Genomic DNA, 57,671 nt, shown 5'->3' with positions numbered 1-57,671 from the left:
AAATTCGCCTTCATCGATGGGGTTGTATTGGATGATGTTGACCTTGGAAGGGATATGTTTGCAAAATTTTGCCAATGCTCTGGCATGCTCTTCGTTGTCATTTACTCCATCCCAAATGACGTATTCGTAAGTGACTTTCCTTTTGGTTTTATGGTACCAGTATTTTAGCGACTCGGCCAGCTCCTCCAAAGGGCTTTTGTCATTGATGGGCATCAATCTGCTTCGCGTTTCATTGATGGCAGAATGAAGAGAAATGGCCAGGTTAAATTTGACTTCGTCGTCCGCCATTTTTTTGATCAGTTTGGGGATGCCCACGGTAGAAAGTGTGATCCTTCGGGGGGCCATTCCCAATCCTTCCGGGGAAGTGATCTTATCAATGGCTTCTATTACATTGGCGTAATTGAGCAAAGGTTCTCCCATGCCCATAAAGACGATATTGGTCAGCGGCCGTTGAAAATAGGTCTCCGCTTCTTCCTTGATGGCCACCACCTGGTCATAAATCTCGTCCGGGTTGAGGTTCCGCATTCTCTTCAGTCTGGCTGTCGCGCAAAAATTACAGTCAAGGCTACAGCCTACCTGTGAGGATACGCAGGCTGTGATCCGCTTTGTGGTAGGGATCAGGACCGACTCCACAATTTTATCGTCAAAAAGTTTAACGGCATTTTTAATCGTGCCGTCCGTGGAGTGTTGCATCAGATCCACTTTGATGTGGTTGATGGTAAAATGTTCTTTCAGCATTTCCCGGGTGGAAAGGGAAATATTGGTCATGTCGTCAAAATTTTTCAACGACTTGTTCCATAGCCATTCGTAAACCTGCTTTGCCCTGAACTTCTTTTCGCCCACAGAAAGAAAGAATTCCTGAAGCTCTTCCAGGCTTAATTTTCTTATATCCTTTTTCTCACCCGTTTTCATAATGCAAAGGTAGGGAATTTGTGGGATTGTTAAATCCTCGGTCTGATAGATTGAGTAGGACGGGCATAAGAGGAGGGTGGAGCGGAGGGGGATTTAAAAGATGGTCCATAAAATTCAGGTAGTTTGGAAGGTTCCTTTATTAAAGGAGGAGAGTCCGATCTTGGGTTGTTTTTAGGTTTTTTGCTGTCAAAAAGACGTTATTTGATGATTTTTATTGGTTTTTTCGGACATTTTTTCCGAAAAACAGACAATTCCGGGATTGGTGCTGGTTTTGATAAAGGTATTTCCGAGTGCAGATGCACTCAATAAGTAAAGAGAAAACAAGACAGATATAAAATGGATTTTAAGCAATTTACCATCAAATCACAGGAAGCTGTTCAAAAAGCAGCTGAGCTGTGCATGGCAGAGCAGCAACAAGCCATAGAGCCGGCTCATTTATTAAAAGGAATCTTGTCCGAGGACGAGAGTGTGGTGGACTTCGTTTTTAAAAAACTGGGTGTCAATCAAAAAATGGTGGTCCAAAAACTGGATGAAACTATCCAATCGTATCCCAAAGTAAGTGGCCAGCAGCCCTATCTATCCAATGCGGGGAACCAAGTATTGACCAAGGCAAAAGGTTACTTGAAGACATTTGGGGATGAGTTTGTGGCTATTGAGCACCTGTTGCTGGGGATACTTGCGGGAAGTGATAAGACGGCCCAGTTGCTCAAGGATCAAGGAGTGACGGAGAAGACCCTAATAGAGGCCATCAAAGAATTGAGAAAAGGGGATAAGGTCACCGATCAAAATGCAGAAGCTAAATACAGGTCCTTGGAAAAGTATTCCAAAAACCTAAACGAGCTGGCCAAGAAAGGGAAGATTGATCCGGTGATAGGCCGAGATGAAGAAATCAGGCGGGTGTTGCAGATTTTGGCAAGAAGGACAAAAAACAATCCGATTCTTTTGGGTGAGCCTGGGGTTGGTAAGACAGCGATTGTGGAGGGGTTAGCCCAACGGATTGTCAGCGGGGATGTGCCCGAAAACCTCAAATCGAAAACCTTGATTTCCCTCGATATGGGGCTGCTGGTAGCAGGAGCAAAGTACAAGGGGGAATTTGAGGAAAGATTGAAGGCTGTAATCAAAGAAGTGACCGATTCGGACGGGGAGATTATCCTGTTTATCGATGAAATCCACACCCTGATCGGTGCAGGAGGTGGGGGAGAAGGTGCCATGGATGCGGCCAACCTGTTGAAACCTGCTTTGGCACGGGGTGAGCTGCATGCCATCGGGGCGACGACTCTGAAGGAATACCAAAAATATGTGGAGAAGGACAAGGCGCTGGAAAGAAGGTTCCAGGCTGTGATGGTGGATGAACCGGATGTGCCGGATGCCATTTCCATTCTAAGGGGTATCAAGGACAAGTACGAGCTGCACCATGGGGTGCGGATCAAGGACGATGCGGTGATTTCCGCGGTGGAACTTTCCCAGCGTTATATTTCGGACCGCTTCCTGCCGGACAAGGCCATTGACCTGATGGATGAGGCGGCCGCCAAATTGAGAATGGAAATTGATTCCTTGCCACAGGAACTGGATGAGCTGAACCGAAGGATCATGCAGCTGGAGATCGAAAGGGAAGCCATACGCCGGGAGAAAAACAAGGATAAGGAAACCGTGTTGAGTAAAGAGATTGCAGAACTCTCAGAGAAGAGGCAAGCGGTCAAAGCCAAATGGGAGAGCGAAAAAGCGGTGATTACCGGTATCCAGCGTGAAAAAGAAAACATCGATAAATTCAAGCAGGAAGCTGATCAGGCAGAACGTGCAGGGGATTTCGGTAAGGTGGCAGAGATTCGTTACGGTAAAATTACGGACAGTGAGAAAAAGCTGGAATCCTTTAAACAGCAACTGGCGGAAATGCAGGCGGGGTCTCCCTTGCTAAAGGAAGAAGTGGATGCAGAGGATGTCGCGGCGGTAGTGGCCAAGTGGACAGGGATTCCGGTGTCCAGAATGATCCAAAGCGAACGGGAAAAGCTGTTGCATTTGGAGGATGAGCTAAGTAAGCGGGTCGCTGGGCAAAAAGAGGCCATTGCAGCGCTATCGGATGCGGTCAGAAGAAGCCGGGCAGGCTTGCAGGATCCCAAGCGCCCCATAGGTTCTTTTATCTTTATGGGGACTACCGGAGTCGGTAAGACTGAGCTGGCCAAGGCGCTGGCCGAATACCTCTTCAATGACGAAAATGCCATGGTGCGGATAGATATGTCCGAGTATCAGGAAAGGCATGCCGTGAGCAGGCTGGTGGGGGCGCCTCCGGGCTATGTGGGGTATGATGAAGGCGGTCAGCTGACAGAAGCAGTCAGAAGAAAGCCTTATTCAGTGATTTTGCTTGATGAGATCGAAAAGGCCCATCCCGATGTGTTCAATATCCTGCTCCAGGTGTTGGATGATGGGCGATTGACCGATAATAAGGGCAGGCTGGCCAATTTCAAGAACACCATCATAATCCTGACCACCAATATCGGTTCCCACTTGATCCAGGAGCGCTTTATGGAAATCGAGGACTGGAACAAGGAGCAGGTGATGGAGGATACCAAGCGGGAGGTTTTCGAATTGCTGAAGAAGTCTGTTCGGCCCGAGTTCCTCAACAGGATCGATGAAACCGTTATGTTCGAGCCCTTAAACAGGCAGATTATCCGGAAGATCGTGGATATCCAGTGGAAGGAAATCCAGCAGAGGTTGGAGGATTCCGGTATAGAGATCTCCGCGACCAAAGAGGTGTTGGATTATCTGGGCGAGGTCGGCTTTGATCCACAGTTTGGGGCCAGGCCTCTGAAGCGCATCATGCAACGGCTGATCCTGAATGAGCTGTCCAAAGAGATTTTGAGCGGCTATATCAAAAATGATTCCGCCGTCTTGGTGGACCTGGACGCTGATAAGCAGGTTTACTTTAAGAATGTGGAAAATGTGGAGATAGGCTAGAGAAAAAGGTGGTCCCATAAATGATTTGTTGTATCATTATTGGGGCCGCCTTTTTTGATTTGTTAGGAGGAGATTTTGTAGGTCAAGGAAAGTTTCCTTTGAGATAGATTCTATCTTCCATTAGCTTATTGAAACAAAGACGGGAGCAAATTTATCCCACTTGTTATTAATACTTCTGAAGATATATTTCAGAGGAGCCATTGTGGCCATCAAATGAGGACCACTGATTGTAGGTGAAAGGTGGTTAAAGGTTACCGCTTTTATCATCTTCAAAAATAGGAAAGAAATATTATCCAGATCAATATTTTTGGGGTCTCGGATTTTTCATTGGAGTACAGTAATTGCTTCCCAATGATTTTTTCTCATCCAGGGTTACATTTTCAATTCTGTTTCTATCTGAAGCATTGGGGTTCAGTGTTATAAAGGAGTATTTGGATAAATGTCCTTAATGCCTATTCAAATAGTATTTTTTGCATGTGTTGGTAATTGTTAAGGAAGTCCTTGGTCACTCTAAAGGGATCAGTTTCTTCAAAATTGATTTTTCGGATACCTTTATCTGAAAAATCATAAATATCGGCATTAGGGTAAGACAAAAGAATAGGAGAATGGGTTGATATGATAAATTGGGAACTGTTTTTTACCAAACGGTGGATGTGTGTCAAAGCTTCCATCTGCCTGGATGGGCTAATGCCGGATTCAATTTCATCAAAAAGATAAAACCCTTTTCCAAGCAGCCTTTTTTCCAATAGGGTCATGAAGGATTCTCCATGTGACTTAGTATGCAGTGACTGATTACCATATGCCAGATGAATGTTGTCACCGATTCTATCTATCTCTGAAGCTACATTATAAAAGGATTCTGCTCTCAGAAAGTAACTGTCCCTGGGTCTTTTGATGCCTCGAATCATTTTTAAGTCCTCATGTAGGTGACTATGTGTTTCTTCTGTGGCAAAGTGAAAGTGTTTGCTTCCGCCTTCCGGATTAAGTCCCATTCCAATGGCAATTGCTTCCAATAAGGTGGATTTTCCACTCCCGTTTTCTCCTGTAAAGAAAGTAACTGGACCGTCAAAAAATAGCTCTTTTAATGAAGACAGGGAAGGGATGTCATAGGGGTAACCCTTTCCCTTTATTTTTGTCTTTTGAATGGACAGTAGATAGTTTGGATTATCAAACATAATAATAGTGCCTTTGGCATTGTTCAATTACTGTTTTGTGATAGGTGTTAGAGAGGAGATTGAAATAGTTAGTTCAAATACTTTTGGGCCTGCTCCTTATAAAATGTGAGTGGCTCTTTATCTAACTATCGTTGAACTTTTTCAATGTATTCCTTGTGAACCGGGACAGGAGCAGAACCTTGTAGCATAGTCAGACTTTGGTCTGCCCTTTCGTTCTTTTTAAATAACTTTCTTATTATATCCGAGAGTTTTGTTCCAGTTATAATAGTATCACCTAACGTATTGCTTATTTTCTTTATTCAGGCTTTATGATTTTCTAAATGGCTTTCATCTAGGAGATCTGACAGAAAGTTCAAAAGCGATAAGGAGCAATTCAACCCAATATTCTTTTTCCTGTATACACGATCCAGTTCAGGCACTGTTTTAAGGGGGCTGATTCCAGAAGGAAGTTGTATTCCAATTTTTAGCCTACAGCAAATGGCACAAAATCAAATTTAGATGAACTGATTGTAATCGAAAACGAATTTACCCAATTTGAAGGACCTGCCCCGACAACTGGACCACAGCCGTTAACTTAATCAATGATAATTGCCCACAGATGGCGCAGATAAGCCCAGAAAATAGATTATCGGAATTTCATCATCGAAAATTTGCGAAATCCAGACCAGCAGCTGAAGGTTGCTTCCTCGAGTATTAGAGAACCACTCAAAAACACAGGTCCGGGTTTTGTCCCGGACCTGTTTGCTTTTAGGTTATTAGTTTTCCGCCAATAGCGTTTCCTGTTCTTTTTTCAGTCGGAGCATAAAGTCGCTCAGCACATTCATAAAGTTGATAAAGGCCTCATAAGGGCTTTCATAGGGGCTGAAATAGGCGTGAATGTCCCCGTCCGAGAAGAACTTGGTACACATATAGTAGAAGTGGTCACTGGTCTGCAGGTATTTCCAGTCTTTTTGTATCTGAGGATCTTTGGACTGTTTTACCAAGGGCTCCAGTTCGTAGAGCCGGTCAAAGGCTTCATCCTGCAGGTCATTGCCAAGCCATGCGGTCAGGTCCCGTTCTTCATCAGCCCATGAAATCGGTACAGGTACATGGATTTTACCCACTGGGGCCAGGTTTTCTGCCACTTCAGATGGGGTAGAGAAGGTGTAATTTGAGTGCTGGAACACAGCCTCTGGCAGGTGGCGCATAAACTCAAAAATACCGCTTTCGGCCCATTGGTGCTCGCCAAAGGTCTCGTAATCCATAAACAGGTTGATGACTTCCTCCTCTTGAGGGATCTGGTTGATCCAGTTGACGAATTTGTCCGTGGTCAACGGCCAGTCGGCCCAGGCTTTTTCTCCAAATCGGAAGGCAATATCATCACTCAAACGGAAGTTTTTCAGCAAGACCTTTAATTTGGGCTCGATGGCATTACAGTACACGTAGTTAGGGCTTTTCCACCCCAAGATGTGTTTGGCTCCTTCAGTAAGGATGGCTTTATATCCTAGTTCTGCTACCATTTCACCAATTTGGTCAGAGTAGATCAACTCGGTGTTCCTGAATACTTTGGGCGTGTAGCCGTTAAAAAGGCGTTTGATTTTTTCCTGTTGCTTGCGCACCATATCATGGAATTCCTCTTTGCTTTTCAGGGCAGCTAGGGCATGCGCATAGGTTTCGTTTAGGAGTTCGGCATGGCCAGTATCCACAAGTTTTTGGAAACTTTCCAAAACGTCCGGGGCGAATTCTTCCATTTGGTCCATAAAAGTACCTGAAAGGGAAAAGCTTACTTTGAATTTTCCTTCGTATTTATGGATAAGCTCCAGCAAAAGATGGTTCATGGGAAGGTAGCATTTTTCGGCTACTTTTCTCATGATGGTTTTATTGGCAAAATCATCCCAATAATAATGGTCTTCGCCAATGTCAAAGAAACGGTAGGGTTTCAGTCTGTACGGTTGGTGTACTTGGAAATAAAAACAGATGGTTCTCATGGACTAGTTACGGTTAAGGTTTGATCATATAGGGCGAAGATTTTTTCAGCTACGTGTTCCCATTTCATTTTTTTGAGTTCTTCGGTGCCACAACTTCTGAACATATTGGAGATGCCCTGATAGTGCAACAGTGCAAATATGGAGTCGGCCATGGCGTCGATATCCCAAAAATCTATTTTGATGGCATTGGTCAGTACTTCGGCTACCCCGGATTGCTTTGAGATGATCACAGGGGTGTCGTGTCTTACGGCCTCCAGTGGTGAAATGCCAAAAGGTTCCGATACGGAAGGCATGACGTAGACATCGCTGATGGCAAACATCTGGTCGACGTCTTTTCCTTTGAGGAATCCGGTAAAGTGAAACTTGGTGGCGATTCGGAGTTCGGCAACCCGATCGATCATACGATTAAGTAAATCTCCGGATCCGGCCATCACAAACCGCACATTATTGTCTTTCTTGAGTACTTTGTTGGCGGCTTCAATAAAGTATTCCGGGCCTTTTTGGAAGGTAATCCTGCCAAGGAAAGTGACAATTTTTTCCGGAACCTTTTTTTGCGCATTGCTTTTGATGATGCTAACGTCCAGCACGGCATTATGGATGACCGAAACCTTGCTTTCGGGGATTCCATATTTGGTGACAATGGTGCGTTTGGTCAGATGGCTTACGGCGATGATTTTATCGGCCGCCTCCATTCCGGATTTTTCTATTTCATAAACCCGCTGGTTGACATTTTCTCCTGAGCGGTCAAATTCGGTGGCATGCACGTGCACTACCAGTGGTTTTCCGCTGATTTGCTTTGCGGCAATTCCAGCAGGGAAGGACAGCCAGTCGTGTGCGTGTATGATGTCGTGTTCTTTGTTTTTGGCAATTTGACCAGCGACCAGTGCGTATCTGGAGACTTCCATGATCAGGTCCTTGCCGTATTTTCCGCTAAATGAAAACCGGTTGGAAAAGATGCTTTCATCCACGTCGGTACGGTCATGAAGCGCTTTGTCAGTGAAACGTTCGTATTCCTCGGGTCCCAGATAGGGGATGAGGAAACTACTTACTTCCAGGTAGGTGAGGTTTTTCCAGATCTCTTTGAAGCGTTTTTCCCTATAATCTATTTCTACGTCACTTGCACTGACAAAGTCAGCCAGTGGGTCCTCGTCCCCCCAGAGTTTTGGGACCACAAAAATGATTTCATGATCAAAATGTGACATTCCTTTCAAGAGCCCATAACAGGCCGTTCCCAATCCACCGGAGATATGCGGTGGAAATTCCCATCCAAACATTAATACTTTCATAAAAAATCTGGTTTTAATATTCACTAACTATACGCATCATTCTAAGTAGTTCTCCCACGCTCCAGGCTTGGGAGATGGCCCCTTTGGGGCGGTGAGGCGGGTCACCGTCGTATATCTCGGCAATGGTTCCGACCCCATATTGGGACATGGTGTCATCAAAACCTTCGATGAGTTTTTGGACCATGTTCTTTCCGGCCTTACCGTGTATTTTTAGGTAGCCTTCGACAAAATGGCCCAAGAGCCAAGGCCAGACGGTACCTTGGTGATAGGCAATGTCTCTTTGATATTGATTGCCCTGATAGTACCCTTTATAGGAAGGATCATCCGGGGCCAAAGTTCTTAATCCGCGTGTAGTTAGTAAGCTTACTTTGATTACCTCCAGTACTTTAGCCTTTTTGGTGTCGCTTAAAGGGCTAAAGGGTAACGAGGTGGCAAAAACCATGTTGGGCCTTACTGACCAGTCTTTGGAGCCATTGTTGACCACGTCGGCCAAATAGCCTTTTTTCTTGTCCCAAAATTCTTTGACAAAAGCCAGTTTGACTTTTTCTGCCAGTTCCTGGGCGAAATCTTCCCCGCTTAGCTCATGGTAGTAGCACAGGGCGTTGTACCAAAGGGCATTGATCTCTACAGGGCAGCCCATTCTTGGGGTGACCGGGCCGTCGGAGGTAACAGCATCCATCCAGGTAAGGGCGATTCCTTTTTCCCCGCCAAAAAGCAGTCCGTCTTCTTGGACTTGTATGTTAAAAGCGGTGCCTTCTGCCAGGCCCTCAATTATTCCTTTGAGTATAGGAAGGTAGTTGTCTATAATGGTTTGACGGTCTCCCGTATATTTTTCGTATTGTTGCCAGGCCCAGAAATACCATAAGGGGGCATCCAGGGAATTCATGTTGGCTTCCACGCCGCTGCCCACATTGGGGAACAATGGTCCTTTGATGTCTTTGGACATGGTTTTCATGACGTCCAAAAAGGCCTGCGTTTGTCCGAGGGTAAGGGTAAGCCCAGGCAAGGCAATAAATGTGTCCCTGCCCCACCATCCAAACCATGGGTATCCGGCGATGACTCTGGCCTCTTCTCCTCGGCGGTAGATAAACTGTCCCGCAGAGTTCTTCAGGCAGTTTTCAAAATTGTCTCTGGGAATCCTTCTTTTGAGTTCTCCGTCAAAGGCGTCTCTCAGGAGGTTGGGGTCAGCTTCCTTCAGGCCTGCTGAAAAAATAACGGATTCTCCTTTTTCAATATCAAATTCAAAAAATCCCGGAACATATAAATCTTCCTGATAGTCATAGCCCCGTTCTTTTTCCCTGATGTACTCAATGCCATAGTACCAGTCGGGAACGGCCACGAATTCATTCTCTTTGGAAAGTTGAAGGGAGAGGGGGGAATAAGCTTCGTAAAGTTTGAATTGAACACCGTTGGGGACCTTCAAGAATTTTTTGTTCACAAAGGTGTTGGCTTTTGACAATGAATGGTAGCCGCGGAAGGCTAAAAAAGGACTTATCCTCAGTTTTGTAGGGGAGTGGGCATCCAGCAGGGTGTATTTGATCATCATGCGGTCCACGGTGGTGTCCAGAATGATCTCTTTTTGCAAAACCACACCACCTACCCTATACATAAGGTTGGGGATGGGCTCTGAACTATAGTCCTCCAGGTACTTGTGGCCTCTGGGGGAATAGTTGCCGGGGTACTTGGCGATGCCAAGGTTAAAGCTGGCGCCTCTCTGAATGACAGTTTCGTGCACTGTTGATAGCAGCACATGAAGCTGGGAGTCGATTTGTGGTTGCGGAGCGACCAGTAAGCCATGATACTTTCTCGTGTTACATCCAATGATAGTTGTACTCGTGTAGCATCCTGAGCGGTTTGATCGGATAGTCTCTTTTTCGAGGGAATAATTAAGGTTAATCAATTCCGTCTTGTCGAAATGGATGTAGCTCATGAAGTTTTGTTTTGTGGTTTCAGTGTCACAATAAAAATACTCCAATACTCTTAAAAGAAAAATAATAGGGCAAAAAATAAAGGTCATGATTTCATGACCTTTTTTGAATTATCTTATCATTGTGTTAATATTCTCTTTTTGGACTTCATCAAAATTCTTGAGAGACTCCTCGAATTTTGCCATATACATCTGAATGTGCTTCAGATTGACGGTTTTAACCTTTGGAAAGGTAGGGGCTGGTTTAAATAATGTAAACATTACTGTGCAATTTTTGATTATTTAATGTGTCTGACAAAATACATGCCATAATAGTTCCTTTTGTCAGGTCTAAAAAGCAAAAACCCCTCAAGAATGAGGGGTTTCGGGTGGAAGATCGGGTTCGAACCGACGACCTCTGGTGCCACAAACCAGCGCTCTAACCAGCTGAGCTACAACCACCATTTTATATGTCTTTATCAGGTCTTCTTCCTGATTGGATTGCAAAGGTAATACACTGTTTTTTTCTAAACAATAGCCTGAAGGGATTATTTTCTAGAAAATTTTAAGCGTTGTCCTTTTTGTTCCTCATGGAATGTGTCGTTTTCGTACGCCAAGTGTCCGGAAACAATTGTGTGCGTGACTTTTGACTGGAAAGTCTGCCCTTCAAAGGGGGACCACCCGCACTTGGAAAGAACGTTTTCTCTCGTTACTTCCCATGGGGAGTCCAGGTCCACCAAGACCAGGTCTGCATGGTAGCCCGGCCTGATATAGCCTCTTTTTTCGATTTCAAAAAGGATGGCAACATTGTGGCTGGTCTTCTGTACGATTTGCTCCAGGCTGATTTTGTTCTGATGGTACATCTCCAAGAGCGCTACCAGGTTGTGTTGTACCAAAGGGCCTCCCGAAGGGGCCTTGGTGTATACATTGTCCTTTTCTTCTAAGGTATGAGGTGCGTGGTCCGTAGCGATTACGTCAATATGGTCGTCCAGTACCCCCGCCAGGATTTCATCCCGGTCGGTGGCTGTTTTGACGGCAGGATTCCATTTGATAAGGGTTCCCTTTTCATCATAATCCTCTTCTGAAAACCAAAGGTGGTGAACACAGGCCTCGGCAGTGATCCTTTTCTCTTCCAGGGGAAGGGAATTGTCAAACAGGGTCACTTCTTTGCCCGTGCTGATATGGAGGATGTGAAGCTTGGTGCCATGCTTTCTTGCCAGGTCTACCACCCTTTTGGAGGCGTCATAGCAGGCTTCGGCGGAGCGGATCTTGGGGTGGAACTTTACCGGTATGTCTTCTCCGTATTCTTCTTGGTATTTGGTAAGGTTGGCTTTGATGATGTCATCATTTTCACTGTGCGTGGCAATGAGCATTTTGCACTTTTTAAAAATATTTTCCAAGGTTTCTTGGTTGTCCACCAGCATGTTTCCAGTGGAGGAGCCCTGGAAAACCTTGATCCCACAGATGTTGTTGGGGTCGGCTTTCAGAAGTTCGTCGATGTTGTCGTTGGTGGCGCCCAAGTAAAAGGAATAGTTGGCGAGGGACTTTTCGGAAGCGATTTGGTATTTTTCTTCCAAAAGCTCCAAAGTAGTGGACTGGGGCACAGTATTGGGCATTTCCATAAAGGAAGTAATGCCTCCCGCCACGGCAGCTTTGGCCTCGGTATAGATCTCAGCTTTGTGGGTAAGTCCAGGTTCACGGAAGTGTACCTGATCGTCAATTAGCCCGGGAAGTAAATATTTGCCCTTTGCATCAATGGTAATATCCGCCTCAAAATCCTTCAAGTTTCCACCGACGGAAAAAATAAGTCCTTCTTTCAGGTAAACGTCTCCCCGGATAATCTTGCCCTCATTTACTATATTTGCATCTGTGATCAATATACGCTTCGTCATAGCTGTGTTTGATTGGTATTAGTTAGGAGTGTCCTAGATTGAATTTGAAGCTAAAATTAATAAATCATGTCTGATAGCCCGCAGTCTTTTGAAAATTTTAAATTAAACAAACAGCTTTTGGAAGCCATCAAAGAGGCGGGATATAGCAAGCCGACTCCGATTCAGGAGAAGGCCATTCCCTTGGCTTTGGCAGGAAGTGACATATTGGGCATTGCCCAAACCGGGACGGGGAAAACCGCGGCTTATGTTTTGCCGCTTTTGATGAAGACCAAATATGCCCAGGGAATGCATCCAAGGGCCTTGGTGCTCGCCCCTACACGGGAGTTGGTCATGCAGATCGAAAAAGCCATCATTGAACTGGGCAAGTACACGGATCTGAGGTACGTGTGTCTTTATGGGGGCATTGGTCCGACAGCGCAGATTGAAAAACTCCAGGAAGGAGTGGATATCGTGGTGGCCACGCCGGGCCGATTGATGGATATTTACAGCAAGGGAGAGCTTTTTGTGCGGAATATCAAAACCATGGTGATGGATGAGGCGGATAAAATGATGGATATGGGTTTTATGCCGCAGATCCGTTCCATACTGGAAGTCATTCCTGTCAAAAGGCAGAATATGCTGTTTTCTGCCACTTTCTCTGAAAGAGTAGAACGAATTTCCCACGAATTTCTGGAATTTCCCGAGAGGATAGAAATAGCGCTTCAGGCCACTACTGCTGATACGGTGGCCCAGTCCAAGTATTTTGTTCCCAATATCAAGACCAAAATCAACCTGCTGGATCATCTGCTCAAGGATGAGGCCATCAAGCGGGTGATCGTCTTTACCAAATCAAGAAAAAACGCCGAGGCGGTTTACCAATACCTGGAAAGAAGGAAGCACGGGGAAATCCGGGTGATTCATGCCAATAAAGGCCAAAACACGCGGATCAATTCCGTGGAGGATTTCAAATCAGGGGAGGTGCGGATCTTGGTGGCTACCGACGTGGCCTCCAGAGGACTGGATATCAGTATGGTCAGCCATGTGGTCAACTTTGATGTGCCGCTGATTTATGAGGATTATGTTCACCGTGTGGGAAGAACCGGCAGGGCAGAAAACGAGGGGGAAGCATTTACCTTTATCAATCCGGCGGAAGAATACCATTTCAATAGGATAGAGGAGATCATCCGGATGGAGGTTCAGGAAAACCCTATTCCTGAAGAAGTGAAAGTGACAGATACTCCTTTTGCAGAAAAACAGGCTTATGCCCGTGAAATAGATGGTCAGAAAAAGAAGGAGGATCCTGACTTCAAAGGGGCTTTTCATGAAAAGAAAGCCAGAAAAACCCCAAATCCCCACTATAATCCGGACAAGAAAAAGCCCAGGGGCAATAAGAACAGCAAAGCCAAGAAGAATAGAAACCAAATGAAGAAAAAAGGAGGTAAACGGTAAGGGAGCATCGAGTAGTAGGTGTCAAGTATCTAGATAGAGAAAAGAGCCAAGAAGAAAGAAAAATGTGGGTAGACCTTGTGCTGGCTAACGTTGAGTCTCTGACTCCCTTACAGGACATGAATACTTGGAAAAATCCGTGTAGGGTTTATATCTGAAGTAAATCATGTTTAATATAAAAAACCGCAGCATTTTCTTTGCTGCGGTTTTTTACTTTTGAAATTAGGCCTTTAAGCTTTCTACTTTCTTTCCATGCTATTATCGATCACCTCGATCGTTGCTGCCGTCCACAGGGGTTCTGTGTTCCCTGTTGGCCAGGTCCCAGGCCGTGTGGAAAATCAGTTTTGCCCTTTTTTCCATCAATTCGAATTTAATCTTATCAACGGTGTCTGATGGCTGATGATAATCATCGTGTACTCCATTGAAGAAGAAGGCTACCGGGATATTATGCTTGGCAAAATTGTAGTGGTCAGAACGGTAATAAAACCTGTTAGGATCATCTGGCGCATCGTATTTATAGTCCAGGATCAAATCAGTATGGGTGATGTTATTGTACTCAATGATGGTTTTGAGCTGGGAGGAAAGCATTTCCGATCCGATAACATAGACATAGTCCTGGTTTTCTTTGTCCTGGTATTCGTAACCTATTCTACCAACCATGTCAATGTTCAGGTTGTTTACGGTGTTTTTCAGCGGGAAAATAGGGTTGTCGGTATAATATTCAGAGCCCAAAAGTCCCTTTTCTTCACCGGTTACATTCAAGAACAGTACCGATCTTCTTGGGCGGTGACCCTCCTTGGCCGCGGCGGCAAAGGCCTGGGCAATCTCCATGACAGAAACGGTGCCGGAGCCATCATCATCAGCTCCATTGTTGATTTCCCCTTTGCTGTTGATGCCCACATGGTCATAGTGGGAGGAAATTACCAGGACTTCCTCTTTTTTGTCGGTTCCTTCCAGGTAGCCCATCACGTTTTCTGTGCCGACCATTTCTTTATTCTTTTCGATTTTGAATCGGGCTTTTTGGGACGGGATGCTTTCGGGATTATTTTTGGCAGCTTCTTTTAGCTCTTCCACAGATTTGCCGAACAATTCGGCCATTTTTTCTGAGCTTACCAAGAAAACAGGCTTTTGCTCGGTAGTTTTTTCAAAGCCCAAACGGCCTGTTCCGCTGAGGGTTTTATAGCGGTTGGCAAGACGGTCAAAGTTGGCCTGGCCTTCCATGGTCACCACGATGATTCCTTTGGCTCCGGCTTCCCAGATTTTGTCCATAAGTTCATTGGCGCGTTGACCGATGGCCCAGAGTCCTACAAACTTACCCTCAATATCTACTTTTGAAAGGTTCTCTTCATTGGCCAATCCCAAAAATACCAGCTCGGTTCTTGTCCTTTTGGTATTGCCATCCCCGATAAAGACAAAGTCCTCATTGTTTTGGAGGTTTTGCTTTCCGATCTTAAGTTCGATGTCTCCCCAAGTGATGCTTGCCAGTGAAAAAGGCTGCATATAGCTGCCGTCCACCGGGCCTTCGAGACCATTTTTCTTATAAAAATCCGCCAGGTATTGGGCGGCTAGTTTTTGTCCTTTTTTTCCGGTATCTCTGCCTTCTAATTCATCTGAGGCCAGATAGGTCAAATATTCTCTTAAGTCGTTTACCTTAATGGTGGAGGCGTATTTTTCTCCAAGGGAACTTTGCTGCGCAGTAGCTTGCCAAGAAAGCAGTAAGCCCAAAGCTGACGCTACTATATAATTTCTCTTCATGCTGTATATTTGAGTTATTTAGAAGTAATGGCCATAAATCTAGACAATATTTTGTAAAAGTTCGAAACCATACATCAATATGAGGGATTCTACGTTAGAAATCTTGGAAAAGAAAATCATTATCTGTCAAGAATTTATACCTTTGCACCTCTGTACTAAACTGTGAATATTACCCAAGTATAATACGCATTAATCTGATTATGAAAATTGATTTAACCCCCTCCGTAAAATTTGAAGATCGTCATAATGGTCCCTCCTCTAAGGACTTAAATGAGATGCTTGGTAAGATAGGTGTTTCATCTTTGGAAGAGTTGATAGACCAAACCATACCTAAAGCGATTCAGCTGGAAAAGCCCCTGAATCTGCCGGTGGCGAAGTCTGAAGCTGCCTTTCTGAAAGATTTCAGAAAAATGGCTTCCCAGAACAAAATCTATAAATCATTTATTGGATTAGGCTATTATGATACGATCACTCCTGGGGTGATTTTAAGAAATGTGATGGAGAATCCAGGCTGGTACACGGCGTACACTCCTTATCAGGCAGAGATTGCCCAAGGGAGATTAGAGGCACTGGTCAACTTCCAGACGATGGTCATGGACCTGACGGGTATGGACCTGGCCAATGCATCTTTGCTGGATGAGGGGACCGCTGCGGCCGAAGCCATGAACATGCTTTTTGCTACCCGGCCTAAGGAGAAGAAAAAAGCGATGAAGTTTTTTGTAGACGAAAAAGTATTTGTCCAGACCAAGGAACTTATCAAAACACGTGCACTACCGGTAGACGTGGAATTGGTAGAAGGTCCGCTCAGTGAGCTGAACCTGACCGATCCTGAGCTGTTCGGTGTGATGCTACAATACCCCAACGCGGATGGGGAAGCCATTAATTATAAGGCTTTGGTGGACACTGCCAAAGAAAACAAAGTATATACAGCCTTTGCAGCGGACTTATTGTCCCTGACCTTGTTGACCCCTCCCGGTGAAATGGGCGCCGATGTGGTGGTCGGTACCACCCAGCGTTTCGGGGTTCCCATGGGTTTTGGCGGGCCACATGCGGCCTATTTTGCCACCCGGGAATCCTTTAAACGACAGGTGCCTGGTAGGATCATCGGGATCTCTGTAGACCGTGACGGGAATAAGGCCTACAGAATGGCCTTGCAGACAAGGGAGCAACATATCAAAAGGGAGAGGGCCACTTCCAATATCTGTACCGCCCAGGTGCTTTTGGCCGTAATGGCCGGAATGTATGGCGTATACCACGGGCCGAAAGGCTTAAAGGACATTGCCGCCAAAATCCATGGTTTGGCCAAGTTGACGGCACAAGGTTTGGAAAAACTGGGTTTCACTCAGGAAAACAAGGATTATTTCGATACCATTAAGATAAAAGTGGGGGACGTGCAGCAGTCTCAGGTAAAGGCGTTTGCACTTTCCCATGAAATGAATTTCCGTTACGAGCCGGGTTATGTTTACCTGTCTTTTGATGAAGGAAAAACAATAGAGGACGTTAAAAACATCATAGAGGTGTTTGCCAGAACCACCCATTTCAGCGCGGACATCGTGGATTTGAAGCCATTGGCAGATGATCTTTCCTTCGAGGTTTCAGAAGGCTTGGAGAGGACTTCAGGCTATATGGATCATATGATTTTTAATGCCTTCCATTCTGAACACGAAATGCTCCGGTATATCAAGCGTTTGGAGAACAGGGACCTTTCCTTGGTACATTCCATGATATCTTTGGGTTCATGTACCATGAAGTTGAATGCTACCGCAGAAATGATCCCGGTTACCTGGCCGGAATTCGGACAGTTGCACCCTTATGTGCCACAGGATCAGGCAGCGGGATATTATGATCTTTTCCAAGACCTTAGAAACTGGCTTTCCGAAATTACCGGTTTTGCAGAAACCTCCTTACAACCAAACTCTGGGGCCCAGGGAGAATTTGCGGGATTGATGGTGATCAGGGCCTATCACGAAAGCAGAGGGGAAAGCCACAGAAATATTGCCTTGATTCCCTCATCGGCGCACGGTACCAATCCTGCTTCGGCGGTGATGGCAGGCATGAAGGTGGTCATTGTAAAGTGTGATGAAAAAGGGAATATAGACCTGGGAGATTTGAAAGAGAAAGCCGAAAAGCATAAGGAGAACCTTTCTTCCTTCTTGGTAACTTACCCTTCTACCCATGGCGTGTTTGAAGAGGCCATCCGTGAGATGTGCCAGATCGTGCATGAGAATGGAGGACAGGTTTATATGGACGGTGCCAATATGAATGCCCAGGTAGGTCTGACGAGCCCGGGGGATATTGGGGCGGATGTTTGCCACCTTAATCTTCATAAGACTTTCTGTATCCCACATGGTGGTGGTGGACCTGGTATGGGGCCGATCTGTGTAGCCAAGCATTTGGCTCCTTTCTTGCCAAGCAACCCTCTGGTGAAGACAGGTGGACAGCAGCCTATTACCGCTATTTCTGCCGCTCCGTTTGGCAGTGCCAGTATCTTGCCTATTTCCTATGCCTATATTGCTATGATGGGAAGAGATGGTTTGAAGCATGCTACGCAAACGGCAATTCTTAATGCAAACTATATCAAGGAGAGATTAAGCGAATACTTCCCAATTCTTTACACCGGTTCCCAAGGCCGAGCTGCCCACGAAATGATTGTTGATTTTAGGGAGTTCAAAAACGTGGGCATTGAAGTGGAGGATATCGCCAAGCGATTGATTGATTATGGATTTCATTCCCCTACCGTGTCTTTCCCAGTGGCAGGGACACTGATGATTGAGCCAACGGAGTCAGAAACCAAAGCGGAGCTGGACAGGTTCTGTGATGCATTGATCTCTATCCGGGAGGAAATCAGGGAAATCGAAGAAGGAAAGGCCGATGCTGAAAACAATGTGCTGAAAAATGCACCTCATACGGCTAAAATGGTAATGAGCGATGCTTGGAACCTCCCTTATTCAAGAGAAAAAGCAGTTTATCCGCTGGATTATGTACGAAACAGTAAGTTCTGGCCTACAGTAAGAAGAATTGATTCAGCTTACGGGGACAGGAACTTGGTGTGTAGCTGCATTCCTACTGAAGAATATGAGCAGGAAGAGGAAGTCGCTCACTGATCATCCCCTTCATATCCATGCCATGTCTATAAGTCATGGCATGAATTAAACATATGAAAAAGCCCCGTGAAAATGGGGCTTTTTGTTTTACCTGATTTTTTTAGCGACGACCTCTGCCATAATTTGGTTGCCGGCTTTGTTGGGATGGACTCCATCGGCAAATAGGTCGCCGGACTTTTTTAATGGCTTGTAAAGGTTGATCTTCTTGACCTTTGTCTTTTTGATGATTTCCTTCAGCATCGGCTTCATCTCATCTACCATCACACTTTCGGTAATGCCAAAATTATCTTTGAAGACGGGAACGGGAATACAGACATAAATTTCTCCATTATCGGGCATGCTGGCCTTGAATGTGTTGATCATGTCAATATAATCTGCCACAAATTCGTTTCCATATTTCCAGTTTTGAGGTTTGGAGTCGTTGGTGCCTAATTTGATCACAATGATGTCCGCGTCGAATTCCTGGACTTGCTGGAATTGTGGTTCATTCCAGTAGGGGTGGTCTCCCTTTTTTAGCAGGGTTCTTCCACTCACACCAAAGTTTTTGACCAGATATTCTTCTCCCAAAATGCTTTGCATCAGCAATGGCCAGCTATCCGGATGTTCCCGGCCAGGGCCTTGGGTGATGCTGTTGCCGACACAGGCAACCTTTGTTTTTGATTGTGCTGTAGAAAAGCCGTAAATGGACAGCACTAAGAGAAGGGATAACAGAATTTTTTTCATGTTGATGGTTTGTAATGGGTAAACTGAAATTTGGGTTCTAAATCTACTATAAAATTCCAAAAGTATTTTGGGGATTGTATATTTACTTTTGTGTTGGTCCAAAAGTTAGATAAATATTATAATTATTTTCAGTGGCTGTCTCTGGATGTGGTTCTGGGGGCATGTGCCGGGTTGTTTTTTTTCCAGCATTTGCTAATGCTCAGCTTTACCCCAGTGGTTTATGTGTTGATGAGCCTGGCGGTATGGGGGATATATACCTTTGATCATCTGATGGATGCCAGAAATATCGAGGGGAGGGCAAGTTCTGGCAGGCATCTTTTTCACCAGGTACATTTTAATAAATTATTGATTTGGTTGTTCTTGGTAGGGATTACCGGTTTCTATTTGGCTTTTAACTTCATTAAGTTTTCACGCCTGCTTTCTTTTGGGCTGTTGTTGAGCACCATGATTGTAGGAAATATCATGATGCTGAAGTTTTTCGGAAAGCGGCTGACCTTTCTAAAGGAATTGACCACCGCAATGTTTTATACTGCAGGGATTACCTTGGTGCCCCTGATCCGTTTTGTGGATGGCGGCTTGCCCCGAGTGTTTTGGTTCTTTGCTTTAGGTTATTTTATAATGGCCTGGTTTAACCTGCTGTTGCTGGCTTATATGGACAAAGACAGTGATCAACGGGACCGGATGAATTCTATCGTGAATACTTTTGGGGCGCAAACGACCCATAATTTGCTCTCAGCTATTCTTGTTATGGCGCTGTTTTATATTCTTAGCTTATTTTTTGTTTTGGGCTCCTTATACTATATCTATATAGTGATCCTGCTGATCATGTTTTTGGTCCATGCGCTGGCCTTTGTAAAGCCAAATAAGAGCAAGGAGGCAGTGAGAAGGCAGATAGATGCCTCCTATATTTTGCCTTTTGTTTTGCTGTTACTGTAAGCCTTTCAGATAAAGGCACTGTGGCCTGTGATGGCCCTCCCCACAATAAGGGAGTTTATTTCCTTGGTTCCCTCATAGGAATAGATGGCTTCTGCGTCCGCAACAAACCGCGCAATATCGTATTCCAGCAATATCCCGTTTCCGCCAAAAAGCTCCCGGGAATGATCCACAATGGTGCGCATGCGTAAGGTACAGAAAACCTTGGCGAGTGAGGCGTGCTCATCTTTCAGCTCTCCAGCATCCTGCATCATAGAAAGGCGATAGACCATTGTCTGCATGGCGGTGAGGTCGCCAAGCATGGTGACCAAAAGATCCTGGACCAACTGAAAGCTGGCAATGGGACGGCCAAACTGCAAACGTTCGTTGGTGTATCTAAGAGCGGCTTCATAAGCTCCCCTGCCACAACCAACCGCCTGCCAGGCTACTCCAGCCCTGGTGAGTCGAAGGATTTCTGAGGTGTCTTTGAAGGAATTGGCATGTTGTAACCTGTCGCTCTCGGAGACGCGACAATCTTTAAGGGTGATCAGGGCATTTTGTACGGTCCTAAGGGCCATTTTGTTTTTGATTTTTTCAGCCTGAAAACCGGCGGTTCCTTTGCGGACAATAAATCCTTTGACCTGCCCGTCGTCCAGATCCCTGGCCCAGATGACGGTGATGTCCGAGAAAGTGGCGTTTCCGATCCATTTTTTCTGTCCATTGATGATCCATTCATCCCCGTCCCGCTTACAGGTAGTGGTGAGCCCTCCGGCTACGCCACTGCCAACGGCCGGCTCAGTAAGCCCAAAGGCTCCGATAACCTGCATCTTTTGCATTTTTGGGAGCCATTCCTGTTTTTGTTCTTCAGAGCCACAAACATAAATTGAGCCCATGGCCAAGCCCGATTGAACCCCGAAGAAAGTAGAAATAGAAGTGTCCACACGGGCCATTTCCATAGCGATAAATCCTTCCAGCAGTGCTGACCTGCCCGGACACCCGTAGCCTTTGTAGGTCAGTCCTGCAATATTCAGTTCGGCCATCTTGGGGATGATGTGCATGGGGAAATGGCCTTTGTTCCAGTATTCATTGGCTATGGGGCGGATTTCTTTTTCCATAAAGCCCCGTACATCGGCCAAAATTTTCTGTTCTTCTGTAGAGAGTGTTTTTTCCAGCGAATAAAAGTCACCGTTGATCTGTGGGATTTTTTTGGGCTTTTTTCCTCCCTTCATCACCTTGAGCATTTTAGCCAGATCAGCCTCGCTCATTTCTGAAACCAGCCCTACCATCTCATTCAGGTCTACCTTTTGGGCAAGTTTGTTGAGCTTCGCAAAGTCTATGTTCTTTAAAAGTGTTTTGATGGCCGAGAAAGACTGCAATAAATTCTTCATAGTTTTTGGGTTTGTAAAAGTCAACAGATAAGTTACAAAAAAAGCTGAAGAAATGGCTTTGGGTTTTTTAAAGGAAGGCTGAGAGCGGAGTGAAACTTCTATCTTTACAAAATGGAGAAAAACCTTTATGACAGGGTAGCGGCTTTTTATGACCGTATGGCATTGGCCGTATTGGGGAAAAGCTACCAAAAAAGCAAAGGGGCTTTTTTGAATGAAATCCTTCCCGGTAGTACGGTTTTGTATATTGGAGGTGGTTCCGGGGTGAATCTTCCCGTGATATCGGAAAAGGCAGGAGTGACGGGAAAGGTGTTTTTTGTGGAGGCATCAGAAAAGATGTTGGAGAGGGCCAAAAAGCAAAAGAGGATAGAGAAGTGTGGAAATTTGGTGTTTTTGCACCAGACCGAATTCAGTAAGTTGCCCGAGGTGGTGTTTGACGTGGTGGTCACACAATATTTTTTGGACGTCCTGTCTGATCCGCAAATCAATGGTCTTTTCAAAGAGATGGAGCGACGAAGCCATGCCCATAGCAAATGGCTTTTGGTGGATTTTTTTGATCTGCCGGAAAGAAGGTGGCTGCAGTTTCTGATGATTTCTTTTTTTAGGATGGTGACGAGGCATCCCCGAAAAGATTTGCCCGATTATGGCAGGTTTTTTAGTAGGTTTAATTGGCTAAAAAAGAAGGAGCAACACTTCAAGCGAGGTTGGATCAAAGCCGAGGTCTTTCAGAAAAAATAATTGGGAGAAAGGCTTAACTCATTTTAACGTTTCATGCTTTGGAACCTTTGTTAAATAGGATTAATTTATTGATCTTAAGCCGATAAACCTTCTTTGACGATATGAAAACTCCTCTGGTTATAGTTTTTGCAGGGTTCTTATTCACTTCAGGTGAACTTTTTGCCCAATCCAATGATAGCAGCGAAGTGAAGCGCTCTTTTTCCGAAATTTTTGATTTTAAGCCACTCCAGCTTGACAGTTTGGAGAATTCCCTGGATACAGTTGGGGCCAAGGCTTTTTTGATGTCTAAAAATTGGCAGGAATGGAGGGGCATCCAAGGAGAAATGGCGTACACAGATCCAAACATGCCTGTTTTAAGCCTTCCCAAAGATCATAAGGGGACTTTGGGCATCGTGCAGCTTCCTGAAAACTATTCTTCCAGAATGCCGGTCAAAAGGCTTAAAGAAAGCCAAGAGTCCGCTTTTATTGTTCCGCCGAAGAAATGATCCTAGTGATGATGGTATCAAAATAAGAGCCGCTGTAGGGGCCGAACCAGTTCATGTCCCTGGCTTCAAAGTAGCTTTCGTGATAGTATTGGTCCGGAATAATGTAGCCCATATATCCGCCATTAAAAGAAGTGATGATGAGGTTCAGCCCTTTTTGGGAGGCCTGTTTTTCCCATTCTTCATAAAACATTCCTGATATTTCCCCGCTAGAGGAGACCATAAGGGTATTGCCTATTTGCGCCACATCAAAATGCCCGTTGGTGTCTCCGAACAGGGAATTAAATACCCACGGCCGTAAACGGATGTTGTCAGAAATTCTATAGGTTGCTTCCGGTAGTTGGGGTTTAATCGAAGAGAGCTGTATCGTGTGGTGGTTAAGGGAGTCCATATAGACGGGGCCTTGCTCCATCAAACTGTCGATTTTATAAGCGTAAGTCTTGATATCCTCAGGTTCCCTTCCGGGAGCCAGGGGCCTGTGGCTTCCTACTGTACCTGCCGCAAAAAGGGAAAATTCATAATCATCCTGCATGTCCTGAGAAAGATAAAAGGGGTAATCCCCAGAGAGGCCCATATAGCGGCTGTTCAGACAGGTGGCGTGCGCTGTATAAGTGAAGAGAGTGCCCTTTTGACCATTTTTTTTTGTGAAAACCAGCTGTCGGATAAATGGATCAGTTGGTCCGTCTTTGATAAAACGGTTGGCAACAAATTGAGGGGCATTGTGCTTTTGATAGGTGATCTTGGCAGTGTCTTGACTAGCTAGTGCCTGTTGGATCCCTGACACTGATTTCTTGGCGAGCATTTGGACGATAGATGGATCGTAGCCGCCGAAAGCGATTTTGCCCATTATACCGGGTATATAGCCGCCCATGCCGCTGTGGGTATGGGTAGCAGTGAAATAGATTTGATCAATGGGTAAATGGGCCGCATTGATTTCCTTTTCTATATTTTTTGCTAAAAAAGGATGGACGATTAGCAGTTCATAGTTCAAATAAGCAATGTTTTGCTTGCCGTTCCCCACGACCAGGGCTTTGACGTAACTGCTGTCGAGAACAAATTCATATGCTCCACGTGGCTTGTAACCGACCAAGTCAACCGGTTCCCCGGGGGTAACATTGGTCTTTGACCAGCCAACCAGCCAGGTGTCCCCTGTTGAGGATTGAGGCTCCATTTTATCCAGGACTTTTAAGGTTTCCTGAAAGTAGGCTTTTTCATTTGGGGCTGACCAGTCTACTGTAGTCAGCAGGCTAATGGCCAGTAAAAGTAAAAGGCCTGTTATCCAGGCCAGTATTTTAAATGTTTTGCGTGTCATCTAGGCAGAAAAGAATCAGTATTCAAAGGTTCCGTGCTCGCTATTGATGGTTACTTTTTTGCCTTCATGAGGTTCTACCCGACCTATAATCTGGGCATCCACTCCATATAGCTCAGCGATATCGATGATTTCTTCTGCATATTTTTCTTCCAAATAGACTTCCATGCGGTGGCCCATATTGAAGACTTTGTACATTTCCTTCCAATCTGTACCGCTTTCTTCTTGAATGATTTTGAACAATGGAGGAGTTTCGAATAGATTGTCTTTGATCACATGTACATTGTCTACAAAATGCAGGACTTTGGTCTGTGCCCCACCGCTGCAATGTACCAAGCCGTGAATCTGCGGTCTAAGGTATTTCAAGGCTTCGACCATAATCGGAGCATATGTTCTGGTCGGAGACAAAACAAGTTGGCCGACATTGACCGGAGCTCCTGGAGCAGGATCGGTCAGGTTGTATTTGCCTGCATAGATCAAGTCCTCAGGTACAGATGGGTCAAAGCTTTCGGGATATTTGGTTTTTAGGACCTTGTTGAAAACATCATGACGGGCGGAAGTCAGGCCGTTGCTGCCCATTCCTCCGTTGTAGCTGTCTTCATACTTCGCTTGGCCATAGGATGCCAGGCCGACCACCACATCGCCTGCCTTGATCTTGTCATTGGAGATGACTTCGTCCCTTCTCATACGGCAGGTAACAGTGCTGTCCACAATGACCGTCCTGACCAAGTCACCCACATCTGCAGTTTCACCGCCGGTCAGTACTGCGTTTACGCCATTGTCTCGGAGCATCTGCAGGACTTCTTCTGTACCGTTGATGATGGCGGAGATGACTTCTCCGGGGATCAGGTTTTTATTTCTTCCGATGGTCGAAGAAACCAGGATATTGTTGATGGCCCCTACGCAGAGCAGGTCGTCCGTATTCATGATGATGGCGTCCTGAGCAATGCCTTTCCAAACATTCAAATCACCGGTTTCCTTCCAGTAAAGGTAGGCCAAGGATGATTTGGTTCCGGCACCGTCCGCATGCATGACATTGCAATAGTTGGGGTCATTTCCCAGCGTGTCTTCAACAATCTTACAAAATGCTTTGGGATAAAGGCCTTTGTCCAGTTTGGAAATGGCCTGGTGCACATCCTCCTTTGAGGCCGAAACGCCCCTTTGCATATATCTTTCGTCCATCGGAAAGTTTACTTGGTTAATATTCGACGTAAAGTTAAGTATTTTAAGAGGGATTGGGAAAATATATGGTTGAAAGTACGCTGAAGGAAGGCTTAAAGTAAGCATGTTGTTCGCTCTTTTACGCAGGTAGTGGAGAAACCCGCCATTCGCAGGCAGGGATTTCTCCTATAGTTGCAATAGATTAACATCAAGATCACTTCTTCCCTCCAGTGATAAGATGTTTCCCCGCTATGAGACAGCTAAGTCACATATTGGCGGCTTCCCAAACCGCTATTCTTCTATTTCGATCACTTTAAATTCGGTACGACGGTTTACCTGATGTTCCTCTTCGGTTTGGGCATTTGGGATAATCAGTTGTGATTCTCCATAACCTTTGGCCACCAACCTGTCTCTTGAAATGCCTTGACTGATGATGTAATTCACCGCAGATTCAGCTCTTCGCTGGGAAAGATCCTGGTTGTATTCGTCACTCGCACGGGTGTCGGTATGGGAACTCAGCTCAATTTTAATATCAGGATTGTCCTCTAGGATCTTGACCAGTTTATCCAGTTCCAAAGCAGCATCTGGCCGGATATTGGCCTTGTCCAGGTCATAGTAAATGTTTTCCAGTACAATGGCCTTTTCCAGTTCGAGCTTGTCCAAAACAATGGTGGTGTCCAATACGACATTGGTGACGTCTTGGATAAGTTCTTCCTGTCGAGGGGTTTTTCCAATGGTGCTATAGGTAATACTTTTGGTGAAATAGCCGTTTTTAGAGGCAATCATGGTGAACTCAGCATTGGGCTGTAGCTGGAACCTGAGCCTTCCCTCTTGATTGGAAAAGTCCCCGCCTACCGCTTCCTTAGTGCTGTCATAAAGTGCCACCCTGGTCCTCGGTAAGACTGTTTCTTCACCTTCAGGAGTTTTTTGAAGGGTTTGTACATTGAGGAATACATTGACCACTTTGGGGATGGGGGTGTTGTCCTTAAAATAGTAAATATCATCGTCGCCGATGCCGCCTTCCCTGTTTGAGGTAATAAAACCCTCTTTGGGGAAATTGGTAAAGAAAATGCCAAAGTCATCACTGATGGAATTGATGTTTTTGCCCAGGTTGGTAATGGTGGTATTTCCGTCTTTGTTTTCAGCAACAAACAGGTCGAGCTTACCAAATCCCGGGTGTCCATCGGAAGCAAAGAAAAACTTTTCGCCTACCGGCCGTGGAAACATTTCATTGCCGGGGGTATTGATTTGAGGTCCGAGGTTTTGGGCATTTCCAAAGTCCCCATTGGCCAGTTTAGTGGCTTTGTAAAGGTCGGTGCCCCCGTATCCGCCTGGGCGATTGGAAGCGAAGTACAGCACTTCGCCATCCGGACTGAAGGCCGGGGTGGAGTTCCAGTAGGTTTCTTCTTCATTGACAGGCATCCAAATGGGATCGGTAAAGCCACCTCCCCTAAAGTAGGAAATGAAAAGGTTTACATCCGGAAGGTCTTTTTTGCTGAGGCTGTTGCCCCTGGCATAAATGATGGTATTCCCGTCAGGGCTGATCGTAATGGCTCCTTGGTTAAGGCCTTCTTCATTTCTGAATTCAGGAAGGGCCTGCACATTTTGCACATCTACATTGATGCCGTCTGCCCGGGCCCTGAACAGCTTGGTATAGCCTTGTCCTGTGGCGGGGTAGACCCCACTGGCTCTTCTGGAACTTGTAAAATAAAGAAAATTTTCACTGACGATAGGAGCATAATCAATTCCGGAGGTGTTGAGCAGCTCATAGTTGTACAGTTCATGATAGGGCCAGTAATCCGTGATGTTTTCAATCTTGGCAAGATTTGCTTCCCCTCTATCGGCCAAAGCTAAAAGGGAATCACTGCTGGTGTGCTCCTTGGCCTGTCTATAGGCTTCGGCCGCGGCTTCATATTCGCCTTGGCCATGAAGGCTTTTGGCCTTTTTCATGTAGTTCTCAAAAGAACCTTCCTTTTCCAGCAGTTTGTCATAGTAAGGCAAGGCCTTTTCTATTCTGTTGGAAAGTCGGTAGCTTTCCCCGACATAATAGTTGGCATCGCTATCTTCGGGATCATTGGCGAGAACCTTTGAAAAAGTGCCGATGGCCATTTGGTATTCTCCGGCAGCAAACTGGCTTTTTCCTTTTTGAGGCAGACTGGTACAGCCCATCAAAATCAGGAAGATAAAAAGGGAACTCAGAAAACAGTTTTTCATCATGGAGTCAAGCTATCATCAAATGGTGTATGCTCTAATATATAACTTTTATAATAATTAGTTATTAAAATATCGGTTTAACCAACTTTTGCTGGCGGGAATAAGCCAGTTGCTCTCCAGGTCTTCTTTTTTCTGGATCACCGGGTTAAAGACCTGCGTGTTGGCGGTAAGTTCACCGGATTGGATAAATTCCTTGATTTCACCCAGACTGCTGGTTGTGACTTCATCTTTGCTGAGGAAAGAGATTTTTCCTTGGTCCAGTAAGTTGACATTCAGTACTTCATCCAATTCCCTGAGTACCCTGACTGAGCTGTCGATAGAGCAGCCGCTGGCCCCTAAGTTGGACTCGTCTACAGAAAGAACGATGAACTGGTCGTATTTGATATCGAAGGAAGTTGGCATGAGGCTGCCATGGGTGTTCCACTCGTCACAGAATACGGTCAACCGGGACTCTATAAGGTCGATTTCCTCTGGGGTGAATTTTCTGTTGGACTGGTAAACCCATATCCTTGAGGAGTCGGACATTGTTTCGAAGGGCTGGTACATATGGTTTCTGGTATTTATTCTTTTGTGAAATGTAAAACTAAGCATTTGGGCATAAAAACCCTTTTAAACTAAAACGATAAAAAGGGGAAGAATGATTCTTACAAAGGCCAGTTTTTGGTATAACCCAATTCATGAGGGCAACACCTTATCGTGCTTTCTCCTGATCAGATAAAGGATGGGGCCAAAAACAGGGGCCAAAAAGACGAGTAATGCCCAGAGTAATTTGGCGTTTTTACTTTTAAACTTGGAGGAGAGGATATCAAAGATTGCCCAGACAAACAGGCCAAATACAAGGGTGAAGATGATGAAGACATGAGCCCCGGATAGGTTTTGTATAAAAAGATAAACCATGGTGTTAAAAGTTTGTTTTTCCCAAGGTAGTGAAGATCAGGGGTTTATGAAAGTCCCTGATCTTTGGCAATCAATTCTGCCAGGTCAAATACACTGACCTCATTTTCTTTTTCCTTGTTTTTGATCCCGTCAGACATCATGGTGAGGCAGAAAGGGCATCCCACTGCAATGGCTGAAGCACCGGTTTTGAGGGCTTCTTCCGTACGTTCTACATTGATGTCTTTGTTGCCGTTTTCCGGTTCTTTGAACATCTGGGCTCCTCCAGCACCACAGCAGAGTCCCTTGGTGCGGCATCGCTTCATCTCTACCAGCTCTACATCCAATGCCTTGATGATTTGCCTGGGGGCCTCGTATACATTGTTGGCCCTGCCCAGGTAGCAGGAGTCATGGAAAGTGATCTTTTTGCCTTTGAATGCTCCGCCGCCTTTCATCACGATCTTTCCCTCGTTGATCAGGGATTGTAGGAACTGGCTGTGGTGGATGACTTCATAGTTTCCGCCCAGTGCAGGATATTCGTTCTTGATGGTGTTGAAGCAGTGAGGGCAGGCGGTCACTACTTTTTTGACCTGATAGCCGTTCAGTACCTGGATATTGGCCACCGCCTGCATCTGAAACAGGAACTCGTTGCCTGCTCTTCTGGCAGGATCTCCGGTACAGGCCTCTTCGGGGCCAAGTACGGCAAAACTAACGCCTACCTTATTGAGGATTTTTACGAAGGCCTGGGTGACGGCCTTATAGCGGTCATCAAATGACCCCGCACAGCCTACCCAAAAAAGAATTTCGGGTGATTCTCCTGAAGCAGCCATTTCGGCCATGGTAGGTACTTTATAATTGGACATGTTTGTTGCTTGGTTTCAGTTGATCAAAAAGGATGCGGTGCATCCATTATTTCATTTCTTCGTCTTTTACGCTTTCGGCCCAGTTAAACCGGTCTGAAGGGGCAAATTTCCAGGGAGAGAAGCTGGTTTCCATGTTTTGGAACATGGCGTTCCATTGGGCGGGAGAGCCGCTTTCTTCCATGGCCACATAGCGGCGCATCTGCAAGATGATGGAAAGAGGGTCAATATTTACCGGGCAAGCCTCTACACAGGCGTTGCAGCTGGTACAAGCGTTGATTTCCTCATTGGTGATGTAGTCGCCGAGTAGGGATTTGCCGTCCTCAAGGCCTTTTCCTCCCTGATCCATGCTCGTGCCGACCTCCTCAGCGCGGTCCCGGACATCCATCATGATTTTCCTTGGGGAAAGTTTCTTGCCGGTGATATTGGCAGGGCATTCTGCAGTACATCGGCCACATTCGGTGCAGGAATAGGCGTTCATGATATTGACCCAGCTGAGGTCATTGATATCCTTGGCGCCGAAACGGCCTATTTCAGCAGGAGGTTCATTGCCGCCCTCTACAGGGATTCCCAGCATCATGTTGACCTCATTGGTTACTTCTGGCATATTGGCCATTTCCCCTTTGGGCTTAAGATTGGAGTACCAAGTGTTTGGGAAGGCCAGAAAGATGTGCAAATGTTTCGAATAAGTGACATAAATGGCAAAACCCAAAATGCCGATAATATGGAACCACCAGGCAAAACGCTCAATAAAGATCAGTGAGGTATCACTTAAGCCTGTAAATAAAGGCTGGATGATGCTGCTGAAGAACAAGGTTCCCAGCTGAAGGTAGTGCTCATTTCCTCTCTGGGCCAAAATCTGATCGGTGGCATTCATGCTGAGTATGGCTACCATCAAAGTAATCTCTATGATAAGGATCAGGTTGGCGTCCAGGGCGGGCCAACCTTTAAGTTCCGCCATGGTCAACCGGGGGACTTTGGTGATGTTCCTTCTGATCAGGAAAATCAGACAGGAAAGCATTACGCCTACCGCCAAAAATTCAAAGGCGTTCATGGCGAAGGTGTAGAGGCCTCCCAAGAAGGGGGCAAAAATCCGGTGCTGTCCAGTAAATCCATCAATGATGAATTCTGCGACTTCCAGGTTGATGATGATGAATCCTGCATACACCAGCAGGTGAAGAAAGGCAGGCAGCCATCTTTTAAACATCTTCTTTTGGCCAAATGCTACCAGTAACATCGTTTTCCATCTTTCCGATGCCTGGTCATTCCGGCTTTCCTTCTTGCCCAGCATGATGTTTCTTTTCAGAAACGATATCCTCTTAAAAAGGACATAGCCAGCCGCTATAAAAATCAGGAAAAATATTACCTGAGGTAAAATGTTCATAGTGAATTGATTAGTATAAAACCTTTAATTTTCTTTCAATATTTTTAGTCAATAGGTTTGCATGGAAAGAACATTTGCCTACCTTTGCATCACTTTACAACGGTGATGTAGCTCAGTTGGTAGAGCATCGGACTGAAAATCCGTGAGTCGGTGGTTCGAGTCCACTCATCACCACAAGCCTTGCAGAAATTCAAGGCTTTTTTTATGCCCTTTTTCCAAGTGATGATTGCTGGTATGTTCTGGTTGTTCTTTTTCATGTTTACTCGATGGTATGGTGTTAGGAAAAGCTAAATAGAATACTTGAAAGGCTCCTAAATTATGTTCTGGAACCAAAATTAATCTATTTTGTTTGAAAGGCGGTAATGAAGGCCTCAGGAATTTGGATTTGGGTCAAATGCCAGTATTTTACAGACGATTTTTGTTTAGGGCAAAATTTTTAATTTCTGACTATGTGTCAATAGTATAAACGCCAAGTGTAAAAGTTGAGAAACCGATTAAAAGGCGCAGTCTATTAAAGAGTTGTCTGAGGGCTAGGCTTTTCCTAAAATGAGCTGGTTTTGGTAATTGGGTTAATATAAAAAAAAATAGCAAGACTCTAAAAACAAGAAAAACTCCTATTTGAAACCCAAAGAAAATGGTTGGGCTCAATAGGAGTTTTATTTTATAACTGTTGTGTGCTGGACCTCTCTACTTAAAGAACTTTAAGTTGATCACTTCTTTTTCGGTGAGGAATCTCCATTTTCCTCTAGATAGGTCTTTTTTGGTAAGACCTGCATAGGTGACACGGTCCAGGGCGACAACTTCAAAGCCGAAATGGGCGAAAATCCTTCTGACGATTCTGTTTTTGCCGACATGGATTTCAATGCCTAAGATGGTCTTGTCTTTGGAGAGTACCTGTAGGTCATCAACTTCCACTGGCCCGTCTTCCAGCGTGATCCCTTCAAGGATTTCTTCTACCTGGGTTTTGGAAATGGGCTTGTCCAAAGTGACCTGGTAGATTTTTTTGATTTTTTCCGAGGGATGGGAAAGTTTTGCCGCAAGCTCTCCGTCATTGGTGAATAACAGAAGACCGGTAGTGTTTCTGTCAAGTCTGCCGACAGGGAAGATCCTTTCCTCGCAAGCAGGTTGCACCAAGTGCATGACCGTTTTTCTGTTCAAAGGGTCATCTGTGGTGGTGATGAAGTCTTTGGGTTTGTTTAGAAGTACGTAAACCGGCTTTTCGGGATTGATCAATTTACCCTTATAAACCACCTTGTCGGAGAATTTTACACGGTGTCCTAACTCGGTGACCACTTCTCCGTTGACTTTGATTTCCCCTTTTTCTATCAGTTTGTCGGCATCTCTTCTGGAGCAGATGCCTGCATTGGCAATGTATTTGTTCAGGCGGATTTCCTCTGCAAAAGGTTTGTTGGCCTTTTTGGCAGCTTTTTTGAAATTGTATTCGGGCTGTGCTTCCTTGCTTTGTGCGTCTTTGTTGAAGAAGCGGTTTGATTTAAATTTCTTGGATGTCTTCGGGCGGTGCTCTCCCTCTATTTTTTCCTGTGCGAAAACAGGTTTTTGGTTTTTGTCGCGTCCTTTGTAGACGGTTTTAAACTTGCCGTCTTCCCTGTTGGGTTTCTCTTCTCTGAAAGAAGGTTTGTCTTTGCGGTAGCGCTTCAGGGGTGAGAACCCCTCTTTCTGTCCTTCATCTTCTGTTCTTTTGGAAGAAGGGCTTTTATGTTGTCCATAGGATTTTTTTTCACCGCTTTTAGCCGATGGTGAAAAATGGCCCTTTTCTTTTTTATTGCCTTTAGGGTAGTTTCTGTTTGGTTTTTTCATAGCATTGCAGCATCTCTGCTGTATCAAAGGTGTTAAATAGCTAATGGTCTATAAATGAGCTTTTTGCCTTTTTATAAAACAAGCTGCAAAGATAGTGAGTATGGAACAGATTTTAGGTATAGACCTTGATATTTAATTGAGGGGAGGTTATTCCTGTTCCGTGCCGATCTGGTTTTCTTCTTGGTTGAAGTCTTTTGGCTGGGGGAGGTCTTTTAAGCTATTGATGCCGAAATATTCCATGAATTTGTCACTGGTGCCATATAGTAAAGGCCTGCCGATGCTATCGGATTTTCCTTTGATAGTGACCAGTTCTTTTTCGAGTAGCTTTTGGATGGAATAATCGCAGTTTACACCTCGGATCTGCTCCACTTCCGTTTTGGTTACCGGTTGCTTGTAGGCAATGATCGATAAGGTTTCCATTTGGGCAGTGGAAAGCCTTTTGGTGGACTGCTGTTTCAGTAGGATGGATATGCTGGTCTGGTAGGCAGGTTTGGTCAGAAACTGGTAACCGTTTCCGAGGTGCTCCAGCGCAAAAGAGAATTCATCGTTTTGGTATTTTTCCGCCAATTCTTTGATGGCCTCTTCGATATGCTCTGTGGGGACTTCAGACTCAAACATCTCCGTCAGGCATTTTTGGATTTCGCTAATGCCCAACGGAGAAGGTGAACAGAATATCAGTGCTTCAATATGTCTGTGTAAAAATTCCAATGCTTACTTTTTGGCAAGTTTAGCTTCTATGGAGTGCATGGTATGAGGAACGGCCTTTAGTCGCTCCTTGGCGATCAGCTTGCCCGTGTCTACACAAACGCCATATGTTCCGTTTTTGATCCGTATCAAGGCCTTTTCCAGGTTGATAATGAATTTTTGCTGCCTAGCTGCCAGCTGGCTCAAGCTTTCCCTTTCCAAAGTGTCAGCACCATCTTCCAGTAGCTTGGATGTAGAGGCCGTAAAGTCCGTGCCGCTATCGTTCTTTTTGCTAAGGGTTTCCTTTAAGGAAATCAACTCTTCTTTTGCTACAGCGAGTTTGCTGTTGATCAACTCCTCGAACTCTCTCAGTTCTTCTCTAGAGTATGATGTTTTCTCTTCTTGACTCATAGTTTCTAGGCGTTAATTGTGTTGGTGAAATCAATTTTTGATTTCTAAAAAGTCCCCTAAAATAAGGTGCACTTTTGAAAATCAAAAATGTGACAAGTATATTTCCATGTGCGTGTTTCAGCAAATTAGATGTATGTCCATCTTTATTACATTAATACGTTAAATGGTTTGGTTTTGGTTTAATAAAATTTCACGAATTGTTCAAAAGCCTCCTGTTTATTTGCGGCTGTTTTTTTAAAAGAAGTGGAGGAGGTCAAGCTGTGGTAGGATGCTAATAATAGTAGAAACTGGTTTTCGCACAAAAAAGTTTGCCTAAGTAAATCAATGGGTTTGGTTTGCAAAATTGATAGGAAGAGAGGCTCAGCTGATTTTTAGCTGAGTCACTCTTTTTTGCAGTAGCTTTTCTTCAATGTTGAGCTTGTACTTTATGCGAAGGTATCGTTGGATCAATTTGAAGTTTTTCCCCTTTTTGATAAAGTATGCTTTTAACGTATTATTGATGATATCTTCGGTCATGACTGTTTAATGCTTAAATCCTATGTCAAATTAAGAAAAAAACAGGATTATTCATAGGGCAAGAAGAGGCTATAATTTAGTGCCGACCACAACTGTTTTCTTGTCATAAATTACCCTTCCATTGAGGTGGATGAGTTCCGTTAAGACCAGGTAATACCCCGGGCGGACTTTGGTGCCCATGTGGTCAAATCCGTTCCAGGTGTAGAAACCGGCTTTGCCCCAAACCTCGTTCTCGCACAGGGTTCTGACAAGGCGGCCATCTGTTCCGAATATCCTGATAGTTCCAATAAATCCAACGCTACTCATCTTATAGCTGATGGTAGTGAATGGTTGCTCGCCGGTAGCTTCTGGAAGAAAGATCCTGGGCTGGATTTGGATTCCTGTTCCTGCTTCATTGAGCTCGAAATGTTGGGAGTTTTTATAGCCAGGAGTGGCATGGCCTTCAGCTGCTGATGAGGAATGCCAGTTTTTGGGTGTGTTGGTGGCTTGATCAGGCGATAATCTTTCCAGTGATATGCCTTTGGTGTTTTGGATCATTTCATGATGGAATTTGTCGGAATAGTCAAATTGATCAATCAGCGTCTCTTTAGGGTTTAGCAAAACCACGGCGCCTTCGGCGATAGGATAGCTCGGAAGGTTGCTGATTTCCATCCAGTTTTCTTTTTTGCCTTTGGGGTATTCCCGGGACAAGGTGGCGATGTCGGTGGTCACCACTCTGTAATCAAAGGGACCGATCAAGCTAGGCTGATCGGTAATGAGCTTTTTGTTGTCAATGCCGTCCGCGGAAATATTGGCGAGTTTCCATCCGGAGAGATCGATGTACTTAGGGGAGTGATTATAGAGTTCCACAAATTTCGGAGTGCCGCTCCTGGGGTTAAAGAGTACCTCGTTTAAAATGATTTCCCCTGCTTCAGCTTCAGAAGGTACCTGAAATGCAGCCTGGTTATGGTTGGGGTCGATCAGGTTTCCTGCACAATCCCTCAAATTCCTCACAGTGATCCGGTAGGCGGTTTTTTCTTCTAAAGGTCTGTTCAGGGTCAGCTGGACGGTTGAATAAGAGTCCAATAAAAAAGAAGCGTCCATTGCCTCTAGGTTGTTTTGAAACTCCCATTCGGCGGGGGATAGATCCGGGGATAGGGGCTCATTGAATTCCAATAGCAGGTGAATTTCATCTTTTACAATGGCCTGAAGGAGCTGGGGGCTTACTTGGTCAGGGGTCGGGTCAAATACTGAATTTTCCTGGCCGGGAGTGCCCAATAGAGGGCTTTCTGAAGGTTTGAGCAAAAGGGATTGGTCGCACTGTGAATAGGGGTTGGAGATTTCAAGGCTATGGCCGGCGCTGGCTTTGGAGGAGCTGCCATAACTGCCAGAGTTATAAGAGAGGCTGTCCAAGGGGCTGCCGTCCCTGTCACGGAGGATTACTTTGTCTCCTCCGTTTACGTACCTCGGCCAGCTGGATAAGCCAGCCGTTTTGCCGTAAGGAGAGAGGGCCTGTTGGTCGTTTTTGTGTATCAGGATCAAATATTCTCCGGGTGAAATATCAATATCCGGTAAAATTGCTTTTCTCTTTGCGTTGGCTAGAAAAAATCCCCCAAGAGCGATGGTTTCATTTGTGGGGTTAAAGATTTCCACGTATTCAGCATAGGGTAGAGGATTTTCTTTTTTTGGGGCAGCCATGACTTCATTGATGACCAAGGATTTGAAGGACAGGGAGGTTTGTTTTTGGTTTTTTATGGAATAAGATGTTGTTGGGATGGGGTAGCCATATTGGTCCAGGATGCCTTCTATTTTCAGTTCGAGGTGGATGTTTTTTGTTATAGGAGAGGCCAAGAGGAGAATGACCTGGTTGGGGAATTTTCCCCATCTGACTTCCAGGGGAGCTTGGTTGTTAATGGTATAGAAGTCAGGAATCACTGCGAAGGTGGAGTCTAGGTCGGAAGAAAAGTAAATGGTCAAATCCCTGGGGCCTGAAGGAAGGACATGGACTATTTGGGCCTGGCTGCTGTCCGGATCTTTGTTTTGTGTTTTTGAAGCGAAGCTTTCGGATGGTGAATGAGGGCTTTCGGCTTTGCTCGATTGTTCGGAAAGATGAGGTCCTTTGGATTTGCTGGCTTGGGAAGAGAAGGGCTTTTCTGCAGTCAGCTGCTGTTCAGAGGGTAATGGGCAGGGAAATATAAGGTGTTTAGAAGATATTTTAAGGTTTTCTTCGATGTTAGTGGATGATTTTCCGTAACTTGCGCCTCGAAAAATAGAGACAGGTTGGTGTCCATTCAAAAGAGCGTGGGCAAGTCCTGTTTGGCAAAGGGAGCTTAAGGTCAGTAAAAAGACAAGGGATGCCCCTTTCCATATAGTATAAAAATGTTTCATGGTGAAAAGTAGTTGACTGTCGACTCTACAAAAAGAAAGTTGGGTCGCAGGTAGTCATTGGGACAACGTGGAATAAAAATTTCATGAATATCTTCCCGAAGGAGGGAAGAACCGATAAAAATCAAGCGAAGGCCTTCTAAGGCATAGCTCAAAATAATATAAAAATCAATTAATAGAAAGTTTTCAACAATGAAATTAGCTGTTGTAGGAGCCACAGGATTAGTTGGCTCAGAAATTCTTGAAGTGCTTGCAGAGCACAATTTCCCTTTTGATGAACTGCTGTTGGTGGCCAGTGAAAGGTCCGCAGGGAAGAAGATTGCTTTCAAGGATAAGGAATACACAGTGATAGGATTGGCGCAGGCTGTTTCTGAAAAGCCAGACATCGCCATTTTCTCTGCCGGTGGAGATACCTCTAAAGAGTGGGCACCGAAGTTTGCAGAGGCCGGTACTATCGTGGTGGACAATTCTTCTGCTTGGAGAATGGATCCTACCAAAAAGCTGGTAGTTCCTGAAATCAACGCTAAGTCATTGAAGATTGACGACAGAATCATCGCCAATCCAAACTGTTCTACCATTCAGATGGTTTTGGCATTGTCCAAGCTACGTGACCGTTATGGGATCAAAAGAATCGTGGTATCGACCTACCAGTCTGTTACGGGAAGCGGTCTAAAAGCGGTAAACCAATTGATGGATGAACGTGATGGAAAAGAAGGAGAAAAGGCTTATCCACATAAGATTGATCTAAACGTACTTCCTCACATTGATGTATTCCAAGACAATGGTTATACCAAAGAGGAGATGAAGATGATCAATGAGACCAAAAAGATCTTTGAAGACGATAGCATTCAGGTGACCGCTACTACGGTGAGGATTCCGGTAATGGGGGGGCACTCAGAATCAGTAAATGTGGAGTTCAAGGAAGATTTTGATCTGACGGAGGTAAAAAATATACTTTCTGAGACTCCTGGAGTAATCGTGGAAGACGATGTGGCCAATAATGTCTATCCAATGCCCATGAACGCCCATAAAAGAGATGAGGTGTTTGTTGGAAGATTGAGAAGAGATGAGTCTCAGCCAAATACCTTGAACATGTGGATTGTGGCAGATAACCTGAGAAAAGGGGCTGCTACCAACGCCGTTCAGATTGCCGAATATTTGGTAGAACATAGCATGGCTTAAGCTTGGGGTTTTCCAAAGTTTATACACCGGAATTGTTTCAGTTTGTGCAGGATCATCTTCAGGAAGATCCTGCACAATTGCTTTTAAAGCACCATCAAAATACATCACTGGACATCAAAGAGGCTGTCCAGCAGATAGCGGCCCGCCAAAAAGCCGCTGGTAAACTTCCCATGTGGGTCGCCAACCAAAAGGTGGTCTTTCCTGCCTCCATTTCCCTAGAACAATGTTCTTCGGAGTTGACAGCAATTTTTAAAAGGCGTTTTGTCAAGGGAGAGTGCTTGGTTGACCTGACCGGTGGTTTTGGAGTGGATACTTTTTACCTGGGAGAACAGTTTCAGCAAGTAGTTTATCTAGAAAGACAGGAGAAACTGGCCGAAATCGTCAGGTTCAATTTTCATCATCTTAGCATCCAGCCGGATAAGTATGCCTTTCTTTCATCGGAGTCCATCGGATATCTAAAGAATGCACAGGCAGACTTTGATTGGTTGTACGTGGATCCAGCGAGAAGAGGAGGGTATAACCAAAAGCTTTATAAGCTGGCTGATTGTGAGCCGGATATTTTGGGGAACTGGGATTTATTGACCCAAAAAGCAAAGAATATCATGGTCAAGGCCTCTCCAATGCTGGACATCAAAGAGGCGATCAGGGAACTTCCTGTGCTCAGCTCCATCCACGTGGTCGCTGTAAAAAACGAGGTAAAGGAGATTTTACTGGTTTGGCACAAGGAAGGGACAGAGCAAGGAGTTAAGGTTTCCGCATGGAACCTTGTCGGAGATCATGCGGTGGATTTCACATTTGGTTTTGAAGGTGAAGAAGCGACGGATATTTCTTATGGGCTTCCCGAGAAATACTTGGTTATTCCTTCTGCAGCTATTTTGAAAGCAGGGGCCTTCAAAAGCTTTGGTAAGCGGTCAGGCTTAAAAAAACTCCATCCCAATACGCATCTGTATACGGCGGATTTTCTTCCGGAAAACCTTCAGGGAAGGGCATTTGAAATTCTGTCTGAAGTAAAATTGGACAAAAAGGCCATCAAAAAGAGTTTTCCAGGTGGCAAGGTCAATGTGTTGGTGAGGAATCATCCCCTGAAACCCGAGGTGATCAAGAAGAAGTTTCGGCTGAAAGATGGAGGGGAGGATTTTTTGATCGCCTGTACCCTTATGGACGGAAGTGCCAAGGCATTTCATTGCAGGAGGATTTGATGGATTGTTAATTTGTGGTTTTTGGGGTAAATTAAAGAAATAAATTATCTCCAAATGACTGTATCCTACCATCATGTCAAAATCTTCAATCGTCAAGGGGACATTACTGCCCAGCCGGATATGGATGTTATAGTGAATGCGGCCAACGCCCAGTTGCGTGTAGGAGGAGGGGTGGCCGGAGCCATTCATAGAGCCGCTGGACCGGCACTTGAAAAGGAGGCCGTGCCGCTTGGTCCCATAAAGCCCGGGGAAGCGGTGATGACCAAAGCCTATAATTTGCCGAACAAGCATGTGATCCATTGTCTTGGGCCTGTCTATGGGCAAGATAAGCCGGAGGATAAGTTGTTGGGGGATTGCTATAGGAATGCGCTGAAGCTGGCAGATAAGGAGGGGCTTGAAAGTATTGCTTTTCCTGCTATTTCCACCGGGATTTTTGGTTATCCGATCAAGGAGGCGGCCGAAGTGGCTTACCGGGCGATAATGGAGGTTGTTCCCGGATTAAAGGCGGTTAAGGAGATTTGTTTTGTGCTTTTTGGAGCGCATGATTTTCAAGTGCATGAAGAGGTGCTCTCTGGATTAAAGCGCTGATTTTTTATAAAAGCGTCAGGCTAAGTAATTGATACAGGATAAAAAAGAATAAGGCGAGACTGCCGTAAAGCTGTAAAACCTTGAGCCGGTTACATCTGTCCAGGAACCAAAGCACGTAAACCGGCCTGATAAAGCCGATCATGATGCTTATCAAGCAGGAATAACAGAAGATTTTTACCAATAGCACCAAGGCTATTTTCATTTGATTGATGATTAGGTTTGAAGATAATTTCTTTTTCCTTTGGATTACAGAGGTAAGCGTCGGGCCGTCTAAGGTGGTCTTGTACTGTTTAATCGCCAAGCATTAGCGTGTTGGATTGATGTTTCAAACCTCCTGCTTTTTCGTTTTTTTGAAAGATGGATTTTGTCCGAAGTCAATGAGGATTGAAGGATGTCCCGGCTTGAATGATGAAGGGCCGGTCCAATAACCCAATAACTAAATAACCCAGAGGTTAAGTAGCCAATTTTATCCAAAAAAAAGAGGCTGGAAATCAATTTTCAGCCTCTTTTTACTTGTTGATACTTATTAATGAATATTGGCAGACGCTGGTTCTTTTTCCAGGTTAAATTCCTTTTTCAAGGTGTCTACATAGTCCAGTTTTTCCCAGGTAAACAGTTCCACATCAAGCGTGATGGACGTGCCATCAGGGGAAACAAAGGTTTTGGTTACGACCTCATTTTTTCTGCCCATATGGCCATAAGCCGCCGTTTCTTGGTAGATAGGGTTGCGTAGTTTCAGTCTTTGTTCAATGGCATAAGGTCTCATGTCAAAAATCTTTTCGATTTTTTTCGCGATCTCCCCATCGGTCAGTCCCACTTTGGCGGTGCCATGAGTATTGACATAGATTCCCATTGGTTCGGCTACACCAATGGCATAAGATACCTGTACCAGTACTTCATCCGCAAGGCCTGCCGCGACCATGTTTTTGGCGATATGGCGGGTGGCATAGGCCGCTGAGCGGTCCACTTTGGAGGGGTCTTTACCCGAAAATGCTCCCCCGCCGTGGGCTCCTTTTCCTCCGTAGGTATCCACGATGATTTTTCTGCCTGTAAGACCTGCATCTCCATGAGGTCCTCCGATGACGAACTTCCCGGTAGGGTTGATATGGTAGATGATGTCATCCGTAAACAAGGCCTGGATTTCAGGGATCAACTGTGATTTTACCCTTGGGATCAGGATGTTGATCAAATCTGTCTTAATCTTGGCCAACATGGTGGGCTCGTCAGCAAAATCATCATGCTGGGTAGAAATAACAATGGCTTTTATTTTTTGAGGGACATTGTCATCACTGTATTCGATGGTTACCTGGGCTTTTGCATCAGGTCTAAGGTATCCGATTTCCTTGCTTTCCCTTCTTAATACCGCCAATTCCTTTAAGAGCCTGTGTGAAAGGTCCAATGCCAAAGGCATGTAGTTCTGGGTTTCATTGGTGGCATAGCCAAACATCATTCCTTGGTCCCCGGCTCCTTGGTCCTCGGGACTGGTTCTGTCCACTCCTTGGTTGATGTCAGGTGATTGTTCATGGATGGCCGAAAGCACCCCGCAGGAGTTGCCGTCAAACATGTATTCTCCCTTGGTATAACCGATTCCGTTGATTACATCCCTGGCGATTTTCTGAACGTCCAGATAGGTGTCCGATTTCACTTCACCCGCAAGCACTACCTGTCCTGTGGTCACCAAGGTTTCACAGGCGACTTTGGATTTAGGATCAAAGGCCAGGAAGTTATCAATAAGGGCATCAGAAATCTGGTCGGAGATTTTGTCCGGATGGCCTTCCGAAACAGACTCTGAAGTAAATAGATATGGCATATAACTAATGTATTTTAATTACTGGTTGAAATAGCCTGTAAAATTAAAGCATAAGCGGGAAATAAAAAACTTTGGTATATGATAAATGTGGCTTCTAATCCAACTGTTTTATAGTGGGTTCTGTACCGAAACCTTGGTCAATAGGCCCGTTTCTAATAATTGCCGTCCAGCACAAAAACAGTCGGGATTTTGTGCAGGTCCATCTTGGTTTTCCGCCACTCCGCAATGGTTTTGGTGAGTATAGCCTCGTCCTTTCCCGTAATGTTTTTGGCCACACAAAGTTTCGTTTGGGGATGCAAATGCTGTTTTAGGTCCTCCAAAAGCTGGTTGTTCCTAAAAGGAGTCTCCATAAAGATCTGGGTTCTTTTGAAGCGCAGGGATTCATTTTCCAGGTTTTTGACGGCTTCCGCACGGGCTTTTTTATCAATGGGCAAGTAACCGTGAAAAGCAAAGGATTGACCGTTGAAGCCTGAGCCCATCAGTGCCAGGAACATGGAAGATGGCCCTGACAAAGGCACTACCTGGATACCGTTTTGATGGGCATAAGCTACCGCCACCGCTCCGGGGTCGGCTATCCCGGGACAGCCTGCTTCTGAAATGACCCCCATATCATGCCCCTGGAAAATAGGCTGGAGTAGTAGGTCCACTTTTGCCGCCCGGGTTTTTTTGTCCAAAACCTGGAAATCCAGTTCCTCGATGGTCAGTCCAAGCTTCAGGCTGGAGATGTACCGTCGGGCAGTTCTCAGGTTTTCCGCAAGGTAATAGGTGGTATGGGCAATGACCTCTTTGACCTGGGGGCTGATGATTTCCTGAGCGGTGTCTTCGGCCAAAACATTGGGGATAAGGTAGAGCTTTCCTTTTTTCATGGTTGATGTTGTTGGGGCTGTAGGGGAAATATCAGCCTAAGAAGGCTTTGATGGTTGCTACCACCGCGGAAGGTTGTTCTGCGTGTAGCCAGTGTCCGGCGTTTTTGATGGTAATCAGTTTATATTCAGGGAAATACCTTTCCAGGTCTTTTTTGTCCTTTTCTTGGATGTATTTGGACTCCGCCCCTCTCATAAACAAAGTGGGGCCTTCAAAGGATTTTGTTCCGTGAATGGCCTCTCCAACATTTTCGATTTTTTCGGTAATCACAGGAAGGTTGATTTTCCAGGTAAATTTCCGGTTTTCATCTCTGCCAAGACTTTTCATCAAAAACTGCCGGATGCCTGCCTCGGAAATATGTTCGGCAAGAATTTCGTCAGCTTCTTTTCTTGACTTTAGGGAGTCCATCTTGATGGCGTTCAATCCAGCCAATATGCTTTGATGGTGGGGGGCATAGTACCGGGGAGCAATGTCTGCCACGATGAGCTTTTTCGTTTTATTCGGGTATTTCAGGGCAAAGTTCATGGCTGTTTTTCCACCCATGGAATGGCCCATGATGTGGGCTGATTCCAAACTTTGAGAAGTCATAAAACCTGCCAGGTCATCCACCATGGCCTTGTAATCCCAGTCTTCGCTTTTAGGGGAATCACCGTGGTTCCGCTGATCTACCAGGTACATGGTGTACTCATTTTCAAGTTCTTTGGCGATGGAAAGCCAATTGTCTGCCGAGCCGAAAAGCCCATGGAGAATGATCAGGGGCTGTCCTTGCCCAACTTTTTTGAAATTCAGTTTCATAGTGTCTTGTTCAAAAAACTTTTGGTCCTACCGTTTATTCCGCTTCCAATTGCCTGCGATACATTTGAATGGTGTTTTCCAACCCATAGTAAAGCGCATCGCAGATAAGTGCATGTCCTATAGAAACCTCGTCCAGAAAAGGAATGTTTTCTTTGAGGAACCTGAGGTTGTCCAGGTCCAGGTCATGGCCTGCATTAAGTCCCAGTCCCAGTTTTTTGGCAAACTGAGCCACTTCCACATAGGGCTTGACTGCATCGTGTTTGTTTAAATGGTAATTGCTGGCATAAGGTTCGGTGTACAGCTCCACCCTGTCCGTACCCGTCATCTTTGCGGGTTCAAAGTACTTTTTGTCCGGATTGATGAAAATAGAGGTCCGTGTGCCGTATTCATGCAGTTCGGCAATGATGTCCTTCAGTTTTTCCTGATGGGCAATGGTGTCCCAGCCGGTATTGGAGGTAAGTACATGGGGAGGGTCGGGGACCAAAGTGGCCTGGGCCGGTTTGACCAGGCGGATGATTTCCATAAAACGCTTGTCGGGATAGCCTTCGATGTTGAACTCGGTGGTGACCACCTCCTTAAGCTGCATGACATCATCGTAGCGGATGTGCCGCTCGTCAGGACGAGGGTGGACAGTGATGCCCTGCGCGCCGAATTTTTCAGCATCCAAGGCTACTTGGACCACATCCGGATTGTTGCCGCCTCGGGCATTTCGCAAAGTGGCAATCTTATTAATATTTACGCTGAGTTTGGTCATTTTATTAATTTATGCTCTAATTTTGGGTAAAAATACACCTTAATTCACATAAACATAAAGATAATGAGTTTAAAGCAAAGTGTAGAAAGTGAGATCAAGAAGGCCATGTTGGCAAAGGATAAAGACAGGTTGAGGGCTTTGCGGTCCATTAAGTCACTGATTATGTTGGAAGAAACCAAGGGTGGAGAAAAGAGCATGACAGAAGAGGATGAGCTAAAACTTCTGACCAAGGCCGCCAAACAGAGAAAGGATTCTCTTGAAGTATACCAACAGCAAAACCGGGAAGACCTAGCGGCTACCGAACAGTCGGAACTGGAAATCATCAATGAATTTTTGCCCAAGCAGCTCAGTGAGGAAGAACTGGAAGCAGCGTTGAAGGAAATTATAGCCGCAGTGGGGGCCGAAGGCCCCAAGGATATGGGGAAAGTAATGGGCTCAGCTACCAAAAAACTGGCCGGTAAAGCCGATGGAAAGTTGATCTCGCAAAAAGTAAAGCAGTTGTTGGCTTAAGCTTGTTTGGGGACTGGGTTCAATCACCCAATAACCAGGTAACTCAATAACTAAAAAACCAAATTGATTCATTGGGCACGATAGACATTGTCATACTGATTTTATTGGGCATAGGGGCTTATAGTGGTTATAAGCAGGGCCTTTTTATCGGGATACTGTCTATTGTGGCTTTTATGATCGGGATTGTTTTTGCATTTAAGTTCATGCATTGGGGGGCGGATATCCTTGCAGAGCGGGTGGAAAGCCTGACTTTTATGTTGCCCTTTATCTCCTTTGTCATCATTTTTTTGATTGTGGTGATTACGATCCGTATTCTTGCCTATTTGGTGAAAAAGACACTCGGCCTGACCATTTTGGGTGCTTTTGATGATTTTGCCGGGGCTGTACTTGGCATCCTGAAGTGGGGGTTTATGCTGAGCCTTTTGATTTGGGTGATGCAGACATTTGGGATGGAGATGCCCAAAGGGGAAATCCAGAAATCTTCCCTTTTCCCTGTCCTGGAGCCTTTTGCTCCCATGGTCATCGATCTTTTGGGAGCGGTCACGCCTGCTATCCAAAATGCAGTGGAGCGGATCAATGAACTGATAATAGAGCGTCAGGATGTTACTGTTGATTGATAATTTTGACTCTTTTTCACATATCCTGGCGGATTATTTTCTGCAGTCAGGAGTCGCGCTTAAGATTGTTCGCAATGATACTCCTCTTGCGTTACTAAAAGAGGAAAGCTATGAAGGCTTGGTGCTGTCCCCGGGACCGGAAACTCCGGAAAAAGCGGGTAATCTGATGGAAATATTGGCCTATTATCATGACAAGCTTCCAGTGCTTGGGGTCTGCTTGGGGCATCAGTGCATCGGACAGTTTTTTGGGGCTGACCTGGTAAAAGGGGATTACCCGGTTCATGGCAAGGTACACAAGGTCCGTAAGGTTGCAGATCACCTCATGTTGGAAGGAATCCCTCCGGAATTTCAGGTCACCCGCTACCATTCATTAAAGCTTCAGGATTTACCTGCTTCACTCGAGGTGATCCTGGAAACAGAGAAGAAGGAGATTATGGCCATTGCCCATAAGGAGCTGCCCGTTTTTGGAATTCAGTTTCACCCGGAAGCCTACCTGACCCAATACGGATTGGAGCTTATCCAAAACTGGGTCAGACTGTATTGTGCCCCCAAAAAAGAGGCTCCCCGCCAGGGGGGGTGATAGGAGAAAGAGCAAAATGTACAATTTGCGCCTGCTGTAAACATGTTTGTACATTGATCCGTTTTAATTATTAAATACAATTTATATCTTTAAAATTATGCAGGCGTACGAATTTATCAATAACATGATTCCTCCCTTGAAATTGACAGACAAGGTCAAAATGGCTTTGTCATGGATGGAGGAGATTCGTACGGATGTTTTGCCGGTGGTCCATGAGGGTTTTTTCAAAGGACTGGTGACCGATGAAATGATCTACAATATCAACAAGGATGATATTTTGGTTGGGGATGTCCCATTGGAGGCTGAAGGATGCTTTGTCATGAAGGACAAACATATCTATGATGTCTTGCGCGTAGCTTCCGAATACCAATCCAATATGGTGGCAGTGGTAGATGGGGAAAACATTTATCATGGAGTGGTGACCTTGGAAGATGCCATTGCCGCATTTGCAGATTCTCTGGCCATACAGGCCCAAGGGGGGGTCTTGGTGCTTTCCATGTTTATGACCGATTACAGCCTGTTTGAGATCGCCAGGGTAATAGAGTCGGAGAATGCCAAAGTTCTGAGTAGTTTTGTCACGACGGATCCTTTAGACGAAAGCAAGATCAAAGTGACCTTTAAAGTAGATAAAACGGAGTTACGGCATATCAAGGCCACCCTAGAACGGTTTGGTTATAAGGTGATTGACCATTACCAAGAAGAGATGGGCGTCAGTGGAGAGCAAGACCGGTTGGACAACCTGCTTCGATTTTTGAATATCTAAAATGAACCAGACTGAATGAATATAACGATTCATGGCCTGAATTTTCAAAAGGAGTTTGTGCCATATATAGAGCAGTTGATAGAAGCGCTGCGCCGACACCAAGCCCAAGTTTATTTTACAGATGCCTTTCATAAGAATCTGAAAAAATCCGGAGCCAAAGCTGCCGGATTCTCTGTATTAGAAGGGAGGGAGGAACTGGCGAAGATGGATTTTGTGATTTCCGTAGGAGGGGATGGGACGCTTTTGGATACGGTCTCTATGGTGGGTACTTATGAAATACCGATTTTGGGAATCAACACCGGCAGAATGGGATTCCTGGCTACAATAGCAAAGGAGGATGTGGAAAAAGCGGTGGAAGTGCTCTTCGATGGGCATTTTACCATTCAGGACCGCACCTTGATCAATCTCAAGACAGACCAGCCGCTTTTTAATGGTGTGCCCTATGGACTCAATGAGTTTACCATCCACAAAAGGGATACCTCTTCCATGATTACCGTTCATACCTATATTGACGGGGAGTACCTCAACAGCTATTGGGCGGATGGTTTGATCGTGGCCACCCCTACTGGTTCCACCGGGTATTCGCTGAGTTGTGGCGGCCCCTTGATTTCTCCTTTGGCCAAAAACTTTGTGATCACTCCGGTTAGTCCCCATAATCTCAATGTGAGGCCCATGATCGTGTCCGACGAGAGTGAAATCACCTTTACCATAGAAGGGAGAAGTAAAAAATTCCTGATATCCTTGGATTCTCGTTCTACGGCAGTGGATGCTTCAGTCAATCTGACGGTAAAAAGGGAGAAGTTCGTGGCCAGATTGGTAAAATTCCATGATTATAGTTTCTTCGATACCCTGAGGAAAAAGCTGAATTGGGGCTATGATATGAGGAATTAGTTTTAACATAAATTAACCCAGGGAATACTGAAGAGGGTTTTTTATTCGTTTAGTACTTTATAAATTGCAACGTCTTGAAAAAAGTCAATTTTCAACTTCTGTGTCTGGCAGTTGCCATTGGGACCTTATTATTGGTTCCTTATGGGGAAACGCAGGCACAGCAAAAAGAATATGGCTTGGGCCTTGGGGTGGCGACCTATTCGGGTGATATTATCCGGAGGTTGGACCCGGAGCAATTAGGCCTTCAAGGTACGTTTTTTGGCAGACGAAATTTTGACAATGTTTGGAGCTTACGGTATGGGCTTTCCCTGGCCGGGCTAAATGCAGCGGACAGTGTACGTCCTTTGGATGCGGTGGCCGAAGCCAGAAATGCCTATTTCAAAGGGCTGCTTATTGAAGGCTATGCCGTGATGGAATACCATTTCCTGGATTTCCTCGCCCACCATTCCACGACCCGGTTTTCCCCTTATGGCTTTATGGGCTTGGGCTATGCCTTTTTCAAAGGGAAAGGCCAAGCGTACCAGGGGGAGCTGCCACCTGAGGATGAAGGGAAATATTCCCTTTCGACCCCGGTGATCCCCTTTGGACTGGGTGTCAAGTATAAATTGAAAGAAAGGCTGTTCCTGTCGGTGGAATTCGGTTTCCGGCCGACAGTATCGGATTTTCTTGACAAGATAGAGCCTAGCGAAAATTACCTCCCCCGTTTTCCGGAGCCCGATCCCAACGACCCAGATGCTGAATTTCCTTACCAGGTAAATTATGGCAACAAATCCGACAAGGACTGGTATTATTTTTTAGGAGCAAGCCTTAGTTATTCATTTCACAAGGTTAAGTGCTTTAATTATTAATTAATTGGATTCTGGGATAGATTATTAAAAAAGAAATAGCATTTTTGTACCTCCAAAAAATTAAGTTCGGAAAAATCTGGAATGAAGGAAGCGCTAGAAAAGGGAAGAATCCCCCAACATATTGCGGTCATCATGGATGGAAATGGCAGGTGGGCCCAAGGTAAAGGGGCCAAGCGTATTTTTGGCCATAGAAATGCCATCACCGCGGTAAGAGAGACCATTACCGGTGCCAATGATTTGGGTGTGAAATACCTTACACTTTATACATTTTCTACCGAAAACTGGTCCAGGCCGAGGCTGGAAGTAAACGCCATCATGGAGTTATTGGTGAAGACACTGATAGACCAAGTGCCCAATCTCATGAAGGATAACGTGAGGCTCACCTTGGTGGGAGACCTGGACATGCTTCCAAAACGCGGAAAGGCCAAACTAAAGGAGGCCATGGAGGCGACTTCAGGAAATACAGGACTGACCTTGATCTTGGCCCTGAGCTATAGTGGCCGATGGGAAATCACCAATAGTATTAAAGACATTGCCAAAAAAGTAGCTGCCAAAGAAATTGACGTGGAGGCTATTACAGAAGACTTGGTTGCTGACCACCTGATGACCAGGGATTATCCTGATCCTGAACTGTTGATCAGGACAAGTGGTGAGTTGAGAATAAGTAATTTTCTGTTATGGCAATTGGCCTATACCGAGCTGTACTTTACAGAAGTATTGTGGCCTGACTTTAGAAAAGAGCACCTGTTTGAGGCGGTAGCGGATTACCAAAGAAGGGAAAGACGTTTCGGCAAGACAGGGGCGCAGATTAAATCATGAGATTAATGAGAAGAAGCTTAATCGTAATATGCTTACTCCTTTTTGCAGGCATTTCACAGGCCCAGATCAGACTGGGGCAAAGTAGGTATGCTGTGCAAAAGCCAGTAGATATTCTGGAGCTGAATTATGCCCAGCCCCAGAAGTTCAAGATTGCCGAGATCAAAGCTGTGGGGCTTTCCACATTGGATGAAACGGCGATCATCTCCCTGTCGGGACTCAAAGTGGGGGATGAAATAAGCGTTCCTGGTGATGCAATTTCCAGTGCCCTCAAAAAATTGTGGGGACAGGGGATCATCGGGGATGTGAAAATCATGGTGACCAAGATCGAGGGAGATGAAATACACCTCTTGCTTGATCTCACCGAACGTCCAAGGTTTAGCATCGTGGAGTTTGACGGAGTGACGCAGACCCAGGAAAGCGAGCTTCGGGACAAGGTACAGATCCGAGGGCGTGTGGTAAGGGATGATGTACTGAACACTGCCAAAAGAAACATCACCCAGTATTTTGTGGAAAAAGGCTACCTTAACGCGGATGTGAAAATCGTCCAGGAAAGGGATACCACTTTCCCCAACAGCGTAAAGCTGCGTTTTGATGTGGATAGGAAGTCCAAGATTAAGATCAATGAGATAGCCATCAGCGGAAATGAAAATATCAGCGATGGCCGGATCAAAAAGAAAATGAAGAAGACAAACGAACATGCCCGTGTGCATATTTTTAAGGATGTCTTCAATAGGTTGGGAAATGCCAATGCCGAAAACGTGGCCAGCAGTATAGGCCAGAGAAACCCGATTTCGGATGAAGAGGTAAAAACCTATATCAATAAGAATTTTAAGCTGAACTTCTTCAGCTCCTCCAAGTTCAACAAGAAGGAGTACCGAAACGATAAGGACAATATCATCAGTTTCTACCAGACCAAGGGTTACAGGGATGCAGAAATCATCAGCGATTCGGTATATAACTTTAATGAAAGAACAGTAAATATCGATATCGACCTGGAAGAGGGAAGACAATATTATTACCGTAATATCACCTTTACCGGTAACTATATCCATGACGATGAGGCCTTGCTGAAAAAACTGGGCATCCAGAAAGGAGATATTTACAATAAGGAGTTGTTGGATAAGCGCCTTAACTATGATCCGACCAAAGGGGATGATGTGAGTTCCCTGTATCAGGACAACGGTTACCTTTTCTTTAATATCGATCCCGTGGAGGTCAATGTGGTGGAAGATTCCATCGATATTGAAATGAGGATTTTTGAAGGACCTCAGGTGACTGTAAACAGCGTGTCCATCGAGGGGAATGAAAGGACCTCCGACCATGTGGTGATGCGGGAAATCAGGATTCTGCCCGGGCAGAAATTTGACCGCTCCCTGTTGGTGAGAACCATCCGTGAACTTTCCCAAATAGGCTACTTTGACCCGGAAACCATCAATCCGGATTTGAGGCCGAATTTTGAAGATGCTACTGTAGATATTGTTTTCCAACTTGAAGAAAGGCCCAATGACCAGATCGAGCTATCCGGTGGCTGGGGAGGTTTCTATGGTTTCGTAGGAACGGTCGGTTTGGTATTCAACAACTTCTCGGTTAAGAATATCAAGGATTTCTCCAAGTGGAGACCTTTGCCTGTGGGAGACGGACAAAAGCTAAGCTTGCGGGTGCAGGCCAATGGTAGAAGCTTCCAGAACTATAGCTTTTCATTTACCGAGCCTTGGTTTGGCGGTAAGAAGCCCAATGCCCTTAGTGTAAGCTTTAACCACTCCGTACAGCGACAGCTCAATTTATTTGATCGTAATAACTTCGGCGACGAACTTGGTTTTTTCAAGATCACCGGGGTTACAGTGGGCTTGGCCAAAAGGGTAACTTGGCCGGATGATTATTTCAGTATCAGCAACTCCCTACAGCTGCAGGCTTATGAGTTTGACCGCTATGGTAATTACTTTGGCCTAAGCTATAATACGGGACGTTCCCACAGTTTGACTTATAATGTGACCGTGTCAAGATCCAATGTGGATCAGAACATTTATCCTAGGGTAGGTTCAAATATTTCCCTAAGTGCCAATTTCACTCCTCCGTATTCCGCCTTTAACAAATCCATAAATAAGGAATCCTCCGATGAGGAAAAGTACAAGTGGCTGGAGTACCACAAGTGGATGTTTGACGCCAAGTTCTATACCCCTATATTTGGATCAAGCAAGTTTGTGGTCAGCGCCAGAACCCATATGGGCTTCTTGGGATCTTACGGAAACAAAATCGGTATCATTCCGTTGGAGAGGTTTGTGATGGGAGGTGACGGTATGACCTTCAACAACTTCTCGCTGGGTCAGGAGATTGTCGGTCTGAGGGGATATGAAAACCAGGTGATCACCCCGGGGGGAGAAACCAGGGGACAGGTTGGCGGAGATCCATTTGGTGGGATTGTGTACAACAAGCATGTGATGGAACTCAGGTTCTTGGTGTCTCCAAACCCTTCAGCAACCATCTTCCTGTTGGGCTTTGCTGAGGCAGGTAATAACTGGGGGAAATATTCCGAGTACAACCCTTATGATTTGAAAAAGTCAGCAGGTTTTGGTGCCAGGATTTTTATGCCGGCCTTTGGCCTGCTAGGAATTGATTGGGGATATGGCTTTGACCCAGTACCGACTTTAAGTAACCCCAACCCAGGCCCAAGCGGGGGCATGTTCCACTTTACCATTGGCCAGCAATTCAGATAATACATGATAAAGTGCCTGAATTTAATCGTTTTGATCATGCTGTTCGGCAGCGTATCCATGGCCCAGAAGATTGGCTTTGTGGATTCGGAATATGTGCTGAACAAACACCCGGACTATAAGGTGATCCAGCAGGAGATGAAGGCCTTGGGAGATGCATGGAAAAAAGAGGCACAGAATTTGGAGAATGAGGTAAAAGAAATGTACAGCGCCCTAAAAGCGGAAGAAGTCCTGCTCACCGAGGCGATGTACGAAGAAAGGGTGGAAGCCATCAGGACGAAAGAAAAGGAGGCCAGCACTTTCAATACCAGGGTTTTTGGTATGAACGGGCAGTATTTCCAAAAGCAGTCGGAGCTATTACAGCCCCTGCAGTCCGAAATATTTGATGCCATAGACAAGGTGTCCAAGCGCAATGGGATCGCCATTATGTTTGATAAGGCTGCCGATCTGTCCATGATATATACCGATCCGGTGCATGATTATTCGGATTTTGTCATAGAAGAACTAGGAATAGAAGAAAACAAATAACTTAATTAACAACAATTATGAAACTTAGAATTTTCCTTTCAGCCGTTGCTGTATTTTGCTTGAGTTTTGCCGTAAAGGCCCAGCAAGATGTCAAAATTGGCTATACCAATGTAGAAGTATTAATGAGCCTGATGCCGGAGATGCAGCAGATCGATGCCGATATGAAAGATTACGGTACCCAGTTGGATACCAACATGAAGACCAAGTCTGATAATTTCCAGAGAGAGGTAGCTTCCTATCAACAGGCGGCTCAAACAATGACAGAAGAGGCAAGAGCAGCCAAGGAGCAGGAACTACAGAAGTTACAACAAGAGGTTCAAAAGTATCAGCAGGATGCCCAGGTTTCTTATCAGAGAAAATTGAGCGAGTTGCTGGAGCCGGTACAGACCAAAGTATTCAATGCCATCAATGCAGTGGCAGCGGAGAACAACTACACCCATATTTTCTCTGAAACTGCAGGGCAGTCTCCTGTATTGCTTTATACCAAAGAGGCGGACAAATTCACTGAATTGGTAGCCACCAAATTGGGAATCGATCTTCCTGAGCAAATGCCGGAAGATGCGAACTTGCCTCAATAAGCAAAGTCAAAATATTAGTGAAAGCCCGGTTTGACCGGGCTTTTTTTGTTTGTCCAGCGAAGACATATAGCAAAGCAATAGCGCGGAAAAGTGGGCGTTTAATACCGGCTAATAAATATGAAAGGATTAATCACAAAGCGCACAAAGGGGCAGGGGCAAGGCCCTCGGTACCACAAATTATAAAAGGCCGTTTGCTTTTATATTGTCTGGCTTTTATCAAACCCAGTAGCTTTGAGCTCCGTAATTACTAACCAATAACAAGTAACCAATAACTCAAGCCCAATGGCAAAAAGAAAATTCAAAGACCTGATCACTCAATCTGATGAACCCGTTCTGGTGGATTTTTACGCTGACTGGTGCGGCCCATGCCAGACCATGTCCCCGATTCTGCAGGAGGTAGTGGGGGAATTAGATGGTAAGGTGAAGATTGTCAAGGTGAACATTGACAAAAATCAGCAGGCGGCACTGAGTTTTGGGGTGCGCTCCATTCCTCATTTTATCCTTTTCAAAAAAGGAAAAATACTCTGGAGAAAAGGAGGGGTGATCACCAAAAGGGACCTGCTGAAGCATTTGAGGGGCTTTGTGAATTGATTTAAAAAGAGAAATCATTGGTTTCTTAGCATTCTTTGAGTGGTCTAAGTCTTCAGCTTGGCTGCGGTAGGGAGTCAAAGCGGTGACTTGGACCTAAACTTCTTACAGTCTTTAGACTGTTTAGGGGATTGGTGGCCTGAGGAGAGGAGAATAGATCTTTTTCAGCTTAAGTGCTGGTTTAATCTAAGTAAGGTTTTATGGTTCAAAATTATTTGTAGGGGCTAAACATGCTGAGACATCTAGCTACAGGTCATCTTTTTTTGGTGGATTGCAGGCAGATTTTTTGGCATGGCTTTTCATGCTGGCCAGCCGCCAAAGGCATTAGCGGAAATGGGTTGGCAGTATAGGGAGTCATGGCAGCTAATGCATTGAGCCCTTGTTTGCACTGCCCCCGGGCTTCTCCTCCCTTGTCGACTTGCCTGCCTGGGCAGACAGGCCCAGGGCCAAAAGTGCCTTGTGTAGTCGCTTTAGCTGGGTTTTCCACAACTTATGAAAGTTCATTTCTGCTAAAGCACAGGATTCTTTTATCATTCATATCATTAGATGCTCTCAATTACTTAAATTTGTCTACCTCCAGTAATCCATATAGAACATGTTTTGCTTCTCTTTCATGGCACGGACTATGGTGTTTAGTATGATTCCAGAATATCTTATTCAAGAGAATTTTCGAAAGGAATAATTTACTGGGCAAAAACATGGATGATTGAATTTTCAGGACTACAAACACCAGCAAATATTACTTATGATTTTAATTGATTATGTTTTTTGGGGATGGTATCAGATATTGGATAAGACCATTTATTCAATGAAGACTAAAAACGATGGAATAGGTCCAAAAGAGCATTCGTTTTTCATTTCTTTTTTGCTACACGGACTGAATGTTTGGACAGGATTGAGCTATTGGTTTTTTGGGTATATGGGAGTGTCGATTGGTTTATATTCTGGTTTGTTAATTGCTCTTGGGGTTTTTGCCGTAGGCTACATAATATTTTTTTTGAACAAAAGAGCTGATACTGTATTAGCTTCTCACATGGATGTTTTTAAAGGATCAATATCTTTTGTATTGACAATAGCATATACAGTTGGTACAGTTTGGCTAATGTTTGAAGTGGATGATTACATTCGCTATAAGCGGCTTCCTGATTTGCCTAGATTATAGATTGATGATGGAAATGAGAATAGATAGTATTCTCGAGAGATTGGGGCTTTTTATGGTCAGGCCAATAGCTCTGTTTTATAGTGTGAAACAGATTGTTCTTTCTCCCATGCTTCAGGTCTTCAGCATGGCCCGCCTTAGGGAGTCAAAGCAGTGAATTGGGCCTAAACTTCCTCCGGTCTTTAGACTGTTTAAGGGATTGACGCAGATAATGAGGTTCTTATCTTGGACCATAATACAAGGGGCAAATTATTCCATTCGCCCCCAAAGCTGCTGCAGTTCACAGCGCGAGATTGGACGATGACCATTACATAACAACAATATTCCCATTATGAATCAGGGATTGAATAGGTGGCATGCGGGAAACCACCTCTGCCGAGCAGCTGGCATCTATCAATACCACATCCGCCTTGTCGCCTGTTTTGGGCCATTGTCTGAAGCCCTTGTCGTCCAAAGGTATTGGGCCAGAGGTAGCCAGTTTTAACATTCTGGACAGCCCAAACTCAGTAACCTGCCCGTACAATTGTGCCGCAAGATTGGCTTTATGCAGGACGCTTCCAGTACCAAAGGTGTTCCAGTGGTCCACAATACTGTCGTTTCCGGTCATCACTTTTACTCCATGTTTTATCAAGGTAGGAATGGGCATGACCAAGCCTCCAAAAGGTATGGTAGAAACAATGCCGATTTGTGCAGCACCCAGTTTTTCGGCTATTTCTTCTTGTTTTGATTGGTCCAGCCTTCCCAAAACAAAACAGTGGCTCAAATAGGTCTTTCCTTTTAAATTTGGGTTTTCGTTTACTTTGTTGATAAGGTATTCAACGGTTTTTAATCCTGATTCACCGGTCTCATGTAGGTGAATGTCTATGCCTTTTTGGTTGTCCAGGGCCAGCTGTACCGTGAAATCTACTGTTTTTTCTATGGCGCCATCAATGGTGTAAGGATCCAGCCCTCCAATGAAGTCTATATCCGTTTGTGCTGCCTCTTTCAGGTAGGGAACAGTATTGGTATAGAAAACACCATGTTGGGGAAATGCCACCAATTCCGAACTGAAACTATCTTTCTTATTCTCTAAAGCGGCTTGCAGGTTTTCCAGGGACTTTAATTTGGAGGTAGGTTCAATATTCACATGACTGCGTGCAAACGAAGAGCCTTTTGATTGCAGCAGTTCAATTATTTTTTCGGCTTTGGCTGTTGAAGTTTTCAACATTTCAGGAAGTATTTGTTGCTCCAACGCAATCATCCCTTTTACACCTCCGTTCCTCCTTTTCACTGCTTGCCACTTTTCGCCGTAGTAGGTCTTGTCCAGGTGAATATGCATGTCTTTGAAGGCAGGGAGCATTAGCATTTCCTTCGCATCAGTTGCGCTGGAATTGGGCTGATTGGGGCCAATATTTTTTATTTTGCCTCCTTCAATTTCAATAGAGAATAATTCGGTTTTAGTGGCTACTATATCATCTCCATCATATTCAAATCCTGTTTCCAGACGGACATTTTTTAGGCTTTGATACCCCGGGATTTGGGTTCGCTTTTCTCCTTCTTTCATTTCTCTTGACTTTGCGCCCATTAGTGCAGGACTTAATGTTAGCCCTGTCAGACCAATAGCCGAGTTCTTAAGAAATTCTTTCCGTGAAATAGAGGACTGCTTCATAATGGTTTGATGTAGATGAAGAATTTTGTAGTAAGCTGTTTTGACTTTTTACACTGAATAGCTGAGCACAAAAATACTTGGGGCAATTGATAAAACTAGTGGGGGATTTCTATCTATACTTGTAAAATTTATCTGTTTTTTCGAAATCCGCTTGGAGTTGTTCCGGTTTGGCTTTTAAAAAAGTTTGAAAAATAGGCATGGTCCGCAAAGCCTAGTTCAAAAGCTACCTCTTTGACCGTAAGGGATGTGCTTTGAAGTAATCTCTTGGCTTCTAGACATGTCCGTTGCTGGATGAGTTGTGTGGTGGAGACCTTTAAATGCTTTTTGCAAAGGATATTTAAATAATTGGCAGAGATATGAAGTTTTTCTGCATAGAAAAGTACGGATTTTTGTTGCTTGAAAAATTCATCGATTAACATATTGAACTTTGCGAGCCTGGGGTTGGACTGATAAACTTTGAATTCCGTGAAAGCGTGCTCTGCTTCTCTGCTTACGATGGCCGCAATGACCGCCGCTCGGGCACTTATTATCTGCACAAGTGTGTCTTCTCTCCTTAACTCAGTTTTGATGGCATTAAATTCATATAACAACAGCTGAAAAGCACTACTGCTCAGAGGGATGACAGGATGGTTTTGGTAATTGGTAAAGGAAAACCTAAAGTAGGGGGCGAAATGCTCAAAAAAGGATTTTTCTATCATCAGTTGATAGCCTATGGTTCCTGTTTTTATGTCCCATTTATGCATTTGCCCCGGAAACAAGACATGAATTTCTCGGTTTCCAATCGGGTAATCCACAGAATCTATATTATGTCTTCCTTGGGCAAGTTCGAAAAGGATGATGATGAAAAAATCGTGCCGATGCGGTTTTTCTATTCGTCGCTCACCATGAAGTTCATTAAATAACAGTTCCTCCCGTCCAGCTAACTGCCCTTGGCGGAACCCTTCGATGTCGATTATGGGGACAGAATTACTTTCATTATGCATCGCCATCGGATAGACAGTTTTTATTTATTTCAATAAAGCTATCTAAATATGAGGATAACTTACAACCGATGGGGGAACTTTTATGGTTCAAGTCTTCATTAAAAGCTAAACTTTATCCAGTCTTTAGACTACCTATTCAACAGGCTTTTACTTCCTAAAAGACCATGTCAGTTTTATTAAAGCCCAGAGATGTACGGCCCCCTTGGGTATAAAAGAAACATGGTAGGACTAGGTGTAGTTTGCAACTACACCTTTCTATTTTCTAAAATTTGCAATTCGGGCGATTATAGTTATTTTCATTGAATGGGAGAAGCCTATCAGATCCGGGACCAAGAAATGCCCTATTTTCTAACTTTTCAGGTGGTGGGCTGGGCGGATGTTTTTATCAGAAAAGTATATCGTGACTTCCTATTGGAAAATTTGACTTTTTGCCGAAAAGAGAAAGGCCTGTATCTATATGGCTATGTGATTATGAGCAATCGTATACATTTGGTCGTTCAGCAAAAGGAAGGGAAACTTTCGGGTTGGGTTCGGGATTTTAAGAAGTTTTCCAGTAAGAAGCTGTTAAAAATGATTTTGGAGAATGCTCAGGAAAGTCGAAGAGAATGACTGAAGATGATTTTTGAGTACCATGCCAAGTTTAATAAGCGATCAGGTGATTTGCAGTTTTGGACTCATGAAAATCATGCCATTGAATTGCATAGAGCGGAGATGATCGAGAGCAGAATGAAATACATTCATGAAAATTCGATAAGAGCGGGGATAGTGGAGAAAGAGGAAGATTATTTATATTCCAGTGCAAGAAATTATTCAGGGCTAAAAGGACTGATAGAAGTGGATTATTGGTGATTTTTGGTTTTTTCCAATTGTAAATTGGTAGGGATATGAGGGTGTAATTGCAAATTACACCCAGTCACCACCCAACCTAATTCTATACCTAGTGGGGGATACTTCCACGATGATAACAAAAAATAGAAAAGAATCAGAGAGACTTAGGGATGATAGAAATCTTAATGGAGATAAGCATGCATAAATCGAGTAAATTAAT

51 protein-coding genes and 2 tRNA genes (1 of these 53 running past the window's edge) are annotated in these 57,671 nt (G+C 44.8%); 24 read left to right on the top strand and 29 right to left on the bottom strand.

Annotated features, from left to right (window positions below):
- Nucleotides 1-912, bottom strand: partial view of a 23S rRNA (adenine(2503)-C(2))-methyltransferase RlmN gene (rlmN, locus tag ACYVAA_RS00700; RefSeq protein ID WP_460538073.1) — the 5' portion only. The gene continues 147 nt to the left of window position 1, outside the view; the window shows 912 of its 1,059 coding nt (coding positions 1-912); the start codon lies at nt 910-912; its stop codon lies off the left edge, out of view.
- A gap of 336 nt (nt 913-1,248) precedes the next feature.
- Between rlmN and clpB the strand changes: the two genes are divergently transcribed.
- Nucleotides 1,249-3,864, top strand: coding sequence for an ATP-dependent Clp protease ATP-binding subunit (gene clpB, locus ACYVAA_RS00695; protein ID WP_460538072.1), 2,616 nt, complete (start codon nt 1,249-1,251; stop codon nt 3,862-3,864).
- A gap of 452 nt (nt 3,865-4,316) precedes the next feature.
- On the opposite strand, the gene ACYVAA_RS00690 is transcribed toward clpB, so the two are convergent.
- From ACYVAA_RS00690 to ACYVAA_RS00665, 6 genes are all read right to left on the bottom strand, one after another.
- A complete protein-coding gene (locus ACYVAA_RS00690; RefSeq protein WP_460538071.1) occupies nt 4,317-5,039 on the bottom strand; it encodes an AAA family ATPase in 723 nt (240 codons plus the stop codon).
- A 755-nt stretch (nt 5,040-5,794) separates the two neighbouring features.
- Entirely contained in the window at nt 5,795-7,006 is a 1,212-nt protein-coding gene (locus ACYVAA_RS00685; RefSeq protein ID WP_460538070.1) for a glycoside hydrolase family 57 protein, read from the bottom strand.
- On the bottom strand, nt 7,003-8,292 hold the full coding sequence (locus ACYVAA_RS00680; protein WP_460538069.1) for a glycosyltransferase family 4 protein: 1,290 nt from the start codon (nt 8,290-8,292) through the stop codon (nt 7,003-7,005). Before ACYVAA_RS00680 ends, ACYVAA_RS00685 begins: the two co-directional genes overlap by 4 nt.
- A gap of 13 nt (nt 8,293-8,305) precedes the next feature.
- Nucleotides 8,306-10,222: an amylo-alpha-1,6-glucosidase gene (locus ACYVAA_RS00675; RefSeq protein WP_460538068.1), complete on the bottom strand. Its 1,917-nt coding sequence runs from the start codon at nt 10,220-10,222 to the stop codon at nt 8,306-8,308.
- A gap of 363 nt (nt 10,223-10,585) precedes the next feature.
- Nucleotides 10,586-10,661: transfer RNA gene (locus tag ACYVAA_RS00670), tRNA-His, on the bottom strand.
- An 85-nt stretch (nt 10,662-10,746) separates the two neighbouring features.
- The gene (locus ACYVAA_RS00665) at nt 10,747-12,090 is read right to left on the bottom strand and encodes a dihydroorotase (RefSeq protein WP_460538067.1); all 1,344 of its coding nucleotides are present in this window, start codon (nt 12,088-12,090) and stop codon (nt 10,747-10,749) included.
- Between the two features lie 66 nt (nt 12,091-12,156).
- Here ACYVAA_RS00665 and ACYVAA_RS00660 point away from each other — a divergent pair, with 66 nt between their 5' ends.
- Nucleotides 12,157-13,518: a DEAD/DEAH box helicase gene (locus ACYVAA_RS00660; protein ID WP_460538066.1), complete on the top strand. Its 1,362-nt coding sequence runs from the start codon at nt 12,157-12,159 to the stop codon at nt 13,516-13,518.
- A gap of 255 nt (nt 13,519-13,773) precedes the next feature.
- Here the strand turns inward: ACYVAA_RS00660 and ACYVAA_RS00655 are convergent, their stop codons facing one another.
- The gene (locus ACYVAA_RS00655) at nt 13,774-15,270 is read right to left on the bottom strand and encodes a zinc-binding metallopeptidase family protein (protein WP_460538065.1); all 1,497 of its coding nucleotides are present in this window, start codon (nt 15,268-15,270) and stop codon (nt 13,774-13,776) included.
- 200 nt (nt 15,271-15,470) lie between these two features.
- On the opposite strand from ACYVAA_RS00655, the gene gcvP reads away from it, so the two are divergent.
- Nucleotides 15,471-18,374 carry an aminomethyl-transferring glycine dehydrogenase gene (gene gcvP / locus ACYVAA_RS00650; RefSeq protein ID WP_460538064.1) on the top strand — a complete coding sequence of 968 codons (2,904 nt, stop codon included), beginning with the start codon at nt 15,471-15,473 and terminating at the stop codon, nt 18,372-18,374.
- Nucleotides 18,375-18,461: 87 nt separating this feature from the next.
- Here the strand turns inward: gcvP and ACYVAA_RS00645 are convergent, their stop codons facing one another.
- Nucleotides 18,462-19,097: a GDSL-type esterase/lipase family protein gene (locus ACYVAA_RS00645; protein WP_460538063.1), complete on the bottom strand. Its 636-nt coding sequence runs from the start codon at nt 19,095-19,097 to the stop codon at nt 18,462-18,464.
- A gap of 90 nt (nt 19,098-19,187) precedes the next feature.
- Between ACYVAA_RS00645 and ACYVAA_RS00640 the strand changes: the two genes are divergently transcribed.
- Nucleotides 19,188-20,033 carry a UbiA family prenyltransferase gene (locus tag ACYVAA_RS00640; RefSeq protein WP_460538062.1) on the top strand — a complete coding sequence of 282 codons (846 nt, stop codon included), beginning with the start codon at nt 19,188-19,190 and terminating at the stop codon, nt 20,031-20,033.
- A gap of 5 nt (nt 20,034-20,038) precedes the next feature.
- Here ACYVAA_RS00640 and ACYVAA_RS00635 read toward each other — a convergent pair whose 3' ends face one another.
- On the bottom strand, nt 20,039-21,397 hold the full coding sequence (locus ACYVAA_RS00635) for an acyl-CoA dehydrogenase family protein (RefSeq protein WP_460538060.1): 1,359 nt from the start codon (nt 21,395-21,397) through the stop codon (nt 20,039-20,041).
- Nucleotides 21,398-21,508: 111 nt separating this feature from the next.
- On the opposite strand from ACYVAA_RS00635, the gene ACYVAA_RS00630 reads away from it, so the two are divergent.
- Both ACYVAA_RS00630 and ACYVAA_RS00625 read left to right on the top strand, forming a co-directional pair.
- The gene (locus tag ACYVAA_RS00630) at nt 21,509-22,132 is read left to right on the top strand and encodes a class I SAM-dependent methyltransferase (protein ID WP_460538058.1); all 624 of its coding nucleotides are present in this window, start codon (nt 21,509-21,511) and stop codon (nt 22,130-22,132) included.
- Between the two features lie 101 nt (nt 22,133-22,233).
- On the top strand, nt 22,234-22,617 hold the full coding sequence (locus tag ACYVAA_RS00625) for a hypothetical protein (protein WP_460538057.1): 384 nt from the start codon (nt 22,234-22,236) through the stop codon (nt 22,615-22,617).
- Here ACYVAA_RS00625 and ACYVAA_RS00620 read toward each other — a convergent pair.
- From ACYVAA_RS00620 to ACYVAA_RS00590, 7 genes are all read right to left on the bottom strand, one after another.
- Nucleotides 22,595-23,926, bottom strand: a complete 1,332-nt coding sequence (locus ACYVAA_RS00620) for a neutral/alkaline non-lysosomal ceramidase N-terminal domain-containing protein (RefSeq protein WP_460538055.1) — start codon at nt 23,924-23,926, stop codon at nt 22,595-22,597. The two genes, ACYVAA_RS00625 and ACYVAA_RS00620, sit on opposite strands and share 23 nt — an antisense overlap.
- Before the next feature lie 15 nt (nt 23,927-23,941).
- Entirely contained in the window at nt 23,942-25,105 is a 1,164-nt protein-coding gene (locus tag ACYVAA_RS00615) for an AIR synthase family protein (protein WP_460538053.1), read from the bottom strand.
- A 270-nt stretch (nt 25,106-25,375) separates the two neighbouring features.
- Complete coding sequence (locus ACYVAA_RS00610; RefSeq protein WP_460538052.1) at nt 25,376-27,301, bottom strand: OmpA family protein; 1,926 nt, start codon at nt 27,299-27,301, stop codon at nt 25,376-25,378.
- A 54-nt stretch (nt 27,302-27,355) separates the two neighbouring features.
- Nucleotides 27,356-27,823, bottom strand: coding sequence for a hypothetical protein (locus tag ACYVAA_RS00605; RefSeq protein WP_460538051.1), 468 nt, complete (start codon nt 27,821-27,823; stop codon nt 27,356-27,358).
- A gap of 150 nt (nt 27,824-27,973) precedes the next feature.
- Nucleotides 27,974-28,195, bottom strand: a complete 222-nt coding sequence (locus tag ACYVAA_RS00600; RefSeq protein WP_460538050.1) for a PLD nuclease N-terminal domain-containing protein — start codon at nt 28,193-28,195, stop codon at nt 27,974-27,976.
- Between the two features lie 44 nt (nt 28,196-28,239).
- Entirely contained in the window at nt 28,240-29,034 is a 795-nt protein-coding gene (locus tag ACYVAA_RS00595; RefSeq protein WP_460538049.1) for a (Fe-S)-binding protein, read from the bottom strand.
- Nucleotides 29,035-29,080: 46 nt separating this feature from the next.
- Complete coding sequence (locus ACYVAA_RS00590) at nt 29,081-30,415, bottom strand: 4Fe-4S dicluster domain-containing protein (RefSeq protein ID WP_460538048.1); 1,335 nt, start codon at nt 30,413-30,415, stop codon at nt 29,081-29,083.
- A gap of 101 nt (nt 30,416-30,516) precedes the next feature.
- Between ACYVAA_RS00590 and ACYVAA_RS00585 the strand changes: the two genes are divergently transcribed.
- Nucleotides 30,517-30,589: transfer RNA gene (locus ACYVAA_RS00585), tRNA-Phe, on the top strand.
- 513 nt (nt 30,590-31,102) lie between these two features.
- On the opposite strand, the gene ACYVAA_RS00580 is transcribed toward ACYVAA_RS00585, so the two are convergent.
- From ACYVAA_RS00580 to ACYVAA_RS00560, 5 genes are all read right to left on the bottom strand, one after another.
- Nucleotides 31,103-32,233: a pseudouridine synthase gene (locus tag ACYVAA_RS00580; protein ID WP_460538047.1), complete on the bottom strand. Its 1,131-nt coding sequence runs from the start codon at nt 32,231-32,233 to the stop codon at nt 31,103-31,105.
- 147 nt (nt 32,234-32,380) lie between these two features.
- Nucleotides 32,381-32,941: an SMC-Scp complex subunit ScpB gene (gene scpB / locus ACYVAA_RS00575; protein ID WP_460538046.1), complete on the bottom strand. Its 561-nt coding sequence runs from the start codon at nt 32,939-32,941 to the stop codon at nt 32,381-32,383.
- A gap of 3 nt (nt 32,942-32,944) precedes the next feature.
- Nucleotides 32,945-33,328, bottom strand: a complete 384-nt coding sequence (locus ACYVAA_RS00570) for a TraR/DksA family transcriptional regulator (protein ID WP_460538045.1) — start codon at nt 33,326-33,328, stop codon at nt 32,945-32,947.
- Nucleotides 33,329-33,688: 360 nt separating this feature from the next.
- Nucleotides 33,689-33,844, bottom strand: a complete 156-nt coding sequence (locus ACYVAA_RS00565; protein WP_460538043.1) for a hypothetical protein — start codon at nt 33,842-33,844, stop codon at nt 33,689-33,691.
- A 69-nt stretch (nt 33,845-33,913) separates the two neighbouring features.
- Nucleotides 33,914-36,211: a lamin tail domain-containing protein gene (locus ACYVAA_RS00560; protein WP_460538042.1), complete on the bottom strand. Its 2,298-nt coding sequence runs from the start codon at nt 36,209-36,211 to the stop codon at nt 33,914-33,916.
- 189 nt (nt 36,212-36,400) lie between these two features.
- Between ACYVAA_RS00560 and ACYVAA_RS00555 the strand changes: the two genes are divergently transcribed.
- The 3 genes from ACYVAA_RS00555 to ACYVAA_RS00545 are packed head-to-tail and all read left to right on the top strand — an operon-like array spanning nt 36,401 to nt 39,177.
- Entirely contained in the window at nt 36,401-37,390 is a 990-nt protein-coding gene (locus tag ACYVAA_RS00555; RefSeq protein WP_460538041.1) for an aspartate-semialdehyde dehydrogenase, read from the top strand.
- A 2-nt stretch (nt 37,391-37,392) separates the two neighbouring features.
- Nucleotides 37,393-38,589, top strand: coding sequence for a THUMP-like domain-containing protein (locus tag ACYVAA_RS00550; RefSeq protein WP_460538040.1), 1,197 nt, complete (start codon nt 37,393-37,395; stop codon nt 38,587-38,589).
- 54 nt (nt 38,590-38,643) lie between these two features.
- Nucleotides 38,644-39,177 (top strand): macro domain-containing protein, encoded by a 534-nt coding sequence (locus ACYVAA_RS00545; protein WP_460538039.1) that lies wholly within the window; start codon nt 38,644-38,646, stop codon nt 39,175-39,177.
- Between the two features lie 4 nt (nt 39,178-39,181).
- Here ACYVAA_RS00545 and ACYVAA_RS00540 read toward each other — a convergent pair whose 3' ends face one another.
- The 5 genes from ACYVAA_RS00540 to ACYVAA_RS00520 form a co-directional block, all read right to left on the bottom strand.
- Entirely contained in the window at nt 39,182-39,379 is a 198-nt protein-coding gene (locus tag ACYVAA_RS00540; RefSeq protein WP_460538038.1) for a hypothetical protein, read from the bottom strand.
- Between the two features lie 324 nt (nt 39,380-39,703).
- Nucleotides 39,704-40,987 (bottom strand): methionine adenosyltransferase, encoded by a 1,284-nt coding sequence (gene metK, locus ACYVAA_RS00535; protein WP_460538037.1) that lies wholly within the window; start codon nt 40,985-40,987, stop codon nt 39,704-39,706.
- Between the two features lie 152 nt (nt 40,988-41,139).
- Nucleotides 41,140-41,853: an SAM-dependent methyltransferase gene (locus ACYVAA_RS00530; protein WP_460538036.1), complete on the bottom strand. Its 714-nt coding sequence runs from the start codon at nt 41,851-41,853 to the stop codon at nt 41,140-41,142.
- Nucleotides 41,854-41,884: 31 nt separating this feature from the next.
- Entirely contained in the window at nt 41,885-42,646 is a 762-nt protein-coding gene (locus ACYVAA_RS00525; protein WP_460538034.1) for an alpha/beta fold hydrolase, read from the bottom strand.
- Between the two features lie 34 nt (nt 42,647-42,680).
- Nucleotides 42,681-43,400 carry a pyridoxine 5'-phosphate synthase gene (locus ACYVAA_RS00520; RefSeq protein WP_460538033.1) on the bottom strand — a complete coding sequence of 240 codons (720 nt, stop codon included), beginning with the start codon at nt 43,398-43,400 and terminating at the stop codon, nt 42,681-42,683.
- 63 nt (nt 43,401-43,463) lie between these two features.
- Here ACYVAA_RS00520 and ACYVAA_RS00515 point away from each other — a divergent pair, with 63 nt between their 5' ends.
- The 12 genes from ACYVAA_RS00515 to ACYVAA_RS00460 all read left to right on the top strand — a co-directional run bounded on the left by ACYVAA_RS00515 (nt 43,464) and on the right by ACYVAA_RS00460 (nt 53,995).
- A complete protein-coding gene (locus ACYVAA_RS00515; protein ID WP_460538032.1) occupies nt 43,464-43,910 on the top strand; it encodes a GatB/YqeY domain-containing protein in 447 nt (148 codons plus the stop codon).
- A 71-nt stretch (nt 43,911-43,981) separates the two neighbouring features.
- A complete protein-coding gene (locus ACYVAA_RS00510; RefSeq protein ID WP_460538031.1) occupies nt 43,982-44,527 on the top strand; it encodes a CvpA family protein in 546 nt (181 codons plus the stop codon).
- Nucleotides 44,511-45,107, top strand: a complete 597-nt coding sequence (locus ACYVAA_RS00505) for an anthranilate synthase component II (RefSeq protein WP_460538030.1) — start codon at nt 44,511-44,513, stop codon at nt 45,105-45,107. Before ACYVAA_RS00510 ends, ACYVAA_RS00505 begins: the two co-directional genes overlap by 17 nt.
- Before the next feature lie 97 nt (nt 45,108-45,204).
- Nucleotides 45,205-45,870 (top strand): CBS domain-containing protein, encoded by a 666-nt coding sequence (locus ACYVAA_RS00500; protein WP_460538029.1) that lies wholly within the window; start codon nt 45,205-45,207, stop codon nt 45,868-45,870.
- Nucleotides 45,871-45,885: 15 nt separating this feature from the next.
- Nucleotides 45,886-46,761 (top strand): diacylglycerol kinase catalytic domain-containing protein, encoded by an 876-nt coding sequence (locus tag ACYVAA_RS00495; protein WP_460538028.1) that lies wholly within the window; start codon nt 45,886-45,888, stop codon nt 46,759-46,761.
- 74 nt (nt 46,762-46,835) lie between these two features.
- On the top strand, nt 46,836-47,609 hold the full coding sequence (porG, locus tag ACYVAA_RS00490; protein ID WP_460538027.1) for a type IX secretion system protein PorG: 774 nt from the start codon (nt 46,836-46,838) through the stop codon (nt 47,607-47,609).
- Between the two features lie 81 nt (nt 47,610-47,690).
- Nucleotides 47,691-48,428, top strand: coding sequence for an undecaprenyl diphosphate synthase family protein (locus ACYVAA_RS00485; RefSeq protein ID WP_460538026.1), 738 nt, complete (start codon nt 47,691-47,693; stop codon nt 48,426-48,428).
- A 5-nt stretch (nt 48,429-48,433) separates the two neighbouring features.
- Nucleotides 48,434-51,142, top strand: a complete 2,709-nt coding sequence (locus ACYVAA_RS00480) for a BamA/OMP85 family outer membrane protein (protein ID WP_460538025.1) — start codon at nt 48,434-48,436, stop codon at nt 51,140-51,142.
- A gap of 3 nt (nt 51,143-51,145) precedes the next feature.
- A complete protein-coding gene (locus ACYVAA_RS00475) occupies nt 51,146-51,667 on the top strand; it encodes an OmpH/Skp family outer membrane protein (protein WP_460538023.1) in 522 nt (173 codons plus the stop codon).
- A gap of 17 nt (nt 51,668-51,684) precedes the next feature.
- Nucleotides 51,685-52,245: an OmpH/Skp family outer membrane protein gene (locus tag ACYVAA_RS00470; protein WP_460538022.1), complete on the top strand. Its 561-nt coding sequence runs from the start codon at nt 51,685-51,687 to the stop codon at nt 52,243-52,245.
- A 282-nt stretch (nt 52,246-52,527) separates the two neighbouring features.
- Nucleotides 52,528-52,836: a thioredoxin family protein gene (gene trxA, locus ACYVAA_RS00465; RefSeq protein WP_460538021.1), complete on the top strand. Its 309-nt coding sequence runs from the start codon at nt 52,528-52,530 to the stop codon at nt 52,834-52,836.
- A gap of 703 nt (nt 52,837-53,539) precedes the next feature.
- Nucleotides 53,540-53,995, top strand: coding sequence for a hypothetical protein (locus ACYVAA_RS00460; protein ID WP_460538020.1), 456 nt, complete (start codon nt 53,540-53,542; stop codon nt 53,993-53,995).
- Between the two features lie 304 nt (nt 53,996-54,299).
- Here the strand turns inward: ACYVAA_RS00460 and ACYVAA_RS00455 are convergent, their stop codons facing one another.
- Together ACYVAA_RS00455 and ACYVAA_RS00450 are read right to left on the bottom strand one after the other, a co-directional pair.
- Nucleotides 54,300-55,640, bottom strand: a complete 1,341-nt coding sequence (locus ACYVAA_RS00455; protein ID WP_460538019.1) for an amidohydrolase family protein — start codon at nt 55,638-55,640, stop codon at nt 54,300-54,302.
- Between the two features lie 128 nt (nt 55,641-55,768).
- Nucleotides 55,769-56,629 (bottom strand): helix-turn-helix domain-containing protein, encoded by an 861-nt coding sequence (locus tag ACYVAA_RS00450; protein WP_460538018.1) that lies wholly within the window; start codon nt 56,627-56,629, stop codon nt 55,769-55,771.
- 297 nt (nt 56,630-56,926) lie between these two features.
- Between ACYVAA_RS00450 and ACYVAA_RS00445 the strand changes: the two genes are divergently transcribed.
- Together ACYVAA_RS00445 and ACYVAA_RS00440 are read left to right on the top strand one after the other, a co-directional pair.
- Nucleotides 56,927-57,232 (top strand): transposase, encoded by a 306-nt coding sequence (locus ACYVAA_RS00445; RefSeq protein ID WP_460538017.1) that lies wholly within the window; start codon nt 56,927-56,929, stop codon nt 57,230-57,232.
- Between the two features lie 6 nt (nt 57,233-57,238).
- Nucleotides 57,239-57,472, top strand: a complete 234-nt coding sequence (locus ACYVAA_RS00440; protein WP_460538016.1) for a hypothetical protein — start codon at nt 57,239-57,241, stop codon at nt 57,470-57,472.
- Nucleotides 57,473-57,671: the final 199 nt, after the last annotated feature.

The organism is Echinicola sediminis (genome assembly GCF_054777495.1).
The sequence above is the reverse complement of the archived record's forward strand: the minus strand, read 5'-3'. Positions and strand labels throughout refer to the sequence as shown.

Bases quoted from the DNA above. Each gene is read 5' to 3' on its own strand.
- ACYVAA_RS00520 (WP_460538033.1), bottom strand. From the start codon at position 43,400: ATGACCAAACTCAGCGTAAATATTAATAAGATTGCCACTTTGCGAAAT.
- ACYVAA_RS00635 (WP_460538060.1), bottom strand. From the start codon at position 21,397: ATGAAGAATTTATTGCAGTCTTTCTCGGCCATCAAAACACTTTTAAAG.
- ACYVAA_RS00525 (WP_460538034.1), bottom strand. From the start codon at position 42,646: ATGAAACTGAATTTCAAAAAAGTTGGGCAAGGACAGCCCCTGATCATT.
- ACYVAA_RS00645 (WP_460538063.1), bottom strand. From the start codon at position 19,097: ATGAAAAAAATTCTGTTATCCCTTCTCTTAGTGCTGTCCATTTACGGC.
- ACYVAA_RS00620 (WP_460538055.1), bottom strand. From the start codon at position 23,926: ATGACACGCAAAACATTTAAAATACTGGCCTGGATAACAGGCCTTTTA.
- ACYVAA_RS00505 (WP_460538030.1), top strand. From the start codon at position 44,511: ATGTTACTGTTGATTGATAATTTTGACTCTTTTTCACATATCCTGGCG.
- ACYVAA_RS00605 (WP_460538051.1), bottom strand. From the start codon at position 27,823: ATGTCCGACTCCTCAAGGATATGGGTTTACCAGTCCAACAGAAAATTC.
- ACYVAA_RS00600 (WP_460538050.1), bottom strand. From the start codon at position 28,195: ATGGTTTATCTTTTTATACAAAACCTATCCGGGGCTCATGTCTTCATC.
- ACYVAA_RS00450 (WP_460538018.1), bottom strand. From the start codon at position 56,629: ATGGCGATGCATAATGAAAGTAATTCTGTCCCCATAATCGACATCGAA.
- ACYVAA_RS00580 (WP_460538047.1), bottom strand. From the start codon at position 32,233: ATGAAAAAACCAAACAGAAACTACCCTAAAGGCAATAAAAAAGAAAAG.
- ACYVAA_RS00630 (WP_460538058.1), top strand. From the start codon at position 21,509: ATGGAGAAAAACCTTTATGACAGGGTAGCGGCTTTTTATGACCGTATG.
- ACYVAA_RS00470 (WP_460538022.1), top strand. From the start codon at position 51,685: ATGAAACTTAGAATTTTCCTTTCAGCCGTTGCTGTATTTTGCTTGAGT.
- ACYVAA_RS00675 (WP_460538068.1), bottom strand. From the start codon at position 10,222: ATGAGCTACATCCATTTCGACAAGACGGAATTGATTAACCTTAATTAT.
- ACYVAA_RS00570 (WP_460538045.1), bottom strand. From the start codon at position 33,328: ATGAGTCAAGAAGAGAAAACATCATACTCTAGAGAAGAACTGAGAGAG.
- ACYVAA_RS00560 (WP_460538042.1), bottom strand. From the start codon at position 36,211: ATGAAACATTTTTATACTATATGGAAAGGGGCATCCCTTGTCTTTTTA.
- ACYVAA_RS00545 (WP_460538039.1), top strand. From the start codon at position 38,644: ATGACTGTATCCTACCATCATGTCAAAATCTTCAATCGTCAAGGGGAC.
- ACYVAA_RS00590 (WP_460538048.1), bottom strand. From the start codon at position 30,415: ATGAACATTTTACCTCAGGTAATATTTTTCCTGATTTTTATAGCGGCT.
- ACYVAA_RS00500 (WP_460538029.1), top strand. From the start codon at position 45,205: ATGCAGGCGTACGAATTTATCAATAACATGATTCCTCCCTTGAAATTG.
- ACYVAA_RS00665 (WP_460538067.1), bottom strand. From the start codon at position 12,090: ATGACGAAGCGTATATTGATCACAGATGCAAATATAGTAAATGAGGGC.
- ACYVAA_RS00655 (WP_460538065.1), bottom strand. From the start codon at position 15,270: ATGAAGAGAAATTATATAGTAGCGTCAGCTTTGGGCTTACTGCTTTCT.
- metK (WP_460538037.1), bottom strand. From the start codon at position 40,987: ATGCCATATCTATTTACTTCAGAGTCTGTTTCGGAAGGCCATCCGGAC.
- ACYVAA_RS00680 (WP_460538069.1), bottom strand. From the start codon at position 8,292: ATGAAAGTATTAATGTTTGGATGGGAATTTCCACCGCATATCTCCGGT.
- gcvP (WP_460538064.1), top strand. From the start codon at position 15,471: ATGAAAATTGATTTAACCCCCTCCGTAAAATTTGAAGATCGTCATAAT.
- trxA (WP_460538021.1), top strand. From the start codon at position 52,528: ATGGCAAAAAGAAAATTCAAAGACCTGATCACTCAATCTGATGAACCC.
- ACYVAA_RS00485 (WP_460538026.1), top strand. From the start codon at position 47,691: ATGAAGGAAGCGCTAGAAAAGGGAAGAATCCCCCAACATATTGCGGTC.
- clpB (WP_460538072.1), top strand. From the start codon at position 1,249: ATGGATTTTAAGCAATTTACCATCAAATCACAGGAAGCTGTTCAAAAA.
- ACYVAA_RS00685 (WP_460538070.1), bottom strand. From the start codon at position 7,006: ATGAGAACCATCTGTTTTTATTTCCAAGTACACCAACCGTACAGACTG.
- ACYVAA_RS00595 (WP_460538049.1), bottom strand. From the start codon at position 29,034: ATGTCCAATTATAAAGTACCTACCATGGCCGAAATGGCTGCTTCAGGA.
- ACYVAA_RS00565 (WP_460538043.1), bottom strand. From the start codon at position 33,844: ATGACCGAAGATATCATCAATAATACGTTAAAAGCATACTTTATCAAA.
- ACYVAA_RS00625 (WP_460538057.1), top strand. From the start codon at position 22,234: ATGAAAACTCCTCTGGTTATAGTTTTTGCAGGGTTCTTATTCACTTCA.
- ACYVAA_RS00660 (WP_460538066.1), top strand. From the start codon at position 12,157: ATGTCTGATAGCCCGCAGTCTTTTGAAAATTTTAAATTAAACAAACAG.
- ACYVAA_RS00540 (WP_460538038.1), bottom strand. From the start codon at position 39,379: ATGAAAATAGCCTTGGTGCTATTGGTAAAAATCTTCTGTTATTCCTGC.
- ACYVAA_RS00495 (WP_460538028.1), top strand. From the start codon at position 45,886: ATGAATATAACGATTCATGGCCTGAATTTTCAAAAGGAGTTTGTGCCA.
- ACYVAA_RS00690 (WP_460538071.1), bottom strand. From the start codon at position 5,039: ATGTTTGATAATCCAAACTATCTACTGTCCATTCAAAAGACAAAAATA.
- ACYVAA_RS00480 (WP_460538025.1), top strand. From the start codon at position 48,434: ATGAGAAGAAGCTTAATCGTAATATGCTTACTCCTTTTTGCAGGCATT.
- ACYVAA_RS00610 (WP_460538052.1), bottom strand. From the start codon at position 27,301: ATGATGAAAAACTGTTTTCTGAGTTCCCTTTTTATCTTCCTGATTTTG.
- ACYVAA_RS00555 (WP_460538041.1), top strand. From the start codon at position 36,401: ATGAAATTAGCTGTTGTAGGAGCCACAGGATTAGTTGGCTCAGAAATT.
- ACYVAA_RS00455 (WP_460538019.1), bottom strand. From the start codon at position 55,640: ATGAAGCAGTCCTCTATTTCACGGAAAGAATTTCTTAAGAACTCGGCT.
- ACYVAA_RS00475 (WP_460538023.1), top strand. From the start codon at position 51,146: ATGATAAAGTGCCTGAATTTAATCGTTTTGATCATGCTGTTCGGCAGC.
- ACYVAA_RS00615 (WP_460538053.1), bottom strand. From the start codon at position 25,105: ATGGACGAAAGATATATGCAAAGGGGCGTTTCGGCCTCAAAGGAGGAT.
- ACYVAA_RS00515 (WP_460538032.1), top strand. From the start codon at position 43,464: ATGAGTTTAAAGCAAAGTGTAGAAAGTGAGATCAAGAAGGCCATGTTG.
- ACYVAA_RS00445 (WP_460538017.1), top strand. From the start codon at position 56,927: ATGGGAGAAGCCTATCAGATCCGGGACCAAGAAATGCCCTATTTTCTA.
- ACYVAA_RS00530 (WP_460538036.1), bottom strand. From the start codon at position 41,853: ATGAAAAAAGGAAAGCTCTACCTTATCCCCAATGTTTTGGCCGAAGAC.
- ACYVAA_RS00440 (WP_460538016.1), top strand. From the start codon at position 57,239: ATGATTTTTGAGTACCATGCCAAGTTTAATAAGCGATCAGGTGATTTG.